The sequence below is a fragment of the Klebsiella planticola ATCC 33531 genome, from assembly GCF_000735435.1.
GTDB lineage: Bacteria > Pseudomonadota > Gammaproteobacteria > Enterobacterales > Enterobacteriaceae > Klebsiella > Klebsiella planticola.
The window spans coordinates 113,994-170,927 of the sequence record NZ_JMPP01000014.1 but is presented as its reverse complement, the minus strand read 5'-3'; the positions used below and the strand labels follow the sequence as shown (position 1 = coordinate 170,927).

51 protein-coding genes and 1 tRNA gene (1 of these 52 cut by a window edge) are annotated in these 56,934 nt (G+C 57.6%); 34 read left to right on the top strand and 18 right to left on the bottom strand.

Features of this window, described 5'->3' with window-relative positions; all coding sequences use genetic code 11:
* Positions 1-108: 108 nt before the first annotated feature.
* Together GRPL_RS20485 and GRPL_RS20490 are read left to right on the top strand one after the other, a co-directional pair.
* On the top strand, positions 109-972 hold the full coding sequence (locus GRPL_RS20485) for a YicC/YloC family endoribonuclease (RefSeq protein WP_032698543.1): 864 nt from the start codon (positions 109-111) through the stop codon (positions 970-972).
* Positions 973-1,179: 207 nt separating this feature from the next.
* A complete protein-coding gene (locus GRPL_RS20490) occupies positions 1,180-1,797 on the top strand; it encodes a trimeric intracellular cation channel family protein (protein WP_004868959.1) in 618 nt (205 codons plus the stop codon).
* 5 nt (positions 1,798-1,802) lie between these two features.
* Here GRPL_RS20490 and ligB read toward each other — a convergent pair whose 3' ends face one another.
* On the bottom strand, positions 1,803-3,482 hold the full coding sequence (gene ligB, locus GRPL_RS20495) for an NAD-dependent DNA ligase LigB (protein WP_032698541.1): 1,680 nt from the start codon (positions 3,480-3,482) through the stop codon (positions 1,803-1,805).
* 256 nt (positions 3,483-3,738) lie between these two features.
* On the opposite strand from ligB, the gene gmk reads away from it, so the two are divergent.
* The 7 genes from gmk (at position 3,739) to fpr (ending at position 11,859) form a co-directional block, all read left to right on the top strand.
* On the top strand, positions 3,739-4,362 hold the full coding sequence (gmk, locus tag GRPL_RS20500) for a guanylate kinase (protein WP_032690256.1): 624 nt from the start codon (positions 3,739-3,741) through the stop codon (positions 4,360-4,362).
* 54 nt (positions 4,363-4,416) lie between these two features.
* Positions 4,417-4,692 (top strand): DNA-directed RNA polymerase subunit omega, encoded by a 276-nt coding sequence (gene rpoZ, locus GRPL_RS20505; protein WP_004868966.1) that lies wholly within the window; start codon positions 4,417-4,419, stop codon positions 4,690-4,692.
* A gap of 18 nt (positions 4,693-4,710) precedes the next feature.
* A complete protein-coding gene (spoT, locus tag GRPL_RS20510) occupies positions 4,711-6,831 on the top strand; it encodes a bifunctional GTP diphosphokinase/guanosine-3',5'-bis pyrophosphate 3'-pyrophosphohydrolase (RefSeq protein ID WP_032690255.1) in 2,121 nt (706 codons plus the stop codon).
* A gap of 165 nt (positions 6,832-6,996) precedes the next feature.
* A complete protein-coding gene (gene trmH, locus GRPL_RS20515) occupies positions 6,997-7,758 on the top strand; it encodes a tRNA (guanosine(18)-2'-O)-methyltransferase TrmH (protein ID WP_032690254.1) in 762 nt (253 codons plus the stop codon).
* Positions 7,759-9,840 (top strand): ATP-dependent DNA helicase RecG, encoded by a 2,082-nt coding sequence (gene recG, locus GRPL_RS20520; protein WP_004868972.1) that lies wholly within the window; start codon positions 7,759-7,761, stop codon positions 9,838-9,840. It abuts the gene before it with no gap.
* 67 nt (positions 9,841-9,907) lie between these two features.
* Complete coding sequence (gene glpX / locus GRPL_RS20525) at positions 9,908-10,918, top strand: class II fructose-bisphosphatase (RefSeq protein ID WP_004868975.1); 1,011 nt, start codon at positions 9,908-9,910, stop codon at positions 10,916-10,918.
* Between the two features lie 194 nt (positions 10,919-11,112).
* Entirely contained in the window at positions 11,113-11,859 is a 747-nt protein-coding gene (fpr, locus tag GRPL_RS20530) for a ferredoxin--NADP(+) reductase (RefSeq protein ID WP_032698539.1), read from the top strand.
* Here fpr and GRPL_RS20535 read toward each other — a convergent pair whose 3' ends face one another.
* Positions 11,860-12,288 carry a DUF805 domain-containing protein gene (locus GRPL_RS20535; RefSeq protein WP_032698538.1) on the bottom strand — a complete coding sequence of 143 codons (429 nt, stop codon included), beginning with the start codon at positions 12,286-12,288 and terminating at the stop codon, positions 11,860-11,862.
* A 112-nt stretch (positions 12,289-12,400) separates the two neighbouring features.
* Between GRPL_RS20535 and GRPL_RS20540 the strand changes: the two genes are divergently transcribed.
* Together GRPL_RS20540 and tpiA are read left to right on the top strand one after the other, a co-directional pair.
* On the top strand, positions 12,401-13,000 hold the full coding sequence (locus GRPL_RS20540) for a DUF1454 family protein (RefSeq protein ID WP_032698536.1): 600 nt from the start codon (positions 12,401-12,403) through the stop codon (positions 12,998-13,000).
* Between the two features lie 110 nt (positions 13,001-13,110).
* A complete protein-coding gene (gene tpiA, locus GRPL_RS20545; protein WP_015585511.1) occupies positions 13,111-13,878 on the top strand; it encodes a triose-phosphate isomerase in 768 nt (255 codons plus the stop codon).
* Positions 13,879-13,990: 112 nt separating this feature from the next.
* On the opposite strand, the gene GRPL_RS20550 is transcribed toward tpiA, so the two are convergent.
* The 4 genes from GRPL_RS20550 to zapB all read right to left on the bottom strand — a co-directional run bounded on the left by GRPL_RS20550 (position 13,991) and on the right by zapB (position 17,646).
* Positions 13,991-15,295: an SLC13 family permease gene (locus tag GRPL_RS20550; protein WP_032698534.1), complete on the bottom strand. Its 1,305-nt coding sequence runs from the start codon at positions 15,293-15,295 to the stop codon at positions 13,991-13,993.
* Positions 15,296-15,403: 108 nt separating this feature from the next.
* On the bottom strand, positions 15,404-16,159 hold the full coding sequence (locus GRPL_RS20555; protein ID WP_032698532.1) for a CDP-diacylglycerol diphosphatase: 756 nt from the start codon (positions 16,157-16,159) through the stop codon (positions 15,404-15,406).
* Between the two features lie 91 nt (positions 16,160-16,250).
* Complete coding sequence (locus GRPL_RS20560) at positions 16,251-17,240, bottom strand: sulfate ABC transporter substrate-binding protein (protein ID WP_004868989.1); 990 nt, start codon at positions 17,238-17,240, stop codon at positions 16,251-16,253.
* A gap of 160 nt (positions 17,241-17,400) precedes the next feature.
* Positions 17,401-17,646: a septal ring assembly protein ZapB gene (zapB, locus tag GRPL_RS20565; protein WP_086815662.1), complete on the bottom strand. Its 246-nt coding sequence runs from the start codon at positions 17,644-17,646 to the stop codon at positions 17,401-17,403.
* Between the two features lie 557 nt (positions 17,647-18,203).
* Here zapB and GRPL_RS20570 point away from each other — a divergent pair.
* Positions 18,204-19,049 (top strand): MIP/aquaporin family protein, encoded by an 846-nt coding sequence (locus GRPL_RS20570; protein ID WP_032690247.1) that lies wholly within the window; start codon positions 18,204-18,206, stop codon positions 19,047-19,049.
* A 21-nt stretch (positions 19,050-19,070) separates the two neighbouring features.
* Positions 19,071-20,576 (top strand): glycerol kinase GlpK, encoded by a 1,506-nt coding sequence (gene glpK, locus GRPL_RS20575; RefSeq protein ID WP_004868997.1) that lies wholly within the window; start codon positions 19,071-19,073, stop codon positions 20,574-20,576.
* Positions 20,577-20,676: 100 nt separating this feature from the next.
* On the opposite strand, the gene gltS is transcribed toward glpK, so the two are convergent.
* On the bottom strand, positions 20,677-21,879 hold the full coding sequence (gltS, locus tag GRPL_RS20580) for a sodium/glutamate symporter (protein WP_032690246.1): 1,203 nt from the start codon (positions 21,877-21,879) through the stop codon (positions 20,677-20,679).
* Positions 21,880-22,165: 286 nt separating this feature from the next.
* Between gltS and GRPL_RS20585 the strand changes: the two genes are divergently transcribed.
* From GRPL_RS20585 to GRPL_RS20600, 4 genes are all read left to right on the top strand, one after another.
* The gene (locus GRPL_RS20585) at positions 22,166-23,557 is read left to right on the top strand and encodes a nucleobase:cation symporter-2 family protein (protein WP_032690245.1); all 1,392 of its coding nucleotides are present in this window, start codon (positions 22,166-22,168) and stop codon (positions 23,555-23,557) included.
* Between the two features lie 199 nt (positions 23,558-23,756).
* A complete protein-coding gene (locus GRPL_RS20590; RefSeq protein ID WP_032698530.1) occupies positions 23,757-25,472 on the top strand; it encodes an AsmA family protein in 1,716 nt (571 codons plus the stop codon).
* A gap of 240 nt (positions 25,473-25,712) precedes the next feature.
* On the top strand, positions 25,713-27,272 hold the full coding sequence (locus tag GRPL_RS20595) for a PTS transporter subunit EIIC (RefSeq protein ID WP_032698528.1): 1,560 nt from the start codon (positions 25,713-25,715) through the stop codon (positions 27,270-27,272).
* A gap of 13 nt (positions 27,273-27,285) precedes the next feature.
* Positions 27,286-28,665: a family 4 glycosyl hydrolase gene (locus GRPL_RS20600; protein WP_032690242.1), complete on the top strand. Its 1,380-nt coding sequence runs from the start codon at positions 27,286-27,288 to the stop codon at positions 28,663-28,665.
* A gap of 148 nt (positions 28,666-28,813) precedes the next feature.
* Here GRPL_RS20600 and GRPL_RS20605 read toward each other — a convergent pair whose 3' ends face one another.
* Positions 28,814-29,545, bottom strand: a complete 732-nt coding sequence (locus GRPL_RS20605; protein WP_032697020.1) for a MurR/RpiR family transcriptional regulator — start codon at positions 29,543-29,545, stop codon at positions 28,814-28,816.
* Positions 29,546-29,881: 336 nt separating this feature from the next.
* Between GRPL_RS20605 and GRPL_RS20610 the strand changes: the two genes are divergently transcribed.
* Positions 29,882-29,976 (top strand) — tRNA-Sec (locus GRPL_RS20610).
* 201 nt (positions 29,977-30,177) lie between these two features.
* Here GRPL_RS20610 and GRPL_RS20615 read toward each other — a convergent pair.
* The gene (locus GRPL_RS20615; protein ID WP_032698526.1) at positions 30,178-31,374 is read right to left on the bottom strand and encodes a hypothetical protein; all 1,197 of its coding nucleotides are present in this window, start codon (positions 31,372-31,374) and stop codon (positions 30,178-30,180) included.
* 552 nt (positions 31,375-31,926) lie between these two features.
* Between GRPL_RS20615 and GRPL_RS20620 the strand changes: the two genes are divergently transcribed.
* From GRPL_RS20620 to GRPL_RS20630, 3 genes are all read left to right on the top strand, one after another.
* Positions 31,927-32,934, top strand: coding sequence for a zinc-binding alcohol dehydrogenase family protein (locus tag GRPL_RS20620; protein ID WP_032697022.1), 1,008 nt, complete (start codon positions 31,927-31,929; stop codon positions 32,932-32,934).
* A gap of 1 nt (position 32,935) precedes the next feature.
* Positions 32,936-33,235 (top strand): putative quinol monooxygenase, encoded by a 300-nt coding sequence (locus GRPL_RS20625; protein WP_032690238.1) that lies wholly within the window; start codon positions 32,936-32,938, stop codon positions 33,233-33,235.
* Positions 33,236-33,449: 214 nt separating this feature from the next.
* Positions 33,450-34,499: an NAD(P)-dependent alcohol dehydrogenase gene (locus GRPL_RS20630; protein ID WP_032690237.1), complete on the top strand. Its 1,050-nt coding sequence runs from the start codon at positions 33,450-33,452 to the stop codon at positions 34,497-34,499.
* Here GRPL_RS20630 and GRPL_RS20635 read toward each other — a convergent pair.
* Together GRPL_RS20635 and GRPL_RS20640 are read right to left on the bottom strand one after the other, a co-directional pair.
* Positions 34,496-35,449 (bottom strand): GlxA family transcriptional regulator, encoded by a 954-nt coding sequence (locus GRPL_RS20635; protein ID WP_032698525.1) that lies wholly within the window; start codon positions 35,447-35,449, stop codon positions 34,496-34,498. The two genes, GRPL_RS20630 and GRPL_RS20635, sit on opposite strands and share 4 nt — an antisense overlap.
* A gap of 26 nt (positions 35,450-35,475) precedes the next feature.
* Entirely contained in the window at positions 35,476-36,255 is a 780-nt protein-coding gene (locus GRPL_RS20640) for an MBL fold metallo-hydrolase (RefSeq protein ID WP_032698524.1), read from the bottom strand.
* 168 nt (positions 36,256-36,423) lie between these two features.
* Here GRPL_RS20640 and GRPL_RS20645 point away from each other — a divergent pair, with 168 nt between their 5' ends.
* Positions 36,424-36,978, top strand: a complete 555-nt coding sequence (locus GRPL_RS20645; RefSeq protein WP_032697025.1) for an NUDIX domain-containing protein — start codon at positions 36,424-36,426, stop codon at positions 36,976-36,978.
* On the opposite strand, the gene GRPL_RS20650 is transcribed toward GRPL_RS20645, so the two are convergent.
* The 3 genes from GRPL_RS20650 to GRPL_RS20660 all read right to left on the bottom strand — a co-directional run bounded on the left by GRPL_RS20650 (position 36,970) and on the right by GRPL_RS20660 (position 39,877).
* Positions 36,970-37,830: a DMT family transporter gene (locus tag GRPL_RS20650; RefSeq protein WP_032690233.1), complete on the bottom strand. Its 861-nt coding sequence runs from the start codon at positions 37,828-37,830 to the stop codon at positions 36,970-36,972. The genes GRPL_RS20645 and GRPL_RS20650 overlap by 9 nt on opposite strands.
* Before the next feature lie 24 nt (positions 37,831-37,854).
* A complete protein-coding gene (gene nlpA, locus GRPL_RS20655; protein WP_032690232.1) occupies positions 37,855-38,664 on the bottom strand; it encodes a lipoprotein NlpA in 810 nt (269 codons plus the stop codon).
* Positions 38,665-38,971: 307 nt separating this feature from the next.
* A complete protein-coding gene (locus GRPL_RS20660; RefSeq protein WP_032698522.1) occupies positions 38,972-39,877 on the bottom strand; it encodes a helix-turn-helix transcriptional regulator in 906 nt (301 codons plus the stop codon).
* 117 nt (positions 39,878-39,994) lie between these two features.
* Here GRPL_RS20660 and GRPL_RS20665 point away from each other — a divergent pair, with 117 nt between their 5' ends.
* Positions 39,995-40,531: a carboxymuconolactone decarboxylase family protein gene (locus GRPL_RS20665; RefSeq protein WP_032697028.1), complete on the top strand. Its 537-nt coding sequence runs from the start codon at positions 39,995-39,997 to the stop codon at positions 40,529-40,531.
* 17 nt (positions 40,532-40,548) lie between these two features.
* Here the strand turns inward: GRPL_RS20665 and GRPL_RS20670 are convergent, their stop codons facing one another.
* Positions 40,549-41,019: a nuclear transport factor 2 family protein gene (locus tag GRPL_RS20670; RefSeq protein ID WP_032690229.1), complete on the bottom strand. Its 471-nt coding sequence runs from the start codon at positions 41,017-41,019 to the stop codon at positions 40,549-40,551.
* On the bottom strand, positions 41,016-41,648 hold the full coding sequence (locus GRPL_RS20675; protein ID WP_032697029.1) for a pyridoxamine 5'-phosphate oxidase family protein: 633 nt from the start codon (positions 41,646-41,648) through the stop codon (positions 41,016-41,018). Before GRPL_RS20675 ends, GRPL_RS20670 begins: the two co-directional genes overlap by 4 nt.
* A gap of 102 nt (positions 41,649-41,750) precedes the next feature.
* Here GRPL_RS20675 and GRPL_RS20680 point away from each other — a divergent pair, with 102 nt between their 5' ends.
* Positions 41,751-42,665, top strand: coding sequence for a LysR family transcriptional regulator (locus GRPL_RS20680; RefSeq protein ID WP_032698673.1), 915 nt, complete (start codon positions 41,751-41,753; stop codon positions 42,663-42,665).
* Here the strand turns inward: GRPL_RS20680 and GRPL_RS20685 are convergent.
* Positions 42,662-44,155 (bottom strand): MDR family MFS transporter, encoded by a 1,494-nt coding sequence (locus GRPL_RS20685; RefSeq protein WP_032690226.1) that lies wholly within the window; start codon positions 44,153-44,155, stop codon positions 42,662-42,664. The two genes, GRPL_RS20680 and GRPL_RS20685, sit on opposite strands and share 4 nt — an antisense overlap.
* Positions 44,156-44,235: 80 nt before the next feature.
* Here GRPL_RS20685 and GRPL_RS20690 point away from each other — a divergent pair, with 80 nt between their 5' ends.
* Entirely contained in the window at positions 44,236-44,883 is a 648-nt protein-coding gene (locus GRPL_RS20690; RefSeq protein WP_032690225.1) for a TetR/AcrR family transcriptional regulator, read from the top strand.
* Positions 44,884-44,911: 28 nt separating this feature from the next.
* Here GRPL_RS20690 and GRPL_RS20695 read toward each other — a convergent pair whose 3' ends face one another.
* Positions 44,912-45,328 (bottom strand): GNAT family N-acetyltransferase, encoded by a 417-nt coding sequence (locus GRPL_RS20695; protein ID WP_032690224.1) that lies wholly within the window; start codon positions 45,326-45,328, stop codon positions 44,912-44,914.
* 200 nt (positions 45,329-45,528) lie between these two features.
* Here GRPL_RS20695 and GRPL_RS20700 point away from each other — a divergent pair, with 200 nt between their 5' ends.
* The 9 genes from GRPL_RS20700 to GRPL_RS20740 all read left to right on the top strand — a co-directional run.
* The gene (locus GRPL_RS20700) at positions 45,529-46,098 is read left to right on the top strand and encodes a TetR/AcrR family transcriptional regulator (protein WP_032690223.1); all 570 of its coding nucleotides are present in this window, start codon (positions 45,529-45,531) and stop codon (positions 46,096-46,098) included.
* A gap of 135 nt (positions 46,099-46,233) precedes the next feature.
* The gene (locus tag GRPL_RS20705) at positions 46,234-47,358 is read left to right on the top strand and encodes an efflux RND transporter periplasmic adaptor subunit (RefSeq protein WP_032698520.1); all 1,125 of its coding nucleotides are present in this window, start codon (positions 46,234-46,236) and stop codon (positions 47,356-47,358) included.
* Positions 47,358-50,465, top strand: a complete 3,108-nt coding sequence (locus GRPL_RS20710) for an efflux RND transporter permease subunit (RefSeq protein WP_032698519.1) — start codon at positions 47,358-47,360, stop codon at positions 50,463-50,465. The genes GRPL_RS20705 and GRPL_RS20710 overlap by 1 nt, the downstream gene beginning before the upstream one ends.
* Before the next feature lie 3 nt (positions 50,466-50,468).
* Complete coding sequence (locus tag GRPL_RS20715; protein ID WP_032690221.1) at positions 50,469-51,833, top strand: efflux transporter outer membrane subunit; 1,365 nt, start codon at positions 50,469-50,471, stop codon at positions 51,831-51,833.
* Positions 51,834-51,880: 47 nt separating this feature from the next.
* The gene (locus GRPL_RS20720; RefSeq protein ID WP_032698517.1) at positions 51,881-53,044 is read left to right on the top strand and encodes a multidrug effflux MFS transporter; all 1,164 of its coding nucleotides are present in this window, start codon (positions 51,881-51,883) and stop codon (positions 53,042-53,044) included.
* Positions 53,045-53,208: 164 nt separating this feature from the next.
* Positions 53,209-54,111 (top strand): N-acetylmuramic acid 6-phosphate etherase, encoded by a 903-nt coding sequence (gene murQ / locus GRPL_RS20725; RefSeq protein ID WP_032690219.1) that lies wholly within the window; start codon positions 53,209-53,211, stop codon positions 54,109-54,111.
* 24 nt (positions 54,112-54,135) lie between these two features.
* Positions 54,136-55,569, top strand: a complete 1,434-nt coding sequence (murP, locus tag GRPL_RS20730) for a PTS N-acetylmuramic acid transporter subunit IIBC (protein ID WP_032690218.1) — start codon at positions 54,136-54,138, stop codon at positions 55,567-55,569.
* A gap of 121 nt (positions 55,570-55,690) precedes the next feature.
* Positions 55,691-56,593, top strand: a complete 903-nt coding sequence (locus GRPL_RS20735; protein WP_032690217.1) for an EamA family transporter — start codon at positions 55,691-55,693, stop codon at positions 56,591-56,593.
* 93 nt (positions 56,594-56,686) lie between these two features.
* A protein-coding gene (locus tag GRPL_RS20740) for a YicS family protein (protein ID WP_032698516.1) crosses the window boundary here: on the top strand, positions 56,687-56,934 show its 5' portion. The gene runs 43 nt beyond the window's last position; only the first 248 of its 291 coding nucleotides appear in the window; the start codon lies at positions 56,687-56,689; the stop codon falls past the right edge of the window.

The window sequence follows — 56,934 nt, the reverse complement described above, 5'->3', positions numbered from 1 at the left end:
CTGTCAGAAGGATAACGTGTATATACGGATAATGCTCGCTTATTCCTATCCTGATAAGGCCCTGAAAGCTATAATCCACCTCACTCTCCTTTAAAAACAGGAACGTCTATGATCCGCAGTATGACCGCCTATGCCCGGCGTGAAATCAAGGGTGAATGGGGCAGCGCCGCATGGGAACTGCGCTCGGTAAACCAACGATATCTGGAAACTTATTTCCGTCTGCCGGAGCAGTTCCGTAGCCTGGAGCCTGTCGTGCGCGAGCGTATTCGTTCTCGCCTGACCCGTGGCAAAGTTGAATGTACCTTGCGTTTTGAGCAGGATCCCAGCGCCCAGAGCGAGCTGATTCTCAACGAAAACCTGGCAAAACAGCTGGTCAATGCCGCCAACTGGGTCAAGATGCAGAGCGACGAAGGCGAAATCAACCCGGTTGATATTCTGCGCTGGCCTGGAGTCATGGCCGCTCAGGAACAAGATCTCGATGCGATTGCCGCTGATATTCTGTCGGCCCTGAACGGCGCGCTGGATGATTTTATCGTTGCCCGCGAGACCGAAGGTCAGGCGCTGAAAGCGCTTATTGAGCAACGTCTGGAAGGCGTCACCACTGAGGTCGCCAAAGTGCGCGCTCATATGCCGGAAATCTTACAGTGGCAGCGCGAACGCCTGGTGGCCAAACTGGAAGATGCGGAAGTGCAGCTGGAAAACAACCGTCTCGAACAAGAGCTGGTGCTAATGGCACAGCGTATCGACGTCGCCGAAGAGCTGGACCGTCTGGAAGCGCACGTAAAAGAGACCTGGAACATCCTGAAGAAGAAAGAAGCCGTTGGCCGCCGTCTTGACTTTATGATGCAGGAATTTAACCGCGAGTCGAACACGCTGGCATCAAAATCCATTAATGCCGAAGTGACCAATTCCGCCATCGAACTGAAAGTCCTGATCGAGCAAATGCGCGAGCAGATCCAGAACATCGAGTAATCTCTTTTGCTGGCTCGTCTTGTTGCGAGCCAGCATTACTTTTACTTATCTTTTTTTCTCATCCTTCGATCAACATCCCCCTGCAATACTGCTCATGAAATATCTCTCACATTAGTTTTTCCTGGTGTAAATGCTTCACCTTAGAAAATCTCAATCGTGATCTTACGCACAAATCGCTAATCTGCCCGACATCATTGTGGGGGATTTATGCTGCTTCATATTCTGTATTTAATCGGTATTACCGCGGAAGCGATGACCGGCGCTCTGGCCGCCGGTCGCCGCCGGATGGACACTTTTGGCGTCATCATCATTGCTACCGCCACCGCACTGGGCGGCGGCTCAGTCCGGGATATCCTGCTGGGCCACTACCCGCTGGGCTGGGTAAAACATCCGGAATACGTCATTATCGTCGCCGTCGCGGCAGTGTTAACGACCATTGCTGCGCCGGTCATGCCCCATCTGCGCCGCCTGTTTCTGGTCCTCGATGCCCTGGGCCTGGTGGTATTCTCGATTATCGGCGCGCAAATCGCGCTGGATATGGGAGAAGGACCGGTGATCGCCTCTATTGCCGCAGTGATTACCGGCGTATTTGGCGGCGTACTGCGGGACATGTTCTGCAAGCGCATCCCGCTGGTTTTCCAGAAAGAGCTGTATGCCGGCATCTCTTTTGCGGCAGCTATCCTCTATATTGCCCTGCAGCATTACGTCAGCAGCCACGACGTCGTGGTGATCTCCACCTTGCTGTTTGGCTTTACCGCTCGCATGCTGGCGCTGCGCTGGAAGCTGGGGCTGCCCGTCTTCCACTACAACCATAACGCCCACTGATCTCCTCAAAACCCGGGAATATGTTGCCCGCTGAGCCACTGCGCCAGCGCGGCAACATCCGGGTGCTGGAGAAAGGCAACCAGCTGTCTCGCTCTCTCTGCCCCCATGCCCGGTAGACGCTGCCACTGTTCTTCAGAACGTTCCCGTAGCTGCTGCCAGTTTTCCCTCGCCAGACCGGCAAGCGCCACCCGGGGTATCGGTACGCCCATCGCCTGGACCCAGCGCAGAAAGGGCTGTTCGCGCGCCAGATTAAACTGGTGCCAAAGCCGCTGCCCGCGCCCGGCGGTTATCCCTGGAATCCCCTGCAGCTGCGCTGGCGTCAATGTCAGCCAAGAGAACAGATGCTCCAGCGGGCGCGCATGTTGCACCGTGCGCCACACTGATTCACCCACGCCATCAAGATTCAGAATCGGTTTTGACGACAGCCAGATAAGCCTTGCGAGAAACTGCGCGTCACACCCCGGCGTGGTGAAATAGCAGGTCAATGGGGTAAACCGTTCCGGGGGTGGCTGCGGTTTCGTACGCTGCGCCGATCGCCATACGACGCTGTCGAGACGCGGAATGCCCTGGCCCGCCAGACTGATTTGTAGCTGATCGCCGGGACCAATATCCAGGCGCTTCCAACGGGAAAGCGACCCGATACTGACTTGCTTAACCCGTTTGTCATCCAGGTACTGCGGCTCCAGCAGCGCGACGACGGAAATTTTGCCGCTGCGCCCGACCCGAAAGTGAATGCCGCGTACTTCCATTAACCGCGACGCCGGCGGATACTTCCACGCAACGACCCACTCACCCTGCCCTGGCGCCCACAATCGCCCGGCGGGTTCGTGGCCTCGGCGCACGACCACGCCATCGGTAGCAAAAGGCAGAGGCGAGGTTAACCAGCGCTCTCGCCACCGTACCACCTGCTGAGCATCCGTAACGGACTGCGTAAAAGATGCGCTATGGAGAAATCCGCTCTTGCGCAACAGGGCCAGACGCTGGCGCATATCCTGAGGACCATCTGGCCATGCCCAGATAAAGATCCCCAGCTCCGCGAGCTGCGCCGAGCTATCAAGGCGCATCAGAGTACCGGCCACTTTCGCCCGGGCATTCATTCCCCCCATCTGCTTCTGCACATGTCCGTCGCGCTGCAGGAAAAGCTCTCCCTGCAGCACGCTGTTCGCCAGCTCGCCCTCCGTCACCTTCGGCACGGCTGGAATCTGCCGCACCCTGGCGGTCCACTCCTCCCCGGATCGACCATCGCCACGGCTAATGGCCTGTGCCAGCCGCCCGTGGCGATACACCAGCGTCACGGCGACACCGTCCACCTTCGGCTGCACCCAGAGATCCGTTTTATCGCGCATCCACCGCGCGACATCCGATTGATCGGCCAGTTTACGCACGCCGGTATGGGCAACCGGATGCCCGACCTCTCCGGTTGTGGGCGGCACATCAGCGTTATCCGCGGGCGACACCAGCGAAAAACAACGCCGCCACTGCATGAGTCGCGCCGAAAGCTGGTCGTATATCTCATCACTGACCCCACTGCTTCCCTGTCGCCAGTATGCATTGTTCCAGGCCGTCACCTGCTGGTTCAGACGATGTACCTCCTGCCGGGCCTGCGCCTGCGGCCATTCAGGGCAGGCAGTCTGCCCGTATCCAGCCACCGCCCACGCGCCAATCATCCAGATCCATTTATGCATGACTCCACCTCCTGTTTACCGGCGAACATTCTGCAGGAGAGCGGTTTTATGCGGCGACGAGGGATTTATCACGCTGCGATCGGACATCCAGACTTTGTTTGTCTTCTGTGTAATACACGGCGAAATCAGGGAAACGGCTAGCAAAATGAAAGAAACAGAAGCAAAAAGTGTGACAGGGACTGCGTCACGGTGCGGCGCCGTGTATAATAGGCTCGTATGTAGTATCTCTTTCGACAATCACATACAAAAGACTCTCATGGCTCAAGGCACGCTTTATATTGTTTCCGCCCCAAGTGGCGCGGGTAAATCCAGCCTGATTCAGGCTTTATTGAAAACCCAACCGCTGTACGACACCCAGGTCTCTGTTTCACATACCACGCGCGCGCCGCGTCCGGGTGAAGTGCACGGCGAACACTATTTCTTTGTTAATCACGACGATTTCAGAGCGATGATTAGCAGAGACGCATTTCTTGAGCACGCGGAAGTTTTTGGCAACTATTACGGCACCTCGCGCGAAACCATCGAGCAGGTACTGGCAACCGGCGTCGATGTCTTCCTGGATATCGACTGGCAGGGTGCTCAGCAAATCCGTCAAAAAATGCCTGGCGCGCGCAGCATCTTTATTCTGCCGCCGTCAAAAGATGAGCTTGACCGTCGCCTGCGTGGTCGCGGCCAGGACAGCGAAGAGGTGATCGCAAAACGTATGGCTCAGGCTGTTGCAGAAATGAGTCATTACGCGGAATATGATTACCTTATTGTGAATGATGATTTTGATACCGCGCTGAGCGATCTGAAAAACATTATTCGCGCCGAACGTCTGCGCATGAGCCGCCAAAAGCAGCGACATGGCGCTTTAATCACCAAACTGTTGGCAGACTGAACCCACATTCAGTATCATGCCCAGTCATTTCTTCATCTGTGGAGCATTTTAAGTATGGCACGCGTAACTGTTCAGGACGCTGTAGAGAAAATTGGTAACCGTTTTGACCTGGTACTGGTCGCCGCGCGTCGCGCTCGTCAGATGCAGGTTGGCGGAAAAGATCCGCTGGTACCGGAAGAAAACGATAAAACTACCGTAATTGCGCTGCGCGAAATCGAAGAAGGTTTGATCAACAACCAGATCCTCGACGTCCGCGATCGTCAAGAACAGCAAGAGCAGGAAGCCGCTGAATTACAAGCCGTTACCGCTATTGCCGAAGGTCGTCGTTAATCACGCAGTGGGTAGCCCTTGTATCTGTTTGAAAGCCTGAATCAGCTGATTCAAAATTACCTGCCGGAAGAGCAAATCAAGCGTCTTCGGCAGGCATATCTCGTTGCACGTGACGCTCACGAGGGCCAGACACGTTCAAGCGGTGAACCCTATATCACGCACCCGGTAGCGGTAGCCTGCATTCTGGCCGAGATGAAACTCGACTATGAAACGCTGATGGCTGCGCTACTGCATGATGTGATTGAAGATACCCCTGCCACCTACCAGGATATGGAGCAGCTCTTTGGCAAAAGCGTTGCTGAGCTGGTAGAGGGGGTATCGAAACTTGATAAGCTCAAGTTCCGCGATAAGAAAGAGGCGCAGGCCGAAAACTTTCGCAAAATGATTATGGCGATGGTGCAGGACATCCGCGTCATCCTGATCAAACTTGCCGACCGCACGCACAACATGCGCACCCTGGGCTCACTCCGCCCGGATAAACGCCGCCGCATTGCCCGCGAAACGCTGGAGATCTACAGCCCGCTGGCCCACCGTTTAGGTATCCACCACATCAAAACCGAGCTCGAAGAGCTGGGCTTTGAAGCGCTGTATCCCAACCGCTATCGCGTCATCAAAGAAGTCGTCAAAGCGGCGCGCGGCAACCGTAAAGAGATGATTCAAAAGATCCTCTCTGAAATCGAAGGGCGTTTACAGGAAGCGGGAATCCCCTGTCGCGTCAGCGGTCGCGAGAAGCATCTGTACTCCATCTACTGCAAAATGGTGCTGAAAGAGCAGCGTTTTCACTCGATTATGGATATCTACGCCTTCCGCGTGATTGTGCATGATTCTGACACCTGCTACCGCGTGCTTGGCCAGATGCATAGCCTTTACAAGCCTCGTCCTGGCCGGATGAAAGATTACATCGCCATTCCCAAGGCGAACGGCTATCAATCTTTGCACACCTCGATGATCGGCCCTCACGGCGTCCCGGTTGAAGTACAAATTCGTACCGAAGACATGGATCAGATGGCAGAAATGGGGGTTGCGGCACACTGGGCATATAAAGAGCACGGCGGCGAAAGCAGCACCACCGCACAAATCCGCGCGCAGCGCTGGATGCAGAGCCTGCTGGAGCTGCAGCAAAGCGCAGGCAGCTCGTTTGAATTTATCGAGAGCGTCAAATCCGATCTGTTCCCGGATGAGATTTACGTTTTCACCCCGGAAGGGCGTATTGTCGAACTCCCCGCTGGCGCCACGCCGGTGGATTTCGCCTACGCGGTGCATACCGATATCGGCCATGCCTGCGTTGGCGCACGCGTCGACCGCCAGCCGTATCCATTGTCCCAGTCGCTCTCCAGCGGCCAGACGGTGGAAATTATCACCGCACCGGGCGCACGTCCGAATGCCGCGTGGCTGAATTTTGTCGTCAGCTCAAAAGCGCGCGCCAAAATTCGCCAGCTGTTGAAAAACCTTAAGCGCGATGACTCCGTCAGCCTGGGCCGCCGTCTGCTCAACCATGCCCTGGGCGGCAGCCGTAAACTGGCTGAAATCCCGCAGGAGAGCATTCAGCGCGAACTGGAACGCATGAAGCTGGCCAGCCTTGACGATCTGCTGGCGGAAATTGGCCTCGGCAACGCGATGAGCGTCGTGGTAGCCAAAAACCTGCAACAGGGCGAGACCGTCACCGCACCGGCGCAGGGTGCCTCTTCAGGCCACGGTCATCTGCCGATTAAAGGCGCTGACGGCGTGCTGATTACCTTTGCGAAGTGCTGCCGTCCGATTCCCGGCGACCCGATTATCGCCCACGTCAGCCCCGGCAAAGGCCTGGTCATTCACCATGAGTCCTGCCGTAACATTCGTGGCTATCAGAAAGAGCCAGAGAAGTTTATGGCCGTCGAGTGGGATAAAGAGACCGCGCAGGAATTTATCACCGAAATTAAGGTGGATATGTTTAACCACCAGGGTGCACTGGCGAACCTCACCGCGGCCATTAACACCGCCTCTTCCAATATTCAGAGTCTGAATACCGAAGAAAAAGATGGTCGCGTGTACAGCGCGTTTATCCGCCTGACGGCGCGCGATCGCGTCCATCTGGCGAATATTATGCGCAAAATTCGCGTTATGCCGGATGTAATTAAAGTCACCCGTAACCGAAACTAACCTTGTGCGCAAAATCATTTGCGTTTTGCACCGTACCGGTCCCGAAGGGCCGTGCAGTCAGCCGGATCGCGCGGCGAGCGAATGAATTACCCGGCCCGTACAGGAATACGTAGCCGGGGTAATGAGTACGGCTAACGCCGAGGCAATTTGAAGGATGAAGTGTTTATGAATCCACAGCGTTATGCGCGTATCTGCGAGATGCTCGCCAGGCGCCAGCCTGACCTGACGGTCTGCATGGAGCAGGTCCATAAACCTCATAACGTCTCTGCGGTGATTCGTACCGCAGACGCCGTTGGCGTGCATGAAGTCCACGCCATCTGGCCCAGTAGCCGCATGCGTACGATGGCCTCTGCCGCCGCCGGCAGCAATAGCTGGGTGCAGGTTAAAACCCACCGCTCGATTGACGATGCCGTCAGCCATTTAAAGGGCCAGGGCATGCAGATCCTGGCCACTCACCTCTCTGACAAAGCCGTCGATTTCCGCGAAATCGACTATACCCGCCCAACCTGCATCCTGATGGGTCAGGAAAAAACCGGAATTACCCAGCAAGCCCTGGCGCTGGCCGATCGGGACATCATCATTCCGATGACTGGCATGGTGCAGTCGTTGAATGTCTCCGTCGCCTCGGCTCTGATTCTGTATGAAGCCCAGCGCCAACGGCAAAATGCGGGGATGTATAAGCGTGAGAACAGCATGCTGCCGGAAGAAGAACAGCAGCGCCTGCTGTTTGAAGGCGGGTATCCGGTACTGGCCAGAGTGGCAAAACAAAAAGGTCTGCCTTACCCCTACGTGAATGCGCAGGGCGAAGTCGAAGCCGATGACGCGTGGTGGGCAACCATGCAGGCTTCTGGTTCCGCTCACAGCAGCACGCGGGACAACCGTGCCGGAGCAGGCCAGACAAGACGCAGTCTGAAGGATGAAGGGTAAATGGCCGGTCGCCTGTTAGATGCTGTCCCGCTCAATTCGCTCACCGGCGTTGGAGCGGCACAAAGCAACAAACTGGCGAAAATCGGCCTGCATACCGTGCAGGATCTCCTTCTGCACCTGCCGCTACGCTATGAAGACCGCACCCATCTTTACCAGATAGGCGAGCTGCTGCCGGGCGTTTACGCCACCGTTGAGGGTGAAGTTCTCAGTAGCAACATCACCTTCGGCGGCCGCCGAATGATGACCTGCCAGATCAGCGACGGTTCCGGTATTCTCACCATGCGCTTTTTCAACTTCAACGCCGCCATGAAAAACAGCCTGGCGACCGGCCGCCGCGTGCTGGCCTACGGAGAAGCCAAACGGGGAAAATACGGGGCGGAGATGATTCACCCGGAATATCGCGTGCAGGGTGACATGAGCACACCCGATCTACAGGAAACGCTGACGCCGGTTTACCCCACCACCGAAGGCATCAAGCAGGCGACGCTGCGCAAGCTCACCGATCAGGCGCTGGAATTACTGGATACCTGCGCCATCGCCGAGCTGTTGCCGCCCGAACTGGCGCAGGGAATGATGAGCCTGCCGGAGGCGCTACGCACATTACACCGTCCGCCGCCGTCGCTGCAGCTCAGTGACCTGGAAAGCGGTAAGCATCCGGCGCAACAGCGCTTAATTCTGGAAGAACTGCTGGCGCATAACCTGAGCATGCTGGCGCTTCGCGCCGGCGCCCAGCGTTATCATGCCCTGGCGCTCGGCGCAAACGACACATTCAAAAACCAGCTGCTGGCCTCCCTGCCCTTTAAGCCAACCGGCGCACAACAGCGAGTCACCGCCGAAATTGAACGCGATATGGCGCTCGATGTGCCGATGATGCGTCTGGTACAGGGCGACGTCGGCTCTGGTAAAACGTTGGTTGCCGCCCTCGCAGCGCTGCGGGCGATCGCTCACGGCAAACAGGTAGCGCTGATGGCGCCAACCGAACTGCTGGCGGAACAACACGCCAATAACTTCCGCCAGTGGTTCGCGCCGCTGGGCATCGAAGTGGGCTGGCTGGCCGGCAAACAGAAAGGGAAAGCCCGCCAGGCACAGCAGGAGGCCATCGCCAGCGGCCAGGTACAGATGATCGTCGGCACCCACGCCATTTTTCAGGAACAGGTGCAGTTCAACGGTCTGGCGCTGGTGATTATTGATGAGCAGCACCGCTTCGGCGTCCACCAGCGTCTGGCGCTGTGGGAAAAAGGCCAGCAGCAGGGCTTCCATCCCCATCAGCTGATCATGACCGCCACCCCGATTCCACGAACCCTGGCGATGACCGCCTACGCCGATCTTGATACCTCAGTTATCGACGAATTGCCGCCGGGCCGAACGCCGGTCACCACGGTGGCCATCCCCGATACCCGTCGCCACGATATTATCGATAGGGTTCGCAACGCCTGTACTCAGGAAGGGCGTCAGGCCTACTGGGTCTGCACCCTGATCGAAGAGTCCGATCTGCTGGAAGCGCAGGCGGCAGAAGCGACATGGGAAGAGCTTAAGCTCGCGCTGCCGGAGCTGAATATCGGCCTCGTGCATGGCCGGATGAAACCGGCAGATAAACAGGCGGTTATGCAGGCCTTCAAGCAGGGCGAACTGCACCTGCTGATCGCCACCACGGTCATTGAGGTCGGGGTCGACGTACCGAATGCCAGCCTGATGATTATCGAGAACCCGGAACGTCTGGGGCTGGCGCAGTTGCACCAGCTCAGAGGACGCGTCGGGCGCGGCGCGGTCGCTTCCCACTGCGTGCTACTCTATAAATCACCGCTGTCAAAAACGGCGCAGAAACGCCTGCAGGTTCTGCGCGACAGCAACGACGGTTTCGTTATTGCCCAGAAAGACCTGGAAATCCGCGGCCCCGGCGAGCTACTCGGTACCCGACAAACCGGCACCGCCGAGTTTAAAGTCGCCGATCTGCTGCGCGATCAGGCGATGATCCCGGACGTTCAGCGCATCGCTCGTCATATTCACGAACGTTATTCTCAGCAGGCCCAGGCGCTTATTGAACGCTGGATGCCGGAAACCGAACGCTATTCCAACGCCTAGCGTCCGCTCTGTCCCGCAGGGCCAGAGCAGGATGCTGCGCGCAATTTATCTTCACAACGAGTGGATTATGAAACGAGAACTGGCCATCGAATTTTCGCGTGTCACCGAGGCTGCCGCGCTGGCAGGCTATAAATGGCTGGGCCGCGGCGATAAAAATACCGCCGACGGCGCCGCCGTCAACGCCATGCGCATTATGCTCAACCTGATTAATATCGACGGCACCATCGTAATTGGCGAAGGTGAAATCGATGAAGCGCCGATGCTGTATATCGGTGAGAAGGTCGGCACCGGCAACGGTGATGCGGTGGATATCGCCGTTGACCCTATCGAAGGGACGCGCATGACGGCCATGGGCCAGGCCAATGCGCTGGCGGTGATGGCGGTCGGCGATAAAGGCTGCTTCCTGAACGCGCCGGACATGTACATGGAAAAACTGATTGTCGGTCCAGGGGCAAAAGGGGCGATTGACCTCAATCTGCCGCTGGCGGAGAACCTGCGTAATGTCGCAGCGGCGCTGAATAAACCGCTGGCCGAGCTGACCGTCACCATTCTGGCCAAACCGCGTCATGATGCGGTGATTGCCGAACTCCAGCAGTCGGGCGTTCGCGTCTTCGCCATTCCGGATGGCGATGTGGCAGCGTCGATTCTGACCTGCATGCCGGACAGCGAAGTAGACGTCCTGTATGGCATCGGCGGCGCCCCGGAAGGGGTGGTTTCCGCCGCGGTGATCCGCGCTCTGGATGGCGACATGCAGGGTCGCCTGCTGGCTCGTCACGATGTCAAAGGCGATACCGCAGAAAATCGTCGTATCGGCGAGAACGAGCTGGCGCGTTGCAAAGAGATGGGCATCGAAGCGGGCAAAGTGCTGCGCCTGGACGAAATGGCCCGTAGTGATAATGTGGTGTTCTCCGCAACCGGTATTACCAAAGGCGATCTGCTCGATGGCATTACCCGTAAGGGCAATATGGCCACCACCGAAACGCTGCTGATTCGCGGTAAATCCCGTACGATTCGCCGTATTCAGTCCATTCATTATCTCGACCGTAAAGACCCGGATATCCAGCTGCACATTCTGTAAACATCCGATCGCCCGTGCGGAATGCACGCTGGCGCCAGGCCCAGGGACGGGCCGAAAACGGATGCCGCCAACCCACAGGCAATTGAAGTATGACGGGAATATTTGATCAATAGAGCTTTTCGGCGCCGTCAGGCTGGAAATCTTTGCCGCGTGCAACGAAGATAAGGCAACGCTTTGCGCAACGGGAGAAGATGATGGCGGACTGGGTTAGCGGTAAAGTAAAAAAAATAGAGTTCTGGACTGATACGCTGTTCAGTTTGTACGTCCACGCGCCCGTTCACCCGTTTACCGCCGGGCAATTTACCAAGCTCGGACTGGAAATTGACGGTGAGCGCGTTCAGCGCGCCTATTCCTACGTTAACGCGCCGGGCAATCCCGATCTGGAATTCTATCTGGTCACCGTCCCGGACGGTAAGCTCAGTCCACGCCTTGCGGCGCTCAAACCGGGCGATGACGTTCAGCTGGTCAGCGAAGCCGCGGGATTCTTCGTTCTGGAAGAGGTGCCTGACTGCGAAACCTTATGGATGCTGGCGACCGGCACCGCGCTCGGCCCGTATCTGTCAATTCTGCAGGAAGGTAAAGACCTTGAGCGCTTCAAAAACCTGGTGCTGGTCCATGCCGTGCGCTATGAGGCCGATTTAAGCTACCTGCCGCTAATGCGCGAATTAGAACAGCGCTATGGCGGAAAGCTGCGGATTCAGACCGTCGTGAGCCGTGAAACCGCCGCCGGTTCGCTGACCGGACGGATTCCGTTTCTTATCGACACCGGCGCCCTGGAAGAGGCCGTTGGCCTGCCGATGAACGCCGATACCAGCCACGTGATGCTGTGTGGAAACCCGCAGATGGTGCGTGATACCCAGCAGCTGTTGAAAGAAACCCGGCAGATGACCAAACATTTGCGCCGCCGCCCGGGCCACATGACCGCCGAGCAATACTGGTAATCAGGTCTCCGCCTTCCAGCGAACATCCTGCGTATCTTTACCAAATTTATTCTCGCCCTGGGTGCCGACAAATGCGCCCAGGTCGATGAACATCATGACGATAATCAGCGTCGGCACAAACCGCCCGACAACCCATTGCCAGACGCCCGGCAGCACCGACCAGTTCCCCGCCAGCAGCATCCACGCCAGAATCATCAGCAGCGCCCAGAGCCCCGATTTACCGCGATCGTGCAGGCGTTTGATCGTCACCGCCGCCGTCGGCCACAGCAGGCACACCAGGATAAACGCGGCGGTCTGCACATTGAGCAAATGGGTGCCGGCCAGGGTAAAGAGCGCGCTCATGGCAAGAACCCAGATGGCCATCCAGATCCAGAAATCACGGCGCCCGATACGCCCCTTAATTGAGAACATCCACTGCTGTAGGGTCATGTTTTATTCCTTATCATCATCATTCGCGTAGTTTACCCTGAAGCCGTCACTTTTTGACAAGCGCGACGGTTCCCGTTTTAATCGTCTGCAGGCAAAAAAAGGAAAGACCGGCATGAAGACGTGGATGACTGTATGTTTTATTGGGCTGACGGCCATATCCGTCGGCCCGAAGGCGTTGTCCGCGGTGCCCGAATCCTCCGCCACCGCCCCTTATCTGCTGGCGGGCGCCCCTACCTTTGATATGTCTATCAGCGACTTTCGGGAAAAATTCAATGCGCAGAATCCGAAGCTGCAGCTGAATGAATTTCGCGCCATTGCCTCCAGCCGCGACAGGGAAAATCTGACCCGTGCGGCGAGCAAAATTAATGAAAATCTCTACGCCTCCACGGCGCTGGAGCGCGGTACTCTGAAAATAAAATCGATGCAGGTGACCTGGCTACCTATTCAGGGGCCCGAGCAGAAAGCGGCGAAGGCCAAAGCGCAGGAGTATATGAGCGCCGTGTTACGCATATTCGCGCCCACCTTAAGCGTGGCTCAGAGCCAGCAAAAACTGCAGAAACTGCTCGCCGCCGGCAAGGGAAAACGTTACTTCGCTGAAACGGAAGGTGCGATACGTTATGTTGTCGCAGACAACGGTGAAAAAGGACTGACCTTCGCTGTTGAACCGATTAAGCTGGCGCTATCTGAAACGCTGGAGAGCAATAATAAATGACAAAAAGCAAAGCCTTTCCAACGATGAATCTCTATACTGTTTGACAGACCATGCTGCCCTGACGGGTGGCTATATTCCTTAATTCGCTTAACGTAGCGTGGAGAATTAAAATGCGACATCCTTTAGTGATGGGTAACTGGAAACTGAACGGCAGCCGCCACATGGTAAACGAACTGGTTGCTAACCTGCGTACCGAACTGGCTGGCGTTTCTGGCTGTGCCGTTGCAATCGCTCCGCCAGAAATGTACATCGATCTGGCTAAGCATGCGGCAGAAGGTAGCCACATTCACCTGGGCGCGCAGAACGTTGACCTGAACCTGTCCGGCGCATTCACCGGTGAAACCTCGGCTCAAATGCTGAAAGATGTCGGTGCTGAATACATCATCATCGGTCACTCTGAGCGTCGTACTTACCACAACGAGTCTGACGAGTTCATCGCTAAGAAATTCGCGGTTCTGAAAGAACAGGGTCTGATTCCGGTTCTGTGCATCGGCGAAACTGAAGCAGAAAACGAAGCGGGCAAAACGGAAGAAGTGTGCGCACGTCAGATCGACGCCGTTCTGAAAACTCAGGGCGCTGCGGCATTCGAAGGCGTGGTTATCGCTTACGAACCTGTCTGGGCAATCGGCACCGGCAAATCGGCGACTCCGGCACAGGCTCAGGCCGTGCACAAATTCATTCGCGATCACATTGCGAAAGCAGACGCGAAAGTGGCTGAGCAGGTCATCATCCAGTACGGCGGTTCCGTTAACGCTTCTAACGCAGCAGAACTGTTCACCCAGCCGGACATCGACGGCGCGCTGGTTGGCGGCGCCTCCCTGAAAGCAGACGCTTTCGCGGTGATCGTTAAAGCAGCTGAAGCAGCGAAAAAAGCGTAACCTGCACTCATCCCGGCCCCGGCGGCGCACCGCTTACCGGGGTGAAGGGATAGCGCAATACGAGGAGCCCGGACAACGCGCGCAGGCGCCGCATCCGGGCTTTTTTATGCCGCTACAATTTCCCCAACGCGTGATACCACAGATAGTCCAGCGGCAGCAGAATCAAATAGCTCACCGCCGCCAGCACGATACACAGCAGCATTCCCGCCCGCGCCGGCACTTTGCCTAGCCCCATCGCCACGACAATCGGCGACGCCTGATACGGCAGCAGCGGCGTGGAATAGCCCAATACCTGAATCATAATCACGCTTAGCAGCGGGAAACCGGTGGCATCGGAAAAGCTCTGCGCAAAAGTGGTGTACAGCGCGGGGACGCCGTTAGCGGTCATAATAAAGTTCAGGGCGCTGGTCATGCCGGTTAATGCCAGGAAACTGGTGAACGGACTCTCTTTGTCGAGCGGCATCACCTGCAGCAGCGCATTGCCGACCACCTCGCCGATCCCCGTTTGGGTGACGGTAATCGCCAGTCCGAGGATCCCGGCGACGTAAATGCAGGTGCGTATATTCACACCGCTGGAGAACTCCTCCCCGCTGATAAAGCCAACCCGCGGCAGCAGCGTGACGACTGCGGCTGCCAGTCCCGTCCAGGCGGGCCCGATACCATGCCAGCTTTCGCTCACCCACAGCACCAGCACTACGGCCAGCAGCCAGGCCAGGCGCTTCTCGTCCCGACTCATCGGCGGAAGCGGCGTCAGTTCGCGCGGCGGATGCGGCTTGCCCGGGAACAGCCAGCAAATCAGAGCAATTAAGATCCCCCCCTTCAGCCAGCCCAGCACCGGCGTGTGCAGCAGCAAGTACGGCAGGTAATTAAGGTGGATCCCGTACGAACCTTCGGCGGCGCCGCTCATCACCAGGTTCGGGACGTTGGCGGGCAGAATGGTCGCCGACAGCTGAAAGGTCCCAAACCCCACCGCCAGCGCCAGCCCATACCAGGCCCGCGTGCCGTCTGCGATACCGGCCCGCTTCGCCATCGCCGCCACGATGGGCATCAGCAGCGCGATGCGCCCCATATTCGACGGCATCACGAAGGCCAGCGCATAGCTGAGTAGCACGACGCTACCCACCATCAACGGCCAGGAGTCCGTCAGTCGCGCCGATAGCGCCCGCGCCGCTCTGTCCGCCAGTCCGGTTTTACGAATCGCAATCCCGAGGACGAAGCCGCTGAATACCAGCCAGAATGCTGACGAGGCAAACCCGCCAAAGATCGTTTCCGGCGGCGCAATTTTGGCGATCATCGCCGCCGCGAAAAACAGCAGCGCGGTCATAAACTCCGGCAACAGCGAGGTCGCCCACAGCAGAATGGTTATCGCGATAATCAGCGAGGGAAGGAACAGAGGGTGAGAAAACCAGAGCGACATGCCTGTCTCCTGTCGTTTTTTCAGCAAGAATACGATCGGGGGCGAGGCAGGTAAACCTATCAAAAAATAGCCAGCCATGCGGGAACCCGCATGGCTCAGCAATAAAGGTTATTTCAGGATCGAGCAGCGATGATCCTGAATCTCTTCCGCAGAGGCACGATTCAGGGTCAGCAGGTTGCGCTCGGTCGCCAGCAGCACCAGCGAGCCATCGCTCTGTTTCGCCAGCGCCAGCGCAAAGCGCCCCATATGTTCACGCGCCTCCGGCACCTCTTCCGCCAGCATCAGAAACGGGCTACGCTGCGCCAGTTCGGACTCAGTCACTCGCCGCGCGAGATATTCATGGCCGAGCAAACCACCGGGAAGCGGCAGCCATCGGCTGCTGATGGCGGCGGTATCGTTATCCAGCCGGGCACGCACATCTTCGCGTAGGCAGGAGATATGAATATGGAAATGGTTTTGCGTGCGTCCGCTACGGGAGTTAATGGCTAATGACACGGCGCTATCCGGTATTGCCAAACCGCGGCGTTCACTCATGATGTCGCGTCCCTGCCATGCCTGCCAGAAGAAGTTCGGCGTTAACGGGTCGAGCAGCAGCGGGCTCTCGGTGCCGTTAATTCGGTACGTCGGCATCAGCAAATACTGCAAGGGTCCGTTACGATCTTTAAACAGCACGTAGCCGCCCTGCAGATTAACGTCGGCACACGGCGAGGGAGTTTGGTGCTGCTGTTGATTAGGAACGCATTGCTGCAAAACAATCTGTCGCAGCGCGTCAGGGTTACCGGAATGCAGCCAGTACCAGCCGCCGGCCGCCGCTGCCAGCACAAGCACCGGCAGCAGCCATAAAAGGTATCGTACTCTTCTCATCATCTTTTCCTGTCCAGCCAGAAACGGAAGAGTAGCGTAGTTTGATGACTAAATAAAAACGCCCGGCTATTTAACCGGGCGTTCGGAACGATTAACGCTGACTGATTTGATCGAAAGTGCCGCCGTTTGAGAAGTGCTCTTTCTGGGCCTTAGTCCAGCCACCAAACTCCTGGTCGATGGTAAACAGCTTCAGTTTCGGGAACTCATCGGCATATTTCTTCGCCACTGCCGGGTCACGTGGGCGGTAGAAGTTCTTCGCCGCAATCTCTTGGCCTTCCGGCGAGTAGAGATACTTCAGGTAAGCTTCAGCCACCTGGCGGGTGCCTTTTTTATCGACCACTTTATCAACCACGGAGACGGTCGGTTCAGCAAGAATCGATTCGCTCGGAGTCACAATTTCAAACTTATCTTTGCCCAGCTCGTTCGCCGCCAGCAGCGCTTCGTTCTCCCACGCAATCAGCACATCGCCGATCCCGCGTTCAACAAAGGTATTGGTCGAACCGCGCGCGCCGGAATCCAGCACTTCGACGTTCTTATACAGCGCCTTCACAAACTCCTGGGCTTTTGCCTGGTCGCCGTGATTCTGGTGCAGGGCATAGCCCCAGGCGGCCAGGTAGTTCCAGCGTGCGCCGCCGGAGCTTTTCGGGTTTGGCGTAATCACCGACACACCCGGTTTAATCAGATCGTTCCAGTCATGAATCTGTTTTGGGTTGCCTTTACGCACCAGGAACACGATGGTGGAGGTATACGGCGCGGAGTTATCCGGCAGACGTTTCAGCCAGTTTTTATCGATACGGCCGCGTTCAGCGATCGCATCAACATCGTAGGCCAGCGCCAGCGTCACGACATCGGCTTCGATACCGTTGATCACCGACGTCGCCTGTTTGCCGGAGCCGCCATGCGACTGGCGAATCACCACATTGTCGCCGGTTTCTTGTTTCCAGTGCGCGCTGAATGCCTTGTTGTACTGTTCGTACAGCTCGCGCGTTGGATCATAAGATACGTTTAATAACTGAATGTCTTTGGCCAAAACGCTGGCGGATGCCAGCAACAGAGTTAACCCAACGCCCCACTTGTTCATCGCACCGCTCTCTTTATGTCGTGTTGTGATGAGTTAAGCGTGCCAGAAAGCGAAACAATGATTAAAGAATAAAAAAAGATTGGCTATAACTTGTGAGTATATGTAAAGCGGAGGGGAATGCTTACCCTCTCCAGGAGAGGAGAGGGTGAGGGCGAGAGGGTTACACTTCTTCCATGCGACCCAACAGCGCCTGCAGACGATCCTGCCAGCCCTGCAGCTGTTCTCTCAGCTGACCGTTTTCACGCTCCAGCTCTTCACGGCCGTGCTGTGCGCCCTGAACTTCCTGCGCCAGCGTGTTGTTTTTTTCTTTCAGCTCTTCGATTTCCATCTGCAACAGAGTGATGGTATCAATCGCCTGCTGTACTTTTGATTCTAATTTCTCAAACACTTCTAATGACATCGTCATACCTCTCCTGAACTTGCAAGGCGTTGATAGATTACTATCCCGTACACGTCGTCCTTCAAGCTGCTTCTGCGTTAGCGGGTGCTTCCCGAACACTTACCGAAGTAAGCGGCGAGGATTCATTCGCTTGCCGTTTTGACACATCCCGAATGATGTTGTGTACCTACGCGGTGACGCCTTAACGAAAATAAGCGCACTACAGTGGTCATGCAGTCGATTGTATGAATCCCCGCCTTCCCTGTCCAGCGACAACCCGCGCAGATTGCGGTTTGCAACACTTTTCAGTCTTTACCTGGCGCATTCGGCGCGTTTCTGTGGAAGTTATCCTGCAATTGTTAATCAATGGGTTAACAAAATCCGCCGGAAAAGCGGGGCAAATGTGTCACAACACGCGTTTATGGCGCGAAAACGCTCATTTTCTTGACGCAGCACACACATTTATATTTCGATATTTCTCGTTTTTGTTCGTTAACGATAAATTAACACTATGCCTACAAGGCAGCGTGGTCGTCTATGACCTTCATACATACAATAATCACCACTTCGCTTCAGGATTCGATATGAGCCAAACATCAACATTAAAAGGCCAGTGCATCGCAGAGTTCCTCGGTACCGGGTTGTTGATCTTTTTCGGCGTTGGGTGCGTCGCGGCGCTCAAAGTTGCGGGAGCCAGCTTCGGTCAGTGGGAAATCAGCATCATCTGGGGTCTGGGGGTGGCCATGGCTATCTACCTGACCGCGGGCGTATCCGGTGCGCACCTTAACCCGGCGGTCACTATCGCATTGTGGCTGTTTGCCTGCTTCGACGGGCGTAAAGTTGTTCCTTTTATCATTTCTCAATTCGCAGGCGCCTTTTGCGCCGCGGCGTTAGTTTACGGGCTTTACTACAATCTTTTCTTCGATTTCGAACACAGCCACAATATGGTACGCGGTAGCGTCGAAAGTCTTGAGCTGGCCGGTATTTTCTCCACTTACCCGAACCCACACATCAATTTTGTGCAGGCTTTCGCGGTAGAAATGGTGATTACCGCTATCCTGATGGGCGTTATCCTGGCACTGACTGATGACGGCAATGGGATTCCGCGTGGTCCGCTGGCGCCGCTACTAATCGGCCTGTTGATTGCGGTTATCGGCGCATCCATGGGACCGCTGACCGGATTTGCCATGAACCCGGCCCGCGACCTCGGACCAAAAACGTTTGCCTGGCTTGCCGGCTGGGGCGACGTCGCCTTCACCGGCGGTAAAGATATTCCTTATTTCCTGGTGCCGCTGTGCGCACCGGTGGTGGGCGCCGCGCTGGGCGCGTTCAGCTATCGTAAGTTGATCGGCCGCCACCTGCCTTGCGACACCTGCGTCGAGGAAGTGAAAGAGAGCACCTCGACTACGCAACACAACGCTTCGCTGTAATCTGACTACGGGACTCATACTATGACCGACAAAAAATATATCGTTGCGCTCGACCAGGGCACCACCAGCTCCCGAGCCGTTGTGATGGATCACGATGCCAATATCGTCAGCGTTTCTCAGCGAGAATTTGAACAAATTTATCCGCATCCAGGCTGGGTTGAGCATGACCCGATGGAGATCTGGGCGTCGCAAAGCTCCACGCTGGTTGAAGTGCTGGCAAAAGCCGATATTAGCTCCGACGAGATCGCCGCAATCGGGATCACTAACCAACGTGAAACCGCCATTGTGTGGGAGCGCGAAACCGGTAAACCGATCTATAACGCTATCGTCTGGCAGTGCCGTCGTACCGCAGAGATCTGTGAACAGCTCAAACGTGACGGCATGGAAGAGTACATTCGCAAGGCCACCGGCCTGGTGGTTGACCCGTACTTCTCCGGCACCAAAGTAAAATGGATTCTCGATCACGTGGAAGGCGCCCGCGAGCGGGCAAAACGCGGCGAACTGCTGTTCGGAACCGTGGATACCTGGCTGGTGTGGAAAATGACCCAGGGCCGCGTCCACGTGACCGACTACACCAACGCCTCGCGTACCATGCTGTTCAACATCCACGAACTGGACTGGGATGACAAGATGCTGGAGGCGCTGGATATTCCGCGCGCCATGCTGCCGGAAGTGCGCAAGTCTTCCGAGGTATACGGTCAAACCAACATCGGTGGTAAAGGCGGCACGCGTATTCCTATCGCCGGTATCGCCGGTGACCAGCAGGCGGCGCTGTTCGGCCAGCTGTGCGTCAAAGAGGGGATGGCAAAAAACACCTACGGCACCGGCTGCTTTATGCTGATGAATACCGGGGAAAAAGCGGTAACCTCCACGCATGGCCTGCTGACCACGATCGGCTGCGGCCCACGCGGGGAAGTGAACTATGCGCTGGAAGGCGCAGTCTTCATGGCCGGCGCCTCCATTCAGTGGCTGCGCGATGAAATGAAGCTTATCAACGACGCCTTCGATTCCGAATATTTCGCCACTAAAGTGAAAGACACCAACGGCGTGTATGTGGTTCCGGCCTTTACCGGTCTCGGCGCGCCATACTGGGACCCGTATGCGCGCGGCGCCATCTTTGGCCTGACGCGCGGGGTGAACGCCAACCATATTATTCGCGCCACGCTGGAGTCTATCGCCTATCAGACACGCGATGTACTGGAAGCGATGCAGGCAGATTCAGGGATTCGTCTGCACGCCCTGCGCGTCGACGGCGGTGCCGTGGCCAACAACTTCCTGATGCAGTTCCAGTCCGATATTCTGGGTACCCGCGTAGAGCGCCCGGAAGTGCGTGAAGTGACGGCGCTGGGCGCCGCTTACCTCGCAGGTCTGGCCGTTGGCTTCTGGCAAAATCTGGATGAGCTGCAGGAGAAAGCGGTGATTGAGCGCGAGTTCCGCCCGGGTATCGAAACCACCGAGCGTAACTACCGCTACAACGGCTGGAAAAAAGCGGTGAAACGCGCGCTGGCGTGGGAAGAACACGAGTAACCGCGACCACAGGACTGCCCCGGTGACGCTACGCTTACCGTGCCTACAGAGTCAGGATTTTGTAGGCACGGTAAGGCGCAAGCCGCCACCGGGCCACTCATCAGCCAAATATCGGCAGCAGCAGATACAGCTTAATCACCAGCGCATTCACGATATCAATAAAGAACGCGCCGACCATCGGCACCACCAGGAACGCCATATGAGACGGGCCAAAGCGGTCGGTGATTGCCTGCATATTGGCAATCGCCGTCGGCGTCGCCCCGAGACCAAAACCACAGTGCCCGGCCGCCAGCACGGCGGCGTCATAGTTTTTCCCCATCATACGATAGGTCACGAAGACGGCATACAGCGCCATCGCCACCGTCTGGACCGCGAGGATCGCCAGCATCGGCAGCGCCAGCGAAGCCAGTTCCCACAGCTTCAGGCTCATCAGGGCCATGGCAAGGAACAGCGACAGGCTAACGTTGCCCAGCACCGATACCGCACGCTCAAACACGCGATAGAAACCTAACAGCGACAGACCGTTGCTGAGGATCACCCCGATAAACAGTACGCAGACAAAAGTGGGCAGCTCAAAGACGGTGCCGGTCAGCAGTTGCGCAACCACCCTCCCTACCGTCAGGCAGATGGCAATTAAGGCGATGCTCTCAATCAGCACCAGCGAGGTGATCATGCGGCCCATATCCGGTTTTTCGAAGGCGGTAGGCGCCAGCTGATCATCCGGCGTTCCGTCAGGTGAAGAAGAGTGTTTAACCAGATAGCGCGCCACCGGGCCGCCAATCAAACCACCCAGCACCAGACCAAAGGTGGCGCACGCCATTGCGACTTCGGTCGCGTTGGCAAAGCCGTAGCGTTCAACAAACAGCTTACTCCACGCCGCGCCGGTGCCATGGCCGCCAGACAGGGTAATTGAGCCTGCCAGCAGACCCATCAGCGGGTCCAGCCCTAACAGCTTCGCCATCCCGATGCCGAGGGCGTTTTGCAGCAGCAACAGTCCCACCACCACAATCAGGAAGGTGCCCACCACTTTGCCGCCGGCCCGCAGGCTGGAGAGGTTAGCGTTCAGACCGATAGTCGCAAAGAACGCCATCATCAGCGGGTCTTTCAGGCTCATATCAAAGTCAATTTCCCAACCCATGCTCTTTTTCAGCACCAGCAGCGCCAGCGCCACCAGCAGGCCGCCCGCGACGGGTTCAGGGATTGTGTATTTTTTCAGGAAGGGGACATTCTGCACGAGTTGTCTGCCCAACAGCAGCACCAATGTTGCGGCAACGAGCGTCGATAAGGTATCGAGATGAAACATAAAAAGAGCTCCTTAAGGGCGCATGATCCATTCACACGCGTCGGTATTCCCGGTGTCGATTACTTCTCATCTTGAGGAATCGGAGGGGGATTTTAAGCAGAACCGCGCAAAAAATGACAGGAAAAGATATTTTGTTTTGATATTGATGCGATCAAGCATACAAAATGTTAATTAATAACCGACCCCGCTGAGTTGTATAAATATTTCTCAGCAAACGCTGGCAAACGTTTGCTTTTGTACTACAGTCCGATAAAATTCCCGCTTTGCCACCTTGGGATTGTTTGTGATGTCCGTTAACACCGCCGAGTCAGAAGCTGCGCAACCGGTTGCGCATAAAACAACCAGCGAATTAATCTACCGCCTCGAAGACCGCCCGCCGCTGCCGCAAACCCTGTTCGCCGCCTTTCAGCATCTGCTGGCGATGTTTGTCGCGGTCATCACGCCGGCGTTGTTAATCTGTCAGGCGCTGGGCCTCCCGGCTCAGGATACGCAGCACATTATCAGCATGTCGCTGTTCGCTTCCGGCGTGGCATCCATCATTCAGATTAAAGCCTGGGGACCCGTCGGTTCCGGCCTGCTCTCTATTCAGGGCACCAGCTTTAACTTCGTCGCCCCGCTGATTATGGGTGGCACCGCGCTGAAAACCGGTGGCGCCGACGTGCCGACGATGATGGCCGCGCTATTCGGCACCCTGATGCTGGCCAGCTGCACGGAAATGGTTATCTCGCGCGTTCTGCACCTGGCGCGGCGGGTGATTACCCCGCTGGTCTCCGGGGTGGTGGTGATGATTATCGGCCTGTCGCTGATTCAGGTCGGGCTGACCTCCATCGGCGGCGGCTATGCGGCGATGGCCGACCATACCTTCGGCGCGCCGAAAAATCTGCTGCTGGCGGGCATCGTCCTGGCGCTGATCATTATTCTTAACCGCCAGCGCAACCCGTATCTGCGCATCGCGTCGCTGGTTATCGCCATGGCGGCGGGTTACCTGGCGGCCTGGCTGCTGGATATGCTGCCGGCAAATACCGCGCCTGCCAACGATAGCCTGATTACGGTCCCGACCCCGCTCTACTACGGCCTGGGCATCGACTGGAGCCTGCTGCTGCCGCTGATGCTGGTGTTTATGATCACCTCGCTGGAAACCATCGGCGATATCACCGCCACCTCTGACGTGTCGGAGCAGCCGGTCTCCGGTCCGCTGTATATGAAGCGCCTGAAAGGCGGCGTGCTGGCTAACGGCCTGAACTCCTTTGTCTCCGCCGTCTTTAATACCTTCCCGAACTCCTGCTTCGGCCAGAATAACGGCGTGATTCAGTTGACCGGCGTCGCCAGCCGCTATGTCGGCTTCGTGGTGGCGCTGATGCTGATCGTACTGGGCCTGTTCCCGGCAGTCAGCGGCTTTGTCCAGCATATTCCGGAGCCGGTCCTCGGCGGCGCAACGCTGGTGATGTTCGGTACTATCGCCGCTTCCGGGGTGCGCATCGTCTCCCGCGAACCGCTCAACCGCCGCGCGATTCTGATTATCGCCCTGTCGCTGGCAGTGGGCCTCGGCGTTTCCCAGCAGCCGCTGATTCTGCAGTTCGCCCCTGACTGGCTGAAGAACCTGCTCTCCTCTGGCATCGCTGCCGGGGGTATCACCGCCATTGTGCTGAATTTAGTGTTCCCGCCAGAGAAGAATTAAACCCGTATCCCCGATGGCGCATTGCCTGGCGGGGATAACGGCGGAATATCCCGGATGAGGCCTTCACACCGCCCTCCGGGTATGCCTGAATAAAACGTATCTCCCATCACTCTGTCATTCAAATAAACAACTCCTGTCTTGAGGATTGCGCATAAATCGTGCATAACAGCCCTATGTGCACTTCTCAGGATGGAAGATCATGAAATTTATTGGAAAGCTGATTTTGTGGCTCGCGATCGCCCTACTGGTGGTGGTGATTGCCCTCTATTTCCTGCTCCAGACCCACTGGGGTTCACGTCAGGCCAGCGCCTGGCTGAGCGATGGCACCGGCTGGCAGGTTTCCTTCGATGAGATGGAGCACAGCTTCTCTTCCCCTCTTCACCTGCAGCTGCAAAATGTCACTTTCGGACGCGACGGCAAACCGCCGACGCTGGTCGCTAAAGCGGTGGATATTGGCTTCAGCACCCGCCAGTTCAGCGATCCGCTGCACGCCGACGAGATTGTGCTTAGCGACGGGACGTTAAATCTCTCGCCCTCCTCCGCTTCTTTACCCTTTGCCGCCGACCGTCTGCAGTTGCGCAATATGGCGTTTAACAGCCCGGAAACCGGCTGGGCGCTGAGCGCACAGCGCGTTGACGGCGGCGTCAGCCCCTGGGCGCCGGAAGCGGGCAATGTGCTGGGTAAAAAGGCACAGATTCAGATGAGCGCAGGCTCGCTGACCCTCAACGGCGTGGATGCCAGTAACGTGCTGATCCAGGGAAGCCTTGATAATGGCGAAGTAACGTTATCCACGCTGGGCGCCGATATTGCGCGCGGGACGCTGACCGGCAACGCCAAACGCAACGCCGACGGCAGCTGGCTGGTAGATAATCTGCAGCTCAACGAAATTCGCCTGCAGAGCGATAAATCGCTGGCAGAATTCTTCACCCCGCTGACCAGCGTCCCTTCACTGCACATTGGCCGTCTCGACATGACCGACGCCCGTTTGCAGGGGCCGGACTGGGCGGTGACCGATCTCGACCTCAATCTACGCAACCTGACCCTGAGCCAGGGCGGGTGGCAAAGCGATGACGGCACCCTGTCGATGAACGCCAGCGAATTTATTAACGGATCGCTGCATCTGCTTGATCCCATCGCCAATGCCGAATTTTCACCACAGGGTATCGCGCTGCGCCAGTTCACCTCACGCTGGGAAGGCGGGATGGTACGGACTTCTGGCAACTGGCTGCGCGCGGGTAACGCGCTGGTGCTGGACGACACCGCCTTTGCCGGGCTGGAATATACCCTCCCCGCTAACTGGAAACAGCTGTGGATGGAGTCGCTGCCCACGTGGCTGGAAAACCTGACGCTGAAGAAATTCAGCGCCAGCCGCAATCTGGTTATCGATATCGATCCCACATTCCCATGGCAGATCACCGCCCTTGACGGCTACGGCGGCGAACTGCAGCTGGTGAAAGACCATCGCTGGGGCGTGTGGAGCGGTAGCGCAACGCTGAACGCCGCCGCCGCAACCTTTAATCGCATCGACGTTCGCCGGCCATCGCTGAAGCTTAACGCTAATGCCTCAACGCTCAACATCACCGAGCTAAGCGCCTTTACCGAGCGCGGTATCCTGCAGGCCACGGCGGCCGTCTCGCAGCTTCCCCAGCGCCAGGTCACGCTCAGTCTGAACGGTCGCGGCGTACCGCTGAATATTCTGCAGGCCTGGGGCTGGCCCGCCCTGCCGGTTTCCGGCGACGGTAATTTCCAGTTGACCGCCAGCGGCAGCGTGCAGGCCGATGCGCCGCTGAAACCGACAGTTAACGGCCAGCTCAGCGCGGTGAATATGGAGAAACAGCAGGTTGCGCAAGTGATGCGCAACGGCCAGCTAAACAGCGAGCCAGCTCAGCCGATCGCTCCCCCGCCAGCACCGTAATCGCCCTCCGCCCTCTCTCCGCCGGAGAGAGGGTCCCGCTCTGGTCTTCGTCCATCGATCCCTCTTCCACTCCCTCGGGCACGCCTTTCTCGTCAGCGAAACCTGTGTGCATTTTGCGGCTACCTGTACCTATTTCCCGCAACCTGTTTCTTTCAAAGATCGGAATTGCTATAAACAAAATACTGGAAGTAGAGATAACAATTAAAAACCCTATGTAAATATAAAAATAAAGGAACGACTATGTCCGCAATACGTCAACGTATTCTGGAGAATATGCAAAAATTCTCCAGAGCAATGATCGGTGCAGTCCTGTTCTTGCCCGTCATTGGCCTGATTCTGGCACTCAGTTCTGTCTTAACCAACCCTACATTAATTTCTGAAACCAGTTTTTTACATCAGTCAGGACAATTACTCGGCGATACGTTCTGGCCGCTGTTTGGCAATCTTGGATTACTTTTTTGCGTCGGTATTAGTTATGGGCTGGCGAAAGATAAAAAAACAGAAGTCGCCCTGGTTTCAGTGATGTGTTTTATTATGTTTCTGGGCGCTAACCATTCGTGGCTGGAACATATCCACGGCATTGCCGAAAAAATTAATGGCGAATACTACGGCACCGGTCAGACACAACTGCTCGGTTTTGTGGTCGTCGATATGGGGGTGTTCCTCGGCATTATCCTCGGCTGCACCATTGCCTGGGTGCATAACAAAGTCTCGAACATCGAACTGCCCGGCGCGCTGTCAATGTACGGCGGCGCCAAGCTGACCCTGGTAGCCATGACCCCGGTGGTGATTTTCTATGCCATCGCCTTCACCTGGATCTGGCCGTTTATGACCCACGGTATCGGGGCGTTAACCGGATTTATGAAAAACGCCGGCGTGGCGGGGGTTTTCGTTTATGGCTTCTTTGAAAAATTCCTTATCCCCACCGGCCTGCACCATTTCGTCTGGTCGCCGTTCCAGCTCACGCAAATCGGCGGTACGCTAAACGTTGACGGACAGGTGGTTTCCGGTACCCAGGCAATTTTCCTCGCCTATATGCGCCACCCGGATCTGACCCCGGTCATGAACGATGCGCTCCGTTTCTCACAGCAGGGGATGACCACGATTTTCGGCCTCGCTGGCGCATCGCTGGCCTTTTATCACACGGCGAAACCGGAGAAAAAAATGATGGCTAAAGCGATTCTGCTGCCCGCCATTATTACCTCAATGCTCACCGGTATTACGGAGCCGATTGAGTTCACCTTCCTGTTCGTGTCGCCGCTGCTCTGGGTGATTCACGCCACCCTGACCGCCGCGTCACAGGCGATTTGTGACATCTTTACCGTTCGGCCGTGGGGCGCATCCGGGCTTATCGAATTCCTGATTTATAACCTGCCGCTGCCGGTCTCATTAACGCGCTGGCCTGGGTATGTTCTTATCGGTATCGGTCAGTTCGCCGTTTATTACGTTATTTTCCGCACCCTGGTAGTGAAGCTGAATTTAAAAACGCCGGGCCGTGAAGACGACGATAACGTGAAGCTCTACAGCAAAGCTGATTATCGTAAAAAGGTCGGTAATCCGCAGTCGGTGACCGATGAGATTATTAGTGGCCTCGGCGGCAAAGAAAATATTATTTCGGTCGACAACTGTTTCACTCGCCTGCGGGTGGTAATTAAAAATATGGATTTGGTTGATGAGCTCATATTGAAAAGTACCGGTGCCAATGGCGTCGTACGAAATCGTAATGAAGTTCAGGTTATTTATGGCGTCAAAGTGGGGCAGGTACGTTCCCGGGTTGATAGCTGGCTGGCAGAAAATTAATTGGGAGTGATGTATGAAATTAACCGTATTAGGCGGGGGCGGCGTTCGCTCTGCATTTTTGGCGAAATCTCTGGCTTATAACGCCCACCGCATAGGTTTAACGGAAGTGGTATTTCTGGACAGCTCGGAAGATAATCTGGCCTTGTTTGGTGAAATTGCCCGCTACGTGTTTAATACGATTCGTCCGGATATTGCGTTCAGTACGACCAGCGATCCGGTCGCCGCGCTGAAAGGCACAAATTATGTGATTACTACCCTGCGGGTGGGCGGCGATGAGAGCCGTATTCGCGATGAGCGTATTGCGCTTGAGCATAATACCTTAGGCCAGGAGACCACCGGTGCGGGCGGCTTTGCCATGGCGATGCGTTCGATCCCGGCGATCCTCAACTACTGTCGCCTGATCGAAGAGCATGCCGCCGAGGATGCGATCCTGTTTAACTTTACCAACCCATCGGGGCTGGTCACCGAGGCGATCATCAAGTCCGGCTTTAAGCGTCGCGTATATGGCATTTGCGATGCGCCGTCGGAGCTGATCCGCGAACTGCCCGAGATTCTCGGCTGCGACGAGCGCGATCTCAGCGTCGAGTGTTACGGGCTGAACCATTTCTCCTGGTTCACCCACATCACCGTACGCGGGGAAGAGGTGACCGAACGCCTGATCGCCAGCCCGGATTTATACCGTAAAACGGCGATGCAGTATTTCTCGCCGGAGCTGGTTCAGCTGTGTGATAAGCAATTACTCAACGAGTACCTCTATTATTACTATTATCGCGAGGTAGCCTTAAAAGCGATTCAAGAGGCGGACGAAACGCGCGGCGAGCAGATTGCCCGTATCAATCGCGATATGCGGGACGCGCTGCGCGGCATTGATGTGAAAGCCGATCCGCAGGCGGCATTTTCTCTGTGGATGACGCACTACCTGCGCCGGGAAAATAGCTATATGCAGAACGAGTCGCAGCAGGAGAAATTCCATACCCGCGAACCGTTAACCCTGCGCCAGTTTATTGAGGAGCCGGATACCGGCGGCTACGCCGGGGTGGCGCTGGACATTCTGGAGGCAGTCAACAGCCGCACCACCAAACGAATCGTGGTCTCCATACCCAATAACGGCACTCTCGATTTCTTGCGTCCTGACGATGTGATTGAGATCAGCTGCGACCTGAGCAAAGACGGCTTAAAACCGGTGACGCCAGCGCACGTGCCCACGGCGCAGAGAAACATGATTGCCAGCGTGAAAGAGTATGAGCGGCTGGCCGTGGCGGCCATTTTGCAGCGCGATAAATCCCTGGCGATACGCGCATTAATGGCACACCCGCTGATCGGCTCTTTTTCGCTGGCCAAAACCCTGGTCGAGGCCTATCTCGACGACGCGCAGTTCGCCGACTGGCAATAAACGCCCGGCTCAATCCCCCGGATAGCGGCTAACGCCTTATCCGGGCTACCGGATAAGGCGTGATTGGCCGGTTTTGTAGCCCGGGTCAGGCGTCTAAGCCACAACCCGGGAACGCGTAAGTTGTCATTTTATCGCCCTGACAGGCGCGTCAAACGCCGCCTCCAGGGTTCTCCGTCTGTATAAACCACATCTTCAGCAGCCGCTCAAACCCGAGTATGCAGTAACCGAAAAACGGGTTGCTCCAGTAAATATCATCGTCGAACTTCTGCGGGTCATGAATAATGAATGCGGTATCCGCCGCCTGCGCCAGCGGACTTTGATAATCGCCGGTAAAGCACACCAGATTAATCGCCTTGCCTTCCAGCGCCTTCACCCAGTTCAGAGCCGAGCTGCTGCGCCCGGATTTTGAGACGATCCAGATGGAGTCGAATTTCGCCGCATTTTTTTGCTCCAGGATTTCGTAATCCGGCCACAGCGCGAGGCTGGCGTTCACGCCGGTCACCAGGAACTTATTATAAATATATTGCGCAATCAGCTGCGAAAAGCCGCTGCCGTGGATCAGGATCCGCTGATGCTGCAGGCTTTCCAGCAGCGGCGTCAGCCGCTCTGTCGGCTGAATACTCATGTAGTCGATGTCGTTGGTGACATCGAGTTTCGGCATGGTGATATTGAATTTAATAAAATAGACCAGCTCCAGCCAGCCGCTGAACTTCAGTTTCTTCGCCAGCCGCACCAGCGAGGAGGGGTTGCTATAGCAGCGCTCAGCGACGCTGCGGATGCCTTCCCGCACACACTGCTCAGGATCATTCTGGATAAAGCGCAGCACGGTCATTTCCGTTTTGCTCAGCTTGACGTCACGAAAGATATTTTCTAAGTCCATTGCGGCTCCTCTCAGCGGCAGATTACGCTATCACCAAACGGCAAAGGTGTCTGTGGGGGAACTCACTGGCAGGAAAGAGCGAATAGCGACATGGCATGCATGCGCCACGCTGACTGAGACGCATGGAGGCGGCCGCGTATCTCTCCAGCGTCGTTTTTTCCTGCCAGATCGCCCTCGCAGAAAAAATATAAAAGTGTAACCCGCGGATTTTACGAGGGTTTGTGTCAGACTGTTCTGTAAAGTCCAGTTTTAACAGTAAAAAAGTGCGTTCAGGTATGTGGTAAATGCCTGAAAGTAGCTATAATGCGCCCCGCCTCCATGTAGCAATCGAGGCGCGGAAGATCGTCATCTCCGGTGAGGTGGCTGGACTTCAAATCCAGTTGGGGCCGCCAGCGGTCCCGGGCAGGTTCAACTCCTGTGATCTTCCGCCAGTTTGCTACCCCTGAACTTCCCCATATGCAATAAACCATGCCAATCCGCGGTGTCATCCTCAGGCCAACTCATGTTGACCCAGACCCCGAATATCATCAGGAATAACCGGCTTCATGTTGCTTGCATCTTCTGGCAACCGGCAGACTTCTTAGCAGGATGGCTGTGCGAAGCGGGGGCTTTTGAGAAGCCAGTTCCCCTCATCAGAAGTAATAACCAATATTAACGTTAGTGCGGAAATACCATTTACCGCTGCCCTCGGACTGAGTGCTGGTCCAGCCGGTAGAGTTCAGCGCGCCGCCCCACGGATTGACGTTCTTCGCCCAGCTGAGATCGACCCAGAACATCACCGGTAGCGCGAAGACCTGCACGCCGAGGGTGTTCATCTGCGAATCCTGCCAGCCGCTTTTGTCTTTCCACAGTACGCTGTAGTCATTGTAGAAACGCAGCTTCGAGACTGTCCCCCACTTCACATCGACGTCGCGGGCAAGGTTGAGCGATGCGGTGGTCGCTTGAGCCGGGATCAGGTAGGCCGGAGTCAGGCCGTTGCCGCCCATCAGAATCGTATCGTCGCTGACCCCCGCCGGGTTCTTCGGATCGTACTGGTAGCGAATCAGCTGCGAGGTGAGCTGCCACGGCCCGTTATGCAGCATGCCGTGTACTCCCGCCGCCCAGAAGGTACCGTCGTCGTCAGTCTCGCGGTTGTGCAGGCGCGCCAGCGCCAGCGAGCCGCCCAGCTCGTTACTCCAGCCGCCGCCGTGGAAATTGCGCGCGATACGCACATTAACCTGATCGCGCTTTTCATTATGCTGCTGATGCTGGGTAGGATAGATTGTGTTTTTCAGACGATCGTAATCGCCGACATCCGGCGCGTAGCGTAAATTCTCCGGCTCCATCCACGGAAAATAAGCCACATCCAGCGACCAGTTATTATCGTGATATTGATAGTTGATGCCGCTGCCGGCGCTGACGCCAAAACCTAAATAAAATGGTATGCCGTACGACCAGCCAAATTGCGGATAGGGCTGCAAACCGAAAGGTTTGCCGGGAATGCCCAGCTGAATATTATTATTACCATCAACGCGATATCCTACATAGGCGCGGTCGACGGCGTATTTACGATGATCCTGGAACCAGAATCCGGCATCAAAGAAATAATGATTATAAAAGCCGCTGCTGTCGATACGAAAGGTATCAAAACGCAGATGCGGCGGGTTACGATAATTACTGCCCTTCCAGTCTTCATAGCGGTAATTGGCCCGCAGCGCGCCGCCGAAATCCAGACCAGCGAGATTGTCCGCGCTGCGCCAGCCGATATGCGGAAAAGGCTTGCCGTCGTCCGCCTGTGCCAGCCCGTTGCCGCTGGCGACCAGCAGCAGCGAAAGAACTAATTTACGCATAGTACATCCCTCACTTTATATTTTAATAAGCGATAAAAAGCCTCGCCGCTTAATATCGGCGTTTTTATTTATTTTTGTCTCAGCAGTGAAACTATCGATTAAATAGCAAGATTTTTATATTTTCGTTCCAGATATGAAACTCTGTTTATTATTTGATAGAGGGAAAATCGCACGCAGGATGCCAGGAGTCAAGGCATAAACCTTGAGCGATAACGCAATATTATTATTCCCTGCGGAAGATATTCATATTTGTGGTACAGGAACAAAAACATTCTCAAATATGAAACATAATTAGCGAAGTACAAACCACATTCCCCGGAGCGATCGTTTAGCGATATTCCTCCCGGGAGTCTCTGCATTGGCGCCGTGCCACCGGCGAAGTCAGCGTATCCGCGCTGAGGGATCTGCGTCGGATAGCGCGACGCTTATCCCCGGAGCTGATTTTCAGCTTTTCAATATAACTCTTATCGCCCGGGCCCCGTTTTTCCCTCCCCGCCAGGGGTCTACCATTAATGGATTCCCACAGAAACCCCATTTAAAACCGGAGAGTGTATGAAAGCGATTGCCATTACCCGCGCCGCTACTGAAGGCAGTAACATCCCATTTTTAAGCGCCATCGAGCTACCGGTTCCGGTTGCTGCAGGGCATGACCTGCTCATCGAAGTGAAGGCGATTTCCGTGAATCCGGTGGATACCAAAGTGCGCGCCGGATTTACCGGCGATACCCCGCGCGTGCTGGGCTGGGATGCGGTTGGCGTCGTAAAATCGGTCGGCGAGGCGGTCACCCTGTTCGCGCCGGGCGATGAAGTCTGGTATGCCGGTGCGCTGGGGCGCGCGGGAAGTAATAGCGAGTTTCAGCTCGTCGACGAACGGATCGTCGCCCTGAAGCCGCGCTCGCTGGATAACGCCTCTGCCGCCGCCCTGCCGCTGACCGCCATCACCGCATGGGAGTTGTTGTTCGATCGTCTTGGCGTGCAGGAAGGCGGCAACGCCGGGGACGCGCTGCTGATTGTCGGCGCGGCGGGTGGCGTCGGCTCCATTCTCACGCAGCTGGCGCGCAAACTGACGCGTATGACGATCATCGGCACCGCTTCGCGCCCGGAAAGCCAGAAATGGGTGCTTGATGCCGGGGCGCACCACGTTATCGATCACAGCAAGCCGCTCAGTGAAGAGCTGGCGCGGATTGGGGTCAACGCCGTGACGCACGTCGCCAGCCTCAACAATACTGAGCAACATTACGCGCAGCTGATTGCGGCTCTCGCCCCGCAAGGCAAGCTGGCGTTGATTGACGATCCGCAAACCCTGGACGCCCGCCCGTTGAAGGCCAAAAGCCTTTCGCTGCATTGGGAGTTTATGTTCACCCGTTCGATGTTTGAAACGCCGGATATGCTGGCCCAGCATCAGCTGCTGACCCGGGTGGCGGCCCTGATTGACGATAAGACCCTCAAAACTACCCTCGGCGAGCATTACGGTCCAATCAACGCCAGCAACCTGCAGAAAGCGCACACTCAGCTGGAAACCGGACGCGCGGTCGGCAAAATCGTGCTGGAAGGGTTTTAAGATGACGAACGACACGGTATCTGTCATTGCGGTTCTGAAGGCCAAACCGGGGCAAACGGCCGCTCTGCGGCAGGCGCTGAAAGCGCTGTTACAGCCGACCCGTCAGGAAGCGGGTAATTTGGATTATGCCCTGTTTCAGCTGCGCGATGCGCCGGACACCTTCTACATGCGCGAGTCGTGGCGTGACCCGGCGGCGCTGGAGGCACACATCGCCCTGCCGCACTTTCAGGCCTTTATCGCGCAAATGGACAGCCTGCTGGCTGAGCCGCTGCGCCTGGATTATCTGACGCCGGTTGAATAATCGCCTCAACGCTTGCGGGTTCCCTGCCAGGCAGGGAACCCGCCTCTTTTTGCCCCTTTCCTTTTTTATCCCGTCTTTTTCCCTTTGTCTGTTTAACACTCTGAGCTAATCGCCCCACGCCCCGCGCTGACCAGGCTACGCTTACCGTTGCCGCCAAAAAGCAGGTCATCCCCTCCGAATCATCCAGCACGTTCATTCAGAAAGAGGTTTCGCTATGCAGATCAATGCTATTGGTACGTACTCCGCCACCCAACCGCTGAAATCGATGGCTATCTCCCGCCGCGACCCGGGCCCCCACGATGTGCAGATCGCCATCGATTACTGTGGCGTCTGCCACTCCGACCTTCATCAGGCGCGATCTGAATGGGCCGGTACGCTCTATCCTTGCGTGCCGGGACATGAAATCGTCGGCCAGGTGACCGCCATCGGCAATCAGGTCTCGGGATTCAACGTGGGAGATCTGGTCGGCGTCGGCTGTATGGTCGACAGCTGTCAACAGTGTGAAGAGTGCGAAGCAGGGCTGGAAAATTACTGCGACCATATGATTCTCACCTACAACGGCCCCACGGCAGACGCGCCCGGACACACTCTCGGCGGTTATTCGCAGCAGATTGTGGTGCACGAACGCTACGTGCTGCACGTGCGCCATCCGAAAGCCCAACTTGCCGCCGTGGCGCCGCTGCTCTGCGCGGGGATCACCACGTACTCTCCGCTGCGCCACTGGAACGTCGGGCCGGGAAAAAAAGTCGGCATCGTAGGTATTGGCGGGTTGGGACATATGGGAATTAAGTTGGCCCACGCCATGGGCGCCCACGTGGTGGCCTTTACCACCTCAGAATCGAAGCGGGAAGCGGCAAAAGCGCTGGGCGCGGATGAGGTGGTTGTCTCACGCAACGAGGACGAAATGGCCGCCCACGTGAAAAGCTTCGATTTCATCCTCAACACCGTGGCGGCACCGCACAACCTCGATGCCTTCACCACCTTGCTCAAACGCGATGGCACCCTGACCCTGGTCGGCGCGCCGGCCAGCCCGCATCCTTCGCCGGAAGTGTTTAATCTGATATTTCGCCGTCGTGCGATTGCCGGTTCGATGATTGGCGGGATCCCGGAAACCCAGGAGATGCTCGATTTCTGCGCCGAACACGGCATCGTCGCCGATATTGAGCTGATTCGCGGCGATCAGATCAACGAAGCCTGGGAGCGGATGGTCAAAGGCGATGTCAAATATCGCTTCGTGATCGACAGCGCGACGCTCGCCGGCTAAATGCCGCGGCGAAAGGTGCGCCGCCACTCCGCCGGGCTGACGCCAAAGCGGGATTTAAACTGCTGGCGCCAGGTCACGGCGGAGCGGAATCCAACGCTCTCCGCCACCTGCTCGACGGGCATATTCCCCTCCTCGAGCAGGAGCTGACTGCGCCGTAGACGTTCAATGGTCAGCCAGTCGGCAATGCTCATGCCGGTAGCCCGGGTAAAGTGACGAGTCAGCGTACGGCGGCTCATCGCCACCACCTGCGCCAGCGAGTCGAGGTTGTGCGGCTCGGCGATATGCTGCTGGAGATACTCCAGCAGGCCGTTAATCCGCGCGTCGCGGGTATTTTTCGGTACCGGCTGGGCGATAAACTGCGCCTGGCCCCCTTCACGATGGGGCGGCACGATCATACGCCGGGCGATTTGATTCGCCGCGAGGCTGCCGAAACGCTGGCGAATGATATACAGGCAGCAGTCGAGCGCCGCCGCGGTGCCCGCTGAAGTAATGATCCGCTGGTCATCAACGTACAGCGCGTTGATATCCAGCTGCACCTCGGGAAACTGCTGCTGAAATGCCTGTTCAAACTCCCAGTGGGTCGCCGCCCGTTTGCCGTCCAGCAGCCCGGCATAGCCGAGAACAAAGGCACCGAGGCACAGCCCGACGATTTCAGCGCCGTTCTCCCTTGCCCGTACCAGGCTATCCAGCAGCGACTGGGGCGGACGCTGATGCACCGCTCCCCAGTAAGGCACCACCACGATATCGGCCTGCTCAAGGGCGGTGAAATCTGCGCTGGCGTTGAGCGCAAAACCGTCGCGCGCGGTCAACAATCCCGGCCGTTCGGCGCAAATCTGCAGGTTAAAGCGTTTCGTTTCCGAGACGCTATCGCCAAACAACATGCAGGGAACCGAGTAGTGAAAAGGGCTGAACCCGTCCACGGCAACAATCGCGACATCGGTTAATTTCATCATCCTCTCCGTTCCCCGCGGCGGGCTTAAAAGATCATACTTTCCCCATCCTGCGGGATGCTGACAGAATCGGCAATCTGATTATCCGCCACGTATTCGCGCAGCTCCTCGCGGCTCAAAAGGCAGTGATTGACCGCCTCAAGATGGATGGCGACAATTTTCGCCTCTGGCAGGGTGAAATGGGTTTTCAGCACATCTTCTTTGCCCATGATAATCGGCCCGAATCCAATCACGTGCGCGTACCCGGCATTCAGTACCACGACATCGGGACGTAGCCGTAGCATGTCGGCCGCAATTTCAGGACGCCAGATGGTATCGCCGACCAGCCACAGCGTCTTCTCCTGCGGATGGCGAAACACCACGCCGCAGGCTTCGCCCAGCCGCTCCGCCATAGCCGGTACGGCATAGGTGCGGTCGCTACCATGCTGCCCGGAGGTGGTTTTCTGTAAACGGACGCCGGCAAACTCGCTCTCTTCCGACAGCAGACGGACATCCTGAAATCCCTGTCCACGCAGCAGCCCGGCATCACCGTCATGCTGCACAAAAACCGGCAGCGTTTTCGGGATCGCGGCGATCGCCGCCTCATCCCAATGATCATCATGCGTATGGGTGACGATCGCCGCATCGACATCAATGATAGTTTTCAGGGAAAAAGGCAGCCCGACCAACGGATTACGCAGCGCTGCGCGGGCGGTGCCCGGGAATCCCGGCCAGGCGCCACGATCCGCCAGCATCGGGTCAATCAGGAACTTTTTCCCTGCATATTCAATAAGCTGAGTTGAGTTACGGATCTGGGTCATTTTCATGATGTTCACTCCTCTTCGCGGTTATCTGGCGAACATCGTACGTCCCACCAGCCTGGCGCAATATGGGCATTTGGGCAATGTTCGATGAGATTGGGCCAACTTTCTGCGGTTGCCATCCGCCCCAGGCTATGGTGTCCTGAACACTGGTTTTCTGAGGAAGTGGCTACGATGAAAAAGAGACTAAGCGCCGCCGATATGCACGACGCCGAAGTGATTGCGCAAACTCCGTGGTTCAGCATGCGTAAAGTGGCCATCGATGTCACCGACGCCGAGCGCCGCGATTTTTACTCTGTCCATTACCCGCGTCCGGCGGTGGGGATTGTCGCCATGCAGCAGGACAAAGTGCTGCTGATCCGCCACTATCGGTATCTGATCGATAAGGTGGTATGGGCTATTCCGTCCGGCGGTATTGATGAAGGGGAAGAGCCGCGCGCGGCGGCCCTGCGCGAGCTACGGGAAGAGACCGGCTATCAGGCGAAACAGGCCACAGAAATTATCCGCTACAACCCCTCCTACGGCAGCAGCGACCAGCTGTTTATCACCTGGCTTGCGCGCGATCTGACGTATGTCGGAATGGATGAGGATCAGGATGAGGTGATGGAAACAGGCTGGTTTACCTTCGCCGAAATCAGCCAGCTGATCGCCCGCGGCGAGATGCCTGACGGGCTGTCGCTGGTGCCGCTGCTGCATCTGATGGCGCAGCAGCATAACGGTTTAGCGTAACGGCCTGAGCATCCGCCAGCGGAACCACAGCTGCGCCACCAGGATCAGCATACCGCCAATAATCTTTTGCAACGGCAGCTGTTCGCCGTACCACAGCGCGGCGGCAATGACCGTCAACAGCGGCTCCAGCACCATGATAATCGCAGCGCTCGCCACCGCCGCGTACTTCTGCCCCTTCATTTGCAGGCCGAAACGCAGACTGGTGGCGATAACAATACTGGCCAGCAGCCAGCCGAAAGTGGGCAGCGTGAACGGCTGGTCCCAGGTTTCGACAGCGGCGGAGATCCCCAGCCCAACGACCCCGGTAATCGCCAGTTGCACGGTGGTCAGCGGGATCAGGGGCACATCGCGGGCGCAGCGGCTGGTGTAGCAAAACCAGATCGACTGCACCAGCGCGGTCAGCAGAAACCAGCCCTGGCTAGGGTGGAAGGCAATCGGCATATGCAGACTGAGCAGCCCGAGGCCGACGATCGCGACCGGCAGGCACTCCCAGTATGCCCGGGCAGGGCGTGTTTTCATCATCACCCATGCGGTGAGCGGCACAAACAGCATCGACAGGCTCATGATAAACGCCCCCTCGCCCAGCGAGGCGGTGGTCGAAACCGAGTAGATCCACAGACACAGGTTCAGCGCAAACCACAGCCCGCCGATCGTCATCTGCCGCCAGTGTCGCCTCTCAACGTGAAAGCCGCGACAAAACGGCAGCAGCAGCAGCGCCGCAAAAAAGAAACGCAGCCCGAGGAAGGCGAAAACCGGCATTCCGGCGATGGCTTCGCGAGAAAATATCCACCCACATGCGGCGATAACCGTAGCGGCTACCAGCAGTAAATCCGCCTGACGCTGCCGGACCATATTCACCTCTCCTTGTGTTGACGATTACCAGCCGGGAACCGCACCACCGTTAAAGATAGTCTCTGCCGCCTTTGCCACTTCCGGCGACTGATAGGACTGCATAAATTCCTTCACGTTTTCCGCGTCTTTATTCTCTTCGCGGGCCACGATGATATTCACGTACGGCGAGTTTTTATCTTCAATAAAAATCCCGTCATGCACCGGCGAGAGACCGGTCTGCTGAAGATAAGTGGTGCTGATAATCGCCACATCCACTTTCGGGTCGTCCAGCACGCGCGGCAGCTGCGCCCCTTCCAGCTCCATAATGTTCAGGTGACGCGGGTTGGCGGTGATATCGACCGCCGTAGGCAGCAGGCCAGTCCCTGCCTTCAGGGTAATCAGCTGCTCTTTTTGCAACAGCAGTAACGCGCGGCCCAGGTTGGTGGGATCGTTCGGAATGGCGATAGTCGCCCCGTCTTGCAGATCGGCCACTGATTTTATTTTGCGTGAATAGCCCGCCATAGGAAACACGAAGGTGTTGCCGACCGCCACCAGATGGTAGCCGTGCGCTTTATTATCCTGCGCCAGGAACGGCCGGTGCTGGAAGACGTTAGCATCCAGATCGCCGGCGTTCGTCGCTTCGTTAGGCAGAAGCGAACCGCTAAAGCCCACCAGCTCGACATCCAGACCATATTTCTCTTTGGCGACCTTTTTAGCCACTTCCGCTACATCCTGTTCCGCGCCGTTGATGACGCCGACTTTAATGTGTTTCGCATCGCTGCCTTTCTGGTCGCAGCCTGCCAGCAGCAGACCCGCCAGCACCACGGCGGCGGCTGTCCGTAAACGCAATTTCATCATTTTTACCCTGTCAGTCCATAGAAGTCGTTATTATTTTTCGTCCGAAACTATAACGACTTTATGGTCAGGTTTTAAACTGCAAAAACAGCAACCGGAAATAAAATCATCTACCGGTGTTTGGCTTCATGCGCCAGCAGCCCAGGCGTCGCCTGTTGCTGTTGTTGTGCGAAATCCATAATTCCTCCGGTTTGGTAATGATACGGCGGATGCTGGCCCGCGCGTCACAACCGGAAACCGGACGACAATGTTGTGTTTACGCCGCTGCGGCACCGGCCGTCACGACCAGCCTCGGCGCCACAGCCGCTTACCGACGCCGCCACTCCCCAGGCGTCACGCCATACAGTTTTTTAAACGCCTTCGAGAACGAGGCCTGCGACTGAAACCCACAGCGCCCGGCAATCACATCAAGGTTGGTCTGCCGCTCCACGCGCAGCAGGCGCGCAGCCATCGCCATCCGCAGCTGCGAAAGCCAGGCCTGCGGCGTGAGGTGATAAGCACGGGCAAAGTGCCGGGCGAAGGTCGCGCGCGATAAAAAAGCGCGGGCGGCCATGCTCTCCAGCGTCCAGGGCTGCTCCGGCGTCTCCAGCACCGCGAAAACAGCGGGCATCAGCCGTTCATCGCTCATCAGCCGCAGCAGCCCTTCCGGCGGCGCTTCGCTGCCCAGTAGCGTACGCAGCAGCAAAACCAGCAGCGTGTCGCCGAGGCTACGCACGATAGCCCCGCCGCCGGGGCGCGCCATCAGGCACTCCCGTACCAGCACGTTAAGCAGCAGCTCCAGCTCCGGGCACTCCGCCCGCTCGTCGGTGTGCAGATGAATCAAGTCAGCCGGTTCCGCAAATAACCAGCTGACGTGCGGGCCGAAGTAAAATTCGCCGCACAGCATCTCCAGCGCATCGTGGTCGGTAGCGGTTCGGACCTCGGTCAGGGTCCCGTTAAAGCGGTGGGCGACGGGCAGAATCTGCCCCCACTCCACCAGACTTTCCATCAGATGCGGCGAGCCGTGCGGGAGCAAGATGACATCGCCCGCCCGCATCTGCCGGGTTTGCCTGCCGACCGTCAGCCGCCCCTCGCCACGCAACACAAAATGCCAGGGCACTACGCCGCTGCGCATTTGCTCATGCCCGGCCTGCCAGCGACCGCCAAACCGGCAGTGCAGATTCACTTCGCAGCGCGGCGCCAGCAGCGCCAACAGATGACTGAGACTGTCCATGCCACTCCTGAGACGATAAGACAAAAAAATGAGACGAAGAGCCTCAGTCTAGCACGCCGCCTGTCCCTAACATGTCGCCATTGCCACATCACACCCTCACAGACACAGGAGCACACCATGAGCCGTTTAGCTGATATTCGTGAACAAGACGTCACCGGTAAAGCCGCAGAAATTTTCGGTGCGATCAAAAAAGCGATGGGTAAAGTGCCCAATGCCTATCTGACCATTGGCGGTCATTCACCGGCGGCATTGCAGCAGGCGTTGGCGCATAACGCGATGCTGAGTAAAAGCAGCCTGAATGCCAAACAGCTGGAAGCGATTAACCTGGCCGTGAGCGAGGCCACCGGCTGCGATTACTGCCTGGCGGCGCATACCTTAATGGCGAAAAAAGCGGGTTACAGCGGCGAGCAAATCCATGCCCTGCGCCGCGGCGAGTTTACTGATGATGCCCGTCTCGATGCGCTGGTCAAGTTTGTCCAGACCCTGGTGCGCACTCGCGGTACGCTCCCGGAAGCCGACGTCAGCGCACTGCGTAACGCTGGCTTCGGCGACCAGCAGGTGATTGAGATTATCAGCGCGGTGAGCGCCATTCTGTTCACCAATATGGTGAACCGGGTGAATGATACGGTCGTCGACTTCCCGAAAGCCGATTAACCCGTCACATCGCCTGTTTATAGCCCCAGCTCGCTCAGCCCCGGATGGTCATCGGGGCGGCGCCCCTGGGGCCAATGGAACAGGCGATCCCGCGCGGCAATCGGCAGATCGTTAATGCAGGCGTAGCGGGTATGCATCAGGCCATGCTCATCAAACTCCCAGTTTTCATTGCCATATGAGCGGAACCAGCTGCCGCTGTCATCACACCATTCATAGGCGAAACGCACGGCAATACGGTTATCGTTCCACGCCCACAGCTCCTTAATCAGCCGGTACTGCTGCTCCTTTTGCCATTTTCGCGTCAGGAAGCCGATGATTTCCGCACGCCCATGGACAAACTCACTGCGGTTGCGCCACTGGCTGTCGGCCGTATAGGCCAGCGCCACTTTTTGCGCGTCGCGGCTGTTCCAGCCATCTTCGGCGGCGCGAACCTTTTGCAGCGCGCTTTCCCGGGTAAACGGCGGTAGCGGCGGGCGAACTTCGGTCATGGTCGTTCTCCTTTTAACGTTAACTGTTGTTGTAGCTTCAGATTTTCCTGCTCCAGCGCCTGGATACGCTGCTGCAGCGTCTGGCTGTACTCCGCCACCTGTCGGGCGCTGTAGCGCGGCGTTATGTGCTGCGGACAGTTCCAGTCAAACGCCTGCAGATGAAAGCGAAACAGGCGCTCCACCCGGGCGCGGTAATTGTCCGGCGTGACCCGAGCCAACAGCCCGGGATCATCGTCCTTCGCCAGCACCTCGACGGTGGCATAGATTTTCAGCCTGGCGCGGCGCGGGTAATCCATCAAAAACAGGCAGGCCCGGTCGCTGCCGCGCAGGTTGCCGGTGGTGATGTACTGCCGGTTGCCGCCAAAATCCGCCATCGCCAGGGTGGCGTCATCCAGCAGATGGAGAAAACCCGGCGGCCCGCCGCGATGCTGGATGTAGGGCCAGCCGGTTTGCGATAACGTTGCCAGATAAAAACTGTCGCGGGTGGCGATCATCTCCTCTTCGCTGGCGCCGAAACGTTCTCCCCTGCGCTGGCGATACGGCGACTGCCACAGACCATCGCTTCCCATTTCATGTTGAACGTCCATCACATCAGGCGTGATGGCAATATCGAGAAAGTCCCCCGGCATAGATCCTCCGAACGCGCTGTGACTGCGCTCATCATGGACTCTGCCGCCATAAATGATAATACTGCGATACTGACAATCATCTTTCCGGAAAACGGGATAATTATGGATCGCTTGAGCGCCATGGCGCTGCTGGTAAAAGTCACTGAACTGGGCAGCATGTCGGCGGCGGCGCGGGCGCTGAATACGCCGTTGACCACCATCAGCCGCCATATTGCCGAGCTGGAAAGCACGCTCGGCGTGCGCCTGCTGCTCCGCACCACCCGCAAGCTGACGCTGACCGATGCCGGTATCGATTATGTCGCCGCCGCACGGCGGATTCTCGAAGAGGTTGACCAGGCCGAGCGCCAGGCGGCGGGGGAATATCAGCAGCCGAAGGGTGAGCTGACGATCGCGGCTCCGACGATGTTTGGCCGACAGCATGTTTTGCCGGTTGTCACCGCTTTTCTCGCCCTTTACCCGCAAATTCGCGTCCGTTTACTGCTCAGCGATCGTAATGCCGACCTGGTCGACGACCATATCGATCTCGCGGTGCGTATCGGTACGCTACCTGATAGCGGAATGGTTGCCACCCGCCTGGGCGAGATGCGTATTGTCACCTGCGCCCACCCGGCGCTGCTGGAGAAGCACGGATACCCGCAGCGCCCGCGTGAGCTGAGCACACTGCCGGCCATTGGCATTGAATCACCGATGCCCTATCGCGGCTGGCGGTTTAAGGCGCCGATGGCGGAAGACCGGCACGTAGTGCTTCAGCCGGCGCTCTGCGTGACCACTCCGGAAAGCGCCGCCGACGCCGCGCGACTGGGGGCCGGCGCGGCGCGCCTGCTGCACTACCAGGCCATCGATGGTCTGGCGTGCGGTGAACTGACGCTGATACTGGAAGCGATGGAACCGGAGCCTGCGCCGGTACACCTGCTGTATACCGCCCGCGGGCTGGCACCTCTTAAGTTGCGGAAGTTTATCGATTTCGCCACCCCGATGCTGCGCCAGGCGCTGGCGCGCATCGCGGCAACCCGCTAGCTCGCCACCGTTTTCAGCGGCGCCTCTTTCAGCAGCCATGAGAGCAGGAAAGCGACCGCCATGATGCAGGCTGCCATCAGGAATGCGGCATGTATCGCCGAGCCAAAGGCATCGAGATAATCGAGGCGGATCTCTGACGGCAGGTTCTGCACCGCGGCAGGATTCAGCGCCCGCGGCAGCGCCGTTCCTTCCGGCAGCAGACGCTGCAGGTTGTTTTGCAGAACGTGGGTGAACACCGCGCCGAACAGCGCCACCCCGATGGAACCGCCGATCGAACGGAACAGCGTCACGCCAGAGGTCGCCACGCCGTACATCTGCGCCGGCATGGCGTTCTGTACCGCCAGCACCAGCACCTGCATCACCAGTCCCAGGCCCATCCCCAGCACGGCGGTAAACAGATACAGCTGCCACATCGGCGAGTAAATGGTAATACGCGTCAGCAGCACCATCCCCACCATACCTGACAACGTGCCAAGAATCGGGAATATGCGGTACCGGCCAGTGCGGCTGATAATGCGCCCGCTGACGATCGACGTCATCAACAGCCCGCCCATCAACGGAATGAGCTGCATCCCGGCTTCGGTCGGCGTCGCCGCCTTCACCACCTGCAGATAGAGCGGCAGGAAGGTGACCGAGCCAAACAACGACATCCCGATGACAAAGCCAATCAGGCTGCACAGCAGAAAGCTGCGATTGCGAAAGAGGGAGAGCGGGATAATCGGTTCTGCGGCGATCCGTTCTTCATAAATAAAGCCGATAACCCCCACCACGCCGAAGGCGAGAATGCACCACAGCTGCGGGTCGTTCCACGCGCGCACGCTGCCGCCTTCAGAGGTGAAGAGAATGATACACAGCAGCGCCATACTCAGGTAAATCGCGCCCAGCCAGTCAACCTGATGCTGGCTACGTTTATTGCTGCTGTGGAAAACCGCGCCGATCACCAGCAGCGCAAACAGCCCCAGCGGCAGGTTGATATAGAAAATCCAGCGCCATGAAGCGTGCTGGACCAGGAAGCCACCGATGAGCGGCCCGATCACCGTCGCCAGGCCGAATACCCCGCCGAACAGCCCCTGATAGCGACCGCGGTTGGCCGGTGGGATCACGTCGGCCACCGCCGCCATGCTGATCACCATCAGGCCGCCGCCGCCCAGCCCCTGTAGCCCACGCATCAGCACCAGCTGCGTCATATTCTGCGCGACGCCGCACAGCGCGGAACCGACCAGGAACAGCACGATCGCAACCTGGAGCACAATTTTGCGGCCAAACAGATCGCCAAATTTACCGTACAGCGGTACGACAATCGTCGAGCTGAGAATATAGGCGGTGACCACCCAGGAGAGCTTATCCAGCCCCCCAAGCTCACCAACAATCGTGGGTAGCGCCGTCGACACAATGGTCTGATCCAGGGCCGACAACAGCATAACCAGCATCAGCGCGCTAAACAGCAGACGGATCGACGGTGCCGGTTGGGTCGCGACTTGAGACGTCATCACATCACTCGCTTGAAATTAATTAAATGTATAATTAATATTTAGGGAAATGATGAATCCCGTCAAGAGAGGATCAAGAAATGGCCGCACAAAAAGACAATGATGTCCCTCGCCGCCCGGGCCGCCCGCGGGGTAAAAAACCCGGCACGGCCAGTCGCGAGCAGCTTATGGATATTGCGCTGATGCTGTTTGCCCGTCAGGGGATCGCCCATACTTCGCTCAATGCCATTGCCAAAGAAGCCGGCGTGACGCCGGCGATGCTGCACTACTATTTCAGCTCGCGGGAAGCGTTAGTAGACCAGTTGCTGGAAGAGCGCTTCATGCCTTTGCGCAGTGAGATAGGCCAGATTTTTATCGAACATCCGGAAGATCCGGTGACCGCTTTCACCTTGCTGATCGAGGCACTGGGGACGCTGGCGGAGAAGCACAACTGGTTTGCGCCGCTGTGGATGCAGGAGGTGATTGGCGAGATGCCGATACTTCGCCAGCATATGCACGCGCGCTTTGGCGATGATAAATACCACCGGATGCTGGCAACGGTGAAGCGCTGGCAGGAAGAGGGTAAACTCAACCCGGCCCTGTCGCCGGAGCTGCTGTTCACCACCCTGATTAGCCTGGTTCTGGTGCCTTTCTCCCGCCTGCGTACCGACACACGCTTAGCCTCCGTCTCCCGACAGACCATTGTCAGCCACGCGCTGACGCTGATCCGCCAGGGAATTGCCGGTTAAGCCACGCGCTATCGGCTGCCCGCCGGAGCTACAGCGCTTTCGACAGGTAGTGGCGCGCCATCCCGACGTGCGGAAAATCAGGAAGCGACATCTGCAGCTGATAGCCTTGCTTTTGATAAAACGGCAGGGCCTGGAAGCTGAAGGTATCGACCAGAACATGGCGACAGCCCTCCTCGCGCGCCTGCTTTTCCGCCGCGCGCATCAGTTCGCCGCCCAGCCCGCTGCCGCGCGAAGCTTCACTGACCCACAAATACTCAATACAGAGCCAGTTGGCCTTTCTTTTGGCAATCAAACCGCCCAACATGACCCCGGCCTCATCACGGAAGTAGACGCCCAGGTCAGCAAACTGCGTCGCATCCAGATAGCGCAGGTTGTATTCACGTAATCCTGCCAGCAACTCCTCCTGATCCGCTGGATTAATACTTTTCGTTATAATCAATGCCATCGGTATTCTCCTTAATTCAATATTATGAAGATATCTCTGCGCTTACTTTCACAAAAAATACTTATTTTCTCCATTATTTCCTGTCTAAATTTTCCGGGCTTATTTTTAATTAAAAAAACCTTTCCATCATCCGCTGGAAACGTATAATGAAGGAAAAATGAGAATGATCATTCTCACTTTATGTCACCACGGAGAAAACCATGAGCAACGCCCTGGCCGCCCGGCAAAAGATCCGGCAGGATGAAATCATCGCTGCCGCACGTCACTGCTTTCGTCGTCATGGTTTTCACGGAGCCAGCATGGCGCAGATCGCCAGCGAGGCGAAGCTGAGCGTCGGGCAAATCTACCGCTACTTCGCCAGTAAAGACGCCATTATTGCGGAAATGATCCGCCGCATCATCGATTATCGTATTGCCGAGATGGACGGAAAAACGCAGACGGACCAAATTCCGCGGCTGCTCGCCTGGCGACAGACCCTGGATGAAGATGATGACGCGCTGATGCTGGAAATGGCCGCCGAAGCGACCCGCAACCCGCAAATCGCGGCCATGATGGTGGAAGCCGACAAGCGCATGTTTGCCAACGCCTGCGCGCATATACGCAAAGCGCACCCGCATCTGAGCGACGAACGCATCCGCTGCTGCGTTGAGATCACCGCGGTAATGATGGAAGGGACGATTTACCGGCGTCTTGTTCCACAAACGGTGGCACCAGAAGTCCTCGAGAAACTTTATCGGGAAATAACCGCTATGTTGCTAATGGATAAATAATTAACTGCAATTAATAAACAGGGAATTTTAAATTCCCTTTTTGTCGTTTCCGTTTATCGGAAATGCGTCACCCGCTGGCCTGAACCCTGCTATTTAATTAGCGGGGAGGACGTCGTTCATCCTGAGAAAAATATAATGAAATATACCATAATCCCCATCGCAGCGGCCTTATTCATCCTGAGCGGATGCGATAATGCCCAAACATCAGCCCCACCACAGATGACGCCGGAAGTGGGCGTCGTCACGCTGAAAAGCCAGCCCGTTTCCGTGATCAGCGAACTGACCGGTCGTACCACGGCCTCACTCAGCGCCGAAGTGCGTCCGCAGGTGGGCGGCATCATTCAAAAACGCCTGTTCACCGAGGGCGATAGGGTAAAAGCCGGCCAGGCGCTGTATCAAATCGACCCCGCCAGCTATCGCGCGGCCTATAACGAAGCCGCCGCCGCGCTCAAGCAGGCCCAGTCGCTGGTGACATCCGACTGTCAGAAAGCCCAGCGCTACGCGGCGTTGGTGAAGGACAACGGCGTTTCCCGTCAGGATGCCGACGATGCTATCTCCACCTGCAATCAGGACAAAGCCAGCGTGGAGTCGAAAAAGGCGGCGCTGGAGAGCGCGCGGATTAACCTGAACTGGACCACCGTTACCGCGCCGATTGCCGGACGGATCGGCATCTCTTCCGTCACCCCCGGCGCACTGGTTTCCGCCGACCAGGATACCGCCCTGGCGACGATCCGTGGGCTGGACACCATGTATGTCGATCTCACCCGCTCCAGCGTCGATCTGCTGCGCCTGCGCAAACAAGCGCTGGCGACCAACGACAATACGCTTAGCGTGTCGCTGACCCTGGAAGATGGCAGCACCTACAGCGAAAAAGGGCATCTGGCGTTGACCGAAGTGGCGGTGGACGAATCCACCGGTTCGGTCACGCTGCGCGCAGTCTTCCCCAACCCGCAGCATGTCTTGTTACCGGGAATGTTCGTGCGCGCCCACGTCGATGAAGGAGTGATGGACGATGCGATCCTGGCGCCACAGCAAGGCATCACCCGTGATGCCAAAGGCAATGCCACCGCGCTCGTCGTCGATAGCAACAGCAAAGTAGAGCAAAGGGAAGTCGAAACCGGTGACGCATACGGCGACAAATGGCTGGTGGTGAACGGCCTGAAAAGCGGCGATAAGCTGATCGTTGAAGGCACCAGCAAAGTCGCTGCTGGCCAACAGGTCAAAGCCGTCGAAGTCAACAATGACGGAGGCAACGCCTGATGTTTTCCCGCTTCTTTGTGCGTCGCCCGGTTTTCGCCTGGGTTATCGCCATTCTGATCATGCTCGCCGGGGTGCTCGCCATCCAGACGCTGCCGGTGGCGCAATATCCTGACGTCGCCCCTCCGGCGGTAAAAATCTCGGCCACCTATACCGGGGCCTCTGCGGAAACCCTGGAAAACAGCGTCACTCAGGTCATTGAACAGCAGCTGACCGGGCTGGATAACCTGCTCTATTTCACCTCCACCAGCAGCTCTGACGGCTCGGTAGATATTACCGTCACCTTCGAGCAGGGGACCGACCCGGATACCGCCCAGGTGCAGGTGCAGAACAAAGTCCAGCAGGCGGAATCACGCCTGCCGAGCGAGGTGCAGCAGTCCGGCGTCACGGTAGTGAAATCGCAAAGTAACTTCCTGCTGATCCTCGCGGTGTACGATAAAAATAACAAAGCCACCAGCTCCGATATCTCCGACTGGCTGGTCAGTAACATGCAGGACCCGCTGGCGCGCGTTGAGGGCGTCGGTAGCCTGCGCGTTTTCGGCGCAGAATACGCGATGCGTATCTGGATGGATCCAACCAAACTGGCCTCCTACGCGCTGATGCCTTCCGATGTACAAACGGCGATTGAAGCGCAGAACGTGCAAATTTCCGCGGGCAAAATCGGCGCGCTGCCGTCATCCAGCGCGCAGCAGCTGACCGCCACCGTCCGCGCCCAGTCACGGCTGCAAACCGTCGATCAGTTCAAAAACATTATCGTCAAGAGCAAGTCAGATGGCTCGGTGGTGCGTCTGGGCGACGTCGCTCGCGTTGAGATGGGCAGCGAAGATTACACCGCCACCTCAAACCTCAACGGCCACCCGGCCGCCGGTATCGCGGTGATGATGGCCCCGGGCGCCAACGCGCTGGATACCGCCACGCGCGTGAAAAGTAAAATTGCTGAATATCAGCGGCAGATGCCGCAGGGCTACGATATCGCCTATCCGAAAGACAGCACCGAGTTCATCAAAATCTCGGTTGAAGATGTTATTCAAACGCTGTTTGAAGCCATCATTCTGGTGGTTTGCGTGATGTACCTGTTCCTGCAAAACTTCCGCGCCACGCTGATTCCGGCGGTGGCGGTGCCGGTCGTGCTGCTGGGGACCTTTGGCGTACTGGCGTTGTTCGGCTACTCCATCAACACCCTGACCCTGTTTGCGATGGTACTGGCCATCGGCCTGTTGGTGGATGACGCCATCGTGGTGGTGGAAAACGTCGAGCGTATTATGCGCGACGAGGGCCTGCCCGCCCGTGAAGCTACCGAAAAATCGATGGGCGAAATCTCCGGGGCGCTGATCGCGATTGCGCTGGTGCTGTCGGCGGTATTCTTACCGATGGCCTTCTTTGGCGGCTCGACCGGCGTGATTTATCGCCAGTTCTCGGTGACCATTATCTCGGCGATGATGCTGTCGGTGGTGGTGGCTCTCACCCTAACGCCGGCGCTGTGTGGCGCGCTGCTCTCCCACTCTAAGCCGCATACCAAAGGGTTCTTCGGGGCGTTTAACCGCCTGTGGGGCCGTACCGAACAGGGCTATCAGCATCGCGTGCTCGGCGGGCTGCGCCGCTCTGCCATGATGATGGGCGCCTTTGTGCTGATCTGCGGCACCATGGCGCTGGCGATGTGGAAGCTGCCGGGAAGCTTCCTGCCGGTAGAGGATCAGGGTGAAATTATGGTTCAGTACACCCTCCCGGCGGGCGCCACCGCCGTGCGTACCGCCGAGGTACGCCGCCAGGTGACCGACTGGTTCCTCAGCAAAGAAAAAGCCAATACCAACGTTATTTTCACCGTCGATGGCTTTAACTTCAGCGGCAGCGGACAAAACGCCGGGATGGCCTTCGTGTCGCTGAAAAACTGGTCCGAGCGTAAAGGCGCCGAGAACACCGCCCAGGCCATTGCCCTGCGCGCCACCCGGGATCTGAGCAGTATTCGCGACGCCTCGCTGTTTGCCATGACCCCGCCGTCGGTGGACGGTCTGGGGCAGAGCAACGGCTTTACCTTTGAACTGATGGCCAGCGGCGGCACCGATCGCGATAGCCTGATGAAAATGCGCAGCCAGCTACTGGCTGCCGCCAACCAAAGTCCGGAACTCCAGTCGGTCCGCGCCAACGACCTGCCGCAAATGCCGCAGCTGCAGGTCGATATCGACAATGACAAAGCCGTTTCCCTGGGACTGTCGCTGAGCGATGTCACCGACACGCTCTCCAGCGCATGGGGCGGCACCTACGTCAACGATTTTATCGATCGCGGACGCGTGAAGAAGGTTTACATCCAGGGAGAAAGCGACGCCCGCGCCGTGCCGTCCGATCTCGGTAAATGGTTCGTACGCAGCAGCAATGACAGCATGACGCCGTTCTCCGCCTTTGCCACCACCCATTGGCAATATGGCCCGGAAAGCCTGGTGCGCTACAACGGCGCCACGGCCTTCGAAATCCAGGGTGAGAATGCCTCCGGCTTCAGCTCGGGTGCGGCAATGGAAAAAATGGAAGCGCTGGCCAACAGCCTGCCGGCAGGCACCACCTGGGCATGGAGCGGCATGTCGCTTCAGGAAAAGCTGGCCAGCGGGCAGGCCATGAGCCTGTATGCCATCTCGATTCTGGTGGTGTTCCTGTGTCTCGCCGCGCTGTATGAAAGCTGGTCGGTCCCCTTCTCGGTGATCATGGTGATCCCGCTGGGCCTGCTCGGCGCGGCGCTGGCGGCGTGGATGCGCGATCTGAGCAACGATGTCTACTTCCAGGTCGCACTGTTGACCACCATCGGTCTGTCGTCGAAGAACGCCATCCTGATTGTTGAATTTGCCGAAGCGGCGGTCGATGAGGGCTATTCCTTGTCGCGCGCGGCGCTACGTGCGGCGCAAACGCGTCTGCGTCCTATCGTGATGACCTCGCTGGCGTTTATCGCCGGGGTCCTGCCGCTGGCGGTAGCGACCGGCGCCGGGGCCAACAGCCGCGTGGCGATCGGGACCGGTATTATCGGCGGCACCCTGACCGCAACGCTGCTGGCAGTGTTCTTCGTTCCCCTGTTCTTTGTGCTGGTGAAGCGTCTGTTCACCCGCCAACGCCCTACTCAGGAGTAAGTTATGTTTCGTTTGACCCTGGTTTTTGTTGCGCTCCTGACCGCAGGCTGTGTTTCCCTCGATCCGGACTATAGCCGCCCGGCGGCGCCGGTTCCCGCGACGCTCCCTGGCGCTCACGGTGAAGCCACTGCGGTGGTCGGCAGCTGGCAGCAGGTTGTCAACGATGCGCGGCTGAAAAAAGTGGTCAGCATGGCGCTGACCAGCAACCGCGATCTGCAGAAAGCGATTGCCGACATTGAGGCCGCTCGGGCGCAGTATGGCGAAACCCGCGCATCGCTGTTCCCCACCGTTGACGCCGAACTGAGCCATACCCGCAGTAAAACTGTCGCCAGCGGCCTCACCTCATCCTCAGAGGCCGACGGCGCGGTCTCCAGCTTCGAGCTGGATCTGTTTGGTAAGAATCAGAGTTTATCGCGGGCGGCACGGGAGACCTGGCTTGCCAGCGAATACACCGCGCAGAATACGCGCCTGACGATGATTGCCGATCTGACCACCGCATGGGTCACGCTCGCGGCGGATAACAGCAATCTGGCGCTGGCCCAGCAGACCCTGGCCAGCGCAGAGAACTCACGCAAAATTGTTGCCCGCCAGATGGCGGTAGGCACCGCTTCCGCGGGCGACCTCAGCGATGCCGAAAGCGTTTACCAGCAGGCGCGTGCCAGCGTCGCCAGCTATCGCACCCAGGTGGCGCAGGACAAAAACGCGCTCAATTTACTGGCCGGTGAAACCGTGCCCGACAGCCTGCTGCCCGGTACCCTGGAAAGCCTCGGCGACCACAGCATTAGCCTGGTACCGGCCGGCGTATCCTCGTCGGTGCTGCTCCGCCGCCCGGATATCCAGGAAGCGGAGCATAACCTGAAGAGCGCCAATGCGGATATCGGCGCGGCGCGAGCCAATTTCTTCCCGACCATCTCCCTGACCGCCAGCGCTGGCGTGGGCAGCGATGCGCTATCTTCCCTGTTCAGTCACGGAATGCAGGTGTGGTCGTTCGCCCCGTCGATTAGCCTGCCGCTGTTTACCGGCGGCAGCAATCTGGCCCAGCTGCGCTACGCGGAAGCGGAGAAAAAGGGATTGATCGCCACCTACGAGAAGAGTATCCAGAGCGCCTTTAAAGACGTGGCCGATGCGCTGGCGCGCCGGGAAACGCTGAGCGAGCAGCTGGATGCCCAGCGGCAGTACGTCGCCGCCGAGCAGACGTCGCTGGATATTGCGTTGAGGCGTTATCAGACCGGCGTCGGCGATTATCTGTCGGTCCTGACCGCCCAGCGCACGCTGTGGTCGGCGCAGGCGACGCTGATATCGCTGCAACAAACCGATCTGGAAAACCGCATCACGCTCTGGCAGTCGCTGGGAGGCGGCGCCAGCTAAATCAATATCAACCGGGCGGCAACGCCCGGTATGCTAAAGGAGTTTTTATGCCGCGCATCTCCCTCTCCTGGGCGTTAATTCTCGGCCTGTTAACCGCCATCGGTCCGCTGTGCACCGATTTCTATCTGCCCGCGTTGCCGGATATTACCCGGCAGCTGAATGCCACCGGCACGCAGACCCAGTTCTCGCTAACCGCAGCGCTGATTGGTCTTGGTCTCGGCCAGCTGTTTTTTGGTCCGCTCAGCGACCGCATCGGGCGTAAAAAACCGCTGGTGCTCTCGCTGCTGCTGTTTATTTTCTCATCGGCGATGTGCGCCGCGACCGACGATATTCATCTGTTGATCGGCTGGCGTTTTCTGCAGGGCTTCGCCGGTGCGGGGGGGTCAGTGCTCTCCCGTTCGATTGCCCGCGATAAATATCAGGGCGCCCGACTGACCCAGTTTTTCGCCCTGTTGATGACCGTCAACGGCATCGCCCCGGTGGTGTCGCCGGTGATTGGCGGCTACATCATTACCGCGTTCGACTGGCGAATTTTGTTCTGGACGATGGCCGGGATCGGCGGCGTACTGCTGCTCCTGAGCCTGACGGTGCTACGCGAAACGCTGCCGGGTAAAGATCCGGCCACGACGCATCAGCAGAGCGACATCCCGGTGCTGAAAAACCGCCCCTTTATGCGCTACTGCCTGATTCAGGCTTTTATGATGGCCGGACTGTTCTCATACATCGGCTCGTCGTCGTTCGTGATTCAGAGCGAATACGGCATGACGGCCCTGCAGTTCAGCCTGCTGTTTGGCGTAAACGGCATTGGACTGATTATCGCCGCGCAGATCTTCTCCCGCCTCTCGCGCCGCTATAGCGCCGATACGCTGCTGCGCGGTGGCCTGAGCCTGGCGGTCCTGTGTGCAGTCATCACCCTGTTTCTCGCCTGGCAACATCTGCCGCTACCGGCGCTAATCGGCCTGTTCTTCACCGTGTCGTTCATGAGCGGTATCAGCACCGTTGCCGGCTCAAAAGCGATGAGCGAGGTCAGCAGTACGCAATCGGGTACCGCCTCGGCGCTGATGGGGACCCTGATGTTTGTCTGCGGCGGCATCGCGGCGCCGCTGGCCGGACTCGGCGGTGAAACGATGTTGAAAATGAGCCTCGCCATGACCATCAGCTATCTGATCGCCCTGTTCTTCGGCCTGCAAAAAAACCACTCGACCCTTTAAGCGCGAATGCAGTAATAAAATATTCCAATTTTGTTACTGCATCACTTCCCGACCTGCCTACAAATCTCTTATTATCCGTTGAGTATTAATCGTGATAACCTTCACATGATTGGAATAATTAATTCCTTAAAATCTGGCTTAACTGTGATTGAAGAGGTTTGTGTATGAGTATCGACCTGAGCGCGCTGCTGACCGAGCGCCGCAATGCCAATAGCGCCAATATAGACACCCTGTCCACCGTCGAGATGCTGACGGTTATTAACCAGGAAGACCAGCAGGTGCCCCACGCGATCGCCCCCTATTTACCGCAAATCGCTCAGGTCGTAGATAAAGTGGCCGCGGCGTTACAAGCCGGTGGACGCCTGATTTACATTGGCGCCGGGACCTCCGGGCGCCTGGGGATCCTGGATGCCAGCGAATGTCCGCCGACTTTCGGTACCCGTCCGGAGCAGGTGGTCGGGGTGATTGCCGGCGGCCATAAAGCCATTCTCAGCGCCGTGGAAAATGTGGAAGATAACAAAGCGCAGGGCGCCATGGACCTGCAAAATCTTAACTTCAGCAACCGCGATGTGCTGGTTGGCCTGGCCGCCAGCGGACGTACGCCGTACGTCATTGGCGCCATGGAGTATGCCCACAGCCAGAACGCCTTTGTGGCCATCGTCAGCTGCAACCCGCACGGTGAAATGGCCCGTCTGGCCGATGTGGCCATTACCCCAGTCGTGGGTCCGGAAGTGGTCACCGGGTCTACCCGTCTGAAAGCGGGAACCGCGCAAAAGCTGGTGCTGAACATGATCTCCACCGGTGCCATGATCCGTATTGGTAAGATTTACAGCAACCTGATGGTTGACGTTGAAGCGACCAACGCGAAGCTGATTGAGCGCCAGGTCTCGATCGTTATGGAAGCAACCGACTGCGATCGCGCCACCGCACAGGCCGCGCTGGACGCCTGCGGTCGCCACTGTAAAACCGCCATTGTCATGGTGCTGGCGAATCTGAACGCTGCGGAAGCCCAGTCCCTGCTGGCGCAAAATAACGGTTTTATCCGCCAGGCGCTGAGCAACACCTAAGCGCCGACAACCCGGTAACGTGCAATGGCAAAAATAAATAAAGAGATGATAGCGCGGATCCTGACCCATGTTGGCGGGGCCGCAAACGTCGCCCAGGCGGGGAACTGTATGACCCGCCTGCGTTTAACCCTACGTGATGAGCAGCTCGCCGATAGCGCCGCCATCCGCCAGATTGAAGGGGTGATGGGGGTTATCGTCAGCGATGAGCAGTTTCAGGTGGTGCTCGGCCCCGGTAAAGCGCAAACCGCAGCGGAAATGATGAACGGACTGCTGGAAGAGGCGCCGGCCGACGCGCCGTCTCTGGCGGAGGTGGCGGCAGAGAAAAAACAGGCGCTGAAAAGTAAGCAAACCAGCGGCGTGCAGAAGTTTCTCGCCAAATTCGCCACTATTTTTACCCCGCTGATTCCCGGTTTTATCGCCGTCGGTCTGCTGCTCGGCTTCGCGACGCTGGCAGAACAGATGTTTGTGCTGGAGAACGCCCATCCCAACGCCTCCCTGGTGGCGCTAATTGGCTACATGAAAGTCTTCAGCAAGGGAATGTTCACCTTCCTGAGTATCCTGATCGGCTATAACGCGCAGAAGGCGTTTGGCGGTTCCGGAGTCAACGGCGCCATTATCGCTTCGCTGTTTGTCCTCGGCTACAACCCCGAAGCCACCAGCGGGTTCTTCTCCGGGATCACCACCTTCTTCGGCCACGGCATTGACCCGCGCGGCAACATTATCGGCGTGCTGATTGCCTCGATTCTCGGTGCGTGGGTGGAAAAGCAGGTACGCCGCGTGATGCCGGCCAACCTCGATATGATCCTGACCTCGGCAGTCACCCTGCTGATTATGGGCGCTGTGACCTTTACGGTGATTATGCCCATCGGCGGCTGGTTGTTTACCGGGATGTCGTGGCTGTTCCTCCATCTCAACGGCAACCCGTTTGGCTCCGCGGTGCTCGCCGGTCTGTTCCTGCTGGCGGTGATGTTCGGCGTCCATCAGGGCTTCGTGCCGGTCTATTTTGCGCTGGTCGATGCGCAAGGATTTAACTCACTGTTCCCGATCCTGGCGATGGCGGGAGCCGGGCAGGTTGGTGCCGCGCTGGCGCTGTACTGGCGGGCGAAGCACGGCTCGATGCTGCGGACCCAGATTAAAGGGGCGATCATTCCCGGCTTTCTCGGTATCGGCGAACCGCTGATTTATGGCGTAACCCTGCCGCGCATGAAGCCGTTTATCACCGCCTGTATTGGCGGTGCCTGCGGCGGCTTTTTCCTCGGTCTGATCGCGTGGCTGGGCCTGCCGGTAGGGCTGAATACGGTCTTTGGCCCTTCTGGCCTCGTGGCGCTACCGCTAATGACCTCCGCGAGCGGGATCTACGCTGGCATGGCGGTTTACGCCGCAGGTCTGGCCGTTTCCTACCTCTGCGGCTTCGCCTTTACCTGGCTGTTCGGCAGTAAAAACGTCGATTTGAGCTAACGCCAAATCACCCCGGGGTCCCGGCCATCGCCACCACGCCGGGCCCCACCATTTCCTGCCCGCCTGCGCGCGTCAGCTCATGCTATGATGCGCCCTTTGCAATATTTCATTCGAGGAAAAGATGGGCTCCAGCAAAAAAGGGATGCTGAACGTACTGATAGCCGCGGTGCTATGGGGCAGTTCTGGCGTTTGCGCGCAGTACATTATGCAGCAAAGCCAGATGTCATCGCCGTTTCTGACCATGACGCGTCTGCTGTTCGCTGGCCTGATTCTCCTGATGCTCGCTTTTGTGCACGGCGACAAAATTTTCCGCGTCCTGCAAAACCGCAAAGATGCCTTCAGCCTGCTGTTCTTCTCGCTGTTTGGCGCGCTGACCGTGCAGTACACCTTCCTGATGACCATCGAGAAATCGAACGCCGCGACCGCAACGGTGCTGCAGTTCCTGTCGCCGACCATTATCGTCGCCTGGTTTGCGCTGGCCCGCAAAACACGACCGGGCCCGCTGGTGCTGGCCGCCATCGGGACCTCGCTGGCCGGTACGTTCCTGCTGGTCACCCACGGCAATCCCACCACGTTGTCCATTTCGCCGTCGGCGCTGCTCTGGGGGGTGGCGTCGGCCTTTGCCGCCGCGTTTTACACCACCTGGCCGTCAACGCTCATCGCCCGATACGGCACCCTGCCGATCGTCGGCTGGAGCATGCTGCTGGGCGGGGCAATGCTGCTGCCGTTCTACGGCGGTCAGGGCACCCACTTTGTCGTCAATGGCCGTCTGCTGCTGGCGTTCTTCTATCTGGTGGTGATCGGCACTTCGCTGACTTTCAGCCTCTATTTAAACGGGGCACAGAAAATTGGCGGCGCGAAAGCGGGGATTCTCAGCTGCGCCGAACCGCTGAGCAGCGCGCTGCTGTCGCTCATGCTACTGGGCATCACCTTTACGCTACCGGACTGGCTCGGTACTCTGCTGATTCTGTCCTCTGTGGTGCTGATCGCCGTGGATTCCCGACGTCGGGTTCGGGTAGCATAGATCTGATTTTAAACAACTTAACTTCCTGATAATTTGCGTGTTTCGCATCCTGCGCATATAGTTGACTGAAGCTACTATTTGAGGAGAAGCACCATGAAAGCGTGTTGGATATTGTGCCTGGTTACCACCCTCAGCGCGACGGCGGCCTGGGCCGAATCACCGCTGAAGAGCCTGCAGTTCGAGCAACAAAAGCAGCTGGTGTTAAAAGCGGTGAAGGAAAAATGTGCCCCGAAGACCCCCCTGAGCGATACCGATTTTGCCAATAAAATCCTCGCCTCTCAGGCAAACCAGGAGTATGTCCGGGAGGCCACGCTGGCGAAAGAGCGAAATAACCAGCAGGG

Bases quoted from the DNA above. Each gene is read 5' to 3' on its own strand.
- GRPL_RS20695 (WP_032690224.1), bottom strand. From the start codon at position 45,328: ATGGCATTGATTATAACGAAAAGTATTAATCCAGCGGATCAGGAGGAG.
- murQ (WP_032690219.1), top strand. From the start codon at position 53,209: ATGAGTATCGACCTGAGCGCGCTGCTGACCGAGCGCCGCAATGCCAAT.
- GRPL_RS20650 (WP_032690233.1), bottom strand. From the start codon at position 37,830: ATGGTCCGGCAGCGTCAGGCGGATTTACTGCTGGTAGCCGCTACGGTT.
- glpX (WP_004868975.1), top strand. From the start codon at position 9,908: ATGAAACGAGAACTGGCCATCGAATTTTCGCGTGTCACCGAGGCTGCC.
- GRPL_RS20560 (WP_004868989.1), bottom strand. From the start codon at position 17,240: ATGAACAAGTGGGGCGTTGGGTTAACTCTGTTGCTGGCATCCGCCAGC.
- GRPL_RS20625 (WP_032690238.1), top strand. From the start codon at position 32,936: ATGACGAACGACACGGTATCTGTCATTGCGGTTCTGAAGGCCAAACCG.
- GRPL_RS20570 (WP_032690247.1), top strand. From the start codon at position 18,204: ATGAGCCAAACATCAACATTAAAAGGCCAGTGCATCGCAGAGTTCCTC.
- tpiA (WP_015585511.1), top strand. From the start codon at position 13,111: ATGCGACATCCTTTAGTGATGGGTAACTGGAAACTGAACGGCAGCCGC.
- GRPL_RS20665 (WP_032697028.1), top strand. From the start codon at position 39,995: ATGAGCCGTTTAGCTGATATTCGTGAACAAGACGTCACCGGTAAAGCC.
- glpK (WP_004868997.1), top strand. From the start codon at position 19,071: ATGACCGACAAAAAATATATCGTTGCGCTCGACCAGGGCACCACCAGC.
- zapB (WP_086815662.1), bottom strand. From the start codon at position 17,646: ATGACGATGTCATTAGAAGTGTTTGAGAAATTAGAATCAAAAGTACAG.
- rpoZ (WP_004868966.1), top strand. From the start codon at position 4,417: ATGGCACGCGTAACTGTTCAGGACGCTGTAGAGAAAATTGGTAACCGT.
- GRPL_RS20490 (WP_004868959.1), top strand. From the start codon at position 1,180: ATGCTGCTTCATATTCTGTATTTAATCGGTATTACCGCGGAAGCGATG.
- GRPL_RS20585 (WP_032690245.1), top strand. From the start codon at position 22,166: ATGTCCGTTAACACCGCCGAGTCAGAAGCTGCGCAACCGGTTGCGCAT.
- GRPL_RS20535 (WP_032698538.1), bottom strand. From the start codon at position 12,288: ATGACCCTACAGCAGTGGATGTTCTCAATTAAGGGGCGTATCGGGCGC.
- GRPL_RS20715 (WP_032690221.1), top strand. From the start codon at position 50,469: ATGTTTCGTTTGACCCTGGTTTTTGTTGCGCTCCTGACCGCAGGCTGT.
- GRPL_RS20600 (WP_032690242.1), top strand. From the start codon at position 27,286: ATGAAATTAACCGTATTAGGCGGGGGCGGCGTTCGCTCTGCATTTTTG.
- recG (WP_004868972.1), top strand. From the start codon at position 7,759: ATGGCCGGTCGCCTGTTAGATGCTGTCCCGCTCAATTCGCTCACCGGC.
- GRPL_RS20635 (WP_032698525.1), bottom strand. From the start codon at position 35,449: ATGAAATTAACCGATGTCGCGATTGTTGCCGTGGACGGGTTCAGCCCT.
- GRPL_RS20550 (WP_032698534.1), bottom strand. From the start codon at position 15,295: ATGTCGCTCTGGTTTTCTCACCCTCTGTTCCTTCCCTCGCTGATTATC.
- GRPL_RS20555 (WP_032698532.1), bottom strand. From the start codon at position 16,159: ATGAGAAGAGTACGATACCTTTTATGGCTGCTGCCGGTGCTTGTGCTG.
- GRPL_RS20675 (WP_032697029.1), bottom strand. From the start codon at position 41,648: ATGCCGGGGGACTTTCTCGATATTGCCATCACGCCTGATGTGATGGAC.
- GRPL_RS20700 (WP_032690223.1), top strand. From the start codon at position 45,529: ATGAGCAACGCCCTGGCCGCCCGGCAAAAGATCCGGCAGGATGAAATC.
- murP (WP_032690218.1), top strand. From the start codon at position 54,136: ATGGCAAAAATAAATAAAGAGATGATAGCGCGGATCCTGACCCATGTT.
- GRPL_RS20485 (WP_032698543.1), top strand. From the start codon at position 109: ATGATCCGCAGTATGACCGCCTATGCCCGGCGTGAAATCAAGGGTGAA.
- GRPL_RS20705 (WP_032698520.1), top strand. From the start codon at position 46,234: ATGAAATATACCATAATCCCCATCGCAGCGGCCTTATTCATCCTGAGC.
- gltS (WP_032690246.1), bottom strand. From the start codon at position 21,879: ATGTTTCATCTCGATACCTTATCGACGCTCGTTGCCGCAACATTGGTG.
- GRPL_RS20615 (WP_032698526.1), bottom strand. From the start codon at position 31,374: ATGCGTAAATTAGTTCTTTCGCTGCTGCTGGTCGCCAGCGGCAACGGG.
- trmH (WP_032690254.1), top strand. From the start codon at position 6,997: ATGAATCCACAGCGTTATGCGCGTATCTGCGAGATGCTCGCCAGGCGC.
- GRPL_RS20620 (WP_032697022.1), top strand. From the start codon at position 31,927: ATGAAAGCGATTGCCATTACCCGCGCCGCTACTGAAGGCAGTAACATC.
- GRPL_RS20660 (WP_032698522.1), bottom strand. From the start codon at position 39,877: ATGGACAGTCTCAGTCATCTGTTGGCGCTGCTGGCGCCGCGCTGCGAA.
- GRPL_RS20710 (WP_032698519.1), top strand. From the start codon at position 47,358: ATGTTTTCCCGCTTCTTTGTGCGTCGCCCGGTTTTCGCCTGGGTTATC.
- GRPL_RS20670 (WP_032690229.1), bottom strand. From the start codon at position 41,019: ATGACCGAAGTTCGCCCGCCGCTACCGCCGTTTACCCGGGAAAGCGCG.
- GRPL_RS20735 (WP_032690217.1), top strand. From the start codon at position 55,691: ATGGGCTCCAGCAAAAAAGGGATGCTGAACGTACTGATAGCCGCGGTG.
- nlpA (WP_032690232.1), bottom strand. From the start codon at position 38,664: ATGAAATTGCGTTTACGGACAGCCGCCGCCGTGGTGCTGGCGGGTCTG.
- ligB (WP_032698541.1), bottom strand. From the start codon at position 3,482: ATGCATAAATGGATCTGGATGATTGGCGCGTGGGCGGTGGCTGGATAC.
- GRPL_RS20640 (WP_032698524.1), bottom strand. From the start codon at position 36,255: ATGAAAATGACCCAGATCCGTAACTCAACTCAGCTTATTGAATATGCA.
- GRPL_RS20595 (WP_032698528.1), top strand. From the start codon at position 25,713: ATGTCCGCAATACGTCAACGTATTCTGGAGAATATGCAAAAATTCTCC.
- GRPL_RS20645 (WP_032697025.1), top strand. From the start codon at position 36,424: ATGAAAAAGAGACTAAGCGCCGCCGATATGCACGACGCCGAAGTGATT.
- gmk (WP_032690256.1), top strand. From the start codon at position 3,739: ATGGCTCAAGGCACGCTTTATATTGTTTCCGCCCCAAGTGGCGCGGGT.
- GRPL_RS20690 (WP_032690225.1), top strand. From the start codon at position 44,236: ATGGCCGCACAAAAAGACAATGATGTCCCTCGCCGCCCGGGCCGCCCG.
- GRPL_RS20630 (WP_032690237.1), top strand. From the start codon at position 33,450: ATGCAGATCAATGCTATTGGTACGTACTCCGCCACCCAACCGCTGAAA.
- GRPL_RS20720 (WP_032698517.1), top strand. From the start codon at position 51,881: ATGCCGCGCATCTCCCTCTCCTGGGCGTTAATTCTCGGCCTGTTAACC.
- GRPL_RS20590 (WP_032698530.1), top strand. From the start codon at position 23,757: ATGAAATTTATTGGAAAGCTGATTTTGTGGCTCGCGATCGCCCTACTG.
- GRPL_RS20685 (WP_032690226.1), bottom strand. From the start codon at position 44,155: ATGACGTCTCAAGTCGCGACCCAACCGGCACCGTCGATCCGTCTGCTG.
- GRPL_RS20680 (WP_032698673.1), top strand. From the start codon at position 41,751: ATGGATCGCTTGAGCGCCATGGCGCTGCTGGTAAAAGTCACTGAACTG.
- fpr (WP_032698539.1), top strand. From the start codon at position 11,113: ATGGCGGACTGGGTTAGCGGTAAAGTAAAAAAAATAGAGTTCTGGACT.
- GRPL_RS20540 (WP_032698536.1), top strand. From the start codon at position 12,401: ATGAAGACGTGGATGACTGTATGTTTTATTGGGCTGACGGCCATATCC.
- GRPL_RS20605 (WP_032697020.1), bottom strand. From the start codon at position 29,545: ATGGACTTAGAAAATATCTTTCGTGACGTCAAGCTGAGCAAAACGGAA.